At 62.4% G+C, this 49,862-nt stretch carries 48 protein-coding genes, 1 tRNA gene and 1 pseudogene (1 of these 50 only partly in view); 27 read left to right on the top strand and 23 right to left on the bottom strand.

Translation table 11 applies throughout. The features are described 5' to 3' along the window. Positions 1-581: PepSY-associated TM helix domain-containing protein (locus tag GNZ12_RS11250; protein ID WP_172310403.1), on the bottom strand; the 581-nt coding region annotated here is incomplete at its 3' end. Positions 582-911: 330 nt separating this feature from the next. On the opposite strand from GNZ12_RS11250, the gene GNZ12_RS11245 reads away from it, so the two are divergent. Then, a complete protein-coding gene (locus GNZ12_RS11245; protein ID WP_172310402.1) occupies positions 912-2,813 on the top strand; it encodes a DUF3857 domain-containing transglutaminase family protein in 1,902 nt (633 codons plus the stop codon). Positions 2,814-2,825: 12 nt separating this feature from the next. Here the strand turns inward: GNZ12_RS11245 and GNZ12_RS11240 are convergent, their stop codons facing one another. Beyond that, positions 2,826-3,854, bottom strand: coding sequence for a serine/threonine protein kinase (locus GNZ12_RS11240; protein ID WP_172310401.1), 1,029 nt, complete (start codon positions 3,852-3,854; stop codon positions 2,826-2,828). A 100-nt stretch (positions 3,855-3,954) separates the two neighbouring features. Continuing rightward, positions 3,955-4,167: a hypothetical protein gene (locus GNZ12_RS11235; protein WP_035554043.1), complete on the bottom strand. Its 213-nt coding sequence runs from the start codon at positions 4,165-4,167 to the stop codon at positions 3,955-3,957. Positions 4,168-4,807: 640 nt separating this feature from the next. Between GNZ12_RS11235 and GNZ12_RS11230 the strand changes: the two genes are divergently transcribed. Continuing rightward, complete coding sequence (locus GNZ12_RS11230) at positions 4,808-4,993, top strand: hypothetical protein (protein ID WP_007179669.1); 186 nt, start codon at positions 4,808-4,810, stop codon at positions 4,991-4,993. A 164-nt stretch (positions 4,994-5,157) separates the two neighbouring features. On the opposite strand, the gene mgrA is transcribed toward GNZ12_RS11230, so the two are convergent. Then, positions 5,158-6,201 (bottom strand): L-glyceraldehyde 3-phosphate reductase, encoded by a 1,044-nt coding sequence (gene mgrA / locus GNZ12_RS11225; RefSeq protein WP_172310400.1) that lies wholly within the window; start codon positions 6,199-6,201, stop codon positions 5,158-5,160. 220 nt (positions 6,202-6,421) lie between these two features. On the opposite strand from mgrA, the gene GNZ12_RS11220 reads away from it, so the two are divergent. Further along, positions 6,422-6,628, top strand: a complete 207-nt coding sequence (locus tag GNZ12_RS11220; protein WP_172310399.1) for a DUF3185 family protein — start codon at positions 6,422-6,424, stop codon at positions 6,626-6,628. Positions 6,629-6,689: 61 nt separating this feature from the next. Here the strand turns inward: GNZ12_RS11220 and GNZ12_RS11215 are convergent, their stop codons facing one another. Next, positions 6,690-7,451, bottom strand: a complete 762-nt coding sequence (locus tag GNZ12_RS11215; protein ID WP_120302629.1) for a phytanoyl-CoA dioxygenase family protein — start codon at positions 7,449-7,451, stop codon at positions 6,690-6,692. Positions 7,452-7,913: 462 nt separating this feature from the next. Between GNZ12_RS11215 and GNZ12_RS11210 the strand changes: the two genes are divergently transcribed. Then, positions 7,914-8,288, top strand: coding sequence for a hypothetical protein (locus tag GNZ12_RS11210; RefSeq protein ID WP_172310398.1), 375 nt, complete (start codon positions 7,914-7,916; stop codon positions 8,286-8,288). Between the two features lie 87 nt (positions 8,289-8,375). Here the strand turns inward: GNZ12_RS11210 and metK are convergent, their stop codons facing one another. Continuing rightward, positions 8,376-9,566, bottom strand: coding sequence for a methionine adenosyltransferase (gene metK, locus GNZ12_RS11205; RefSeq protein ID WP_172310397.1), 1,191 nt, complete (start codon positions 9,564-9,566; stop codon positions 8,376-8,378). 278 nt (positions 9,567-9,844) lie between these two features. Between metK and GNZ12_RS11200 the strand changes: the two genes are divergently transcribed. The 9 genes from GNZ12_RS11200 to hslU all read left to right on the top strand — a co-directional run bounded on the left by GNZ12_RS11200 (position 9,845) and on the right by hslU (position 19,442). Next, positions 9,845-10,729, top strand: a complete 885-nt coding sequence (locus tag GNZ12_RS11200) for a lipid A biosynthesis lauroyl acyltransferase (RefSeq protein WP_172310396.1) — start codon at positions 9,845-9,847, stop codon at positions 10,727-10,729. A 93-nt stretch (positions 10,730-10,822) separates the two neighbouring features. Further along, a complete protein-coding gene (gene dapF, locus GNZ12_RS11195; RefSeq protein ID WP_172310395.1) occupies positions 10,823-11,686 on the top strand; it encodes a diaminopimelate epimerase in 864 nt (287 codons plus the stop codon). A gap of 199 nt (positions 11,687-11,885) precedes the next feature. Then, a complete protein-coding gene (locus GNZ12_RS11190; RefSeq protein ID WP_172310394.1) occupies positions 11,886-12,605 on the top strand; it encodes a DUF484 family protein in 720 nt (239 codons plus the stop codon). A 16-nt stretch (positions 12,606-12,621) separates the two neighbouring features. After that, complete coding sequence (gene xerC, locus GNZ12_RS11185) at positions 12,622-13,545, top strand: tyrosine recombinase XerC (protein WP_172310393.1); 924 nt, start codon at positions 12,622-12,624, stop codon at positions 13,543-13,545. Between the two features lie 98 nt (positions 13,546-13,643). Continuing rightward, positions 13,644-14,846: a class I SAM-dependent rRNA methyltransferase gene (locus GNZ12_RS11180; protein WP_172310392.1), complete on the top strand. Its 1,203-nt coding sequence runs from the start codon at positions 13,644-13,646 to the stop codon at positions 14,844-14,846. Positions 14,847-15,076: 230 nt separating this feature from the next. Then, positions 15,077-16,174, top strand: a complete 1,098-nt coding sequence (locus GNZ12_RS11175) for a CobW family GTP-binding protein (protein WP_172310391.1) — start codon at positions 15,077-15,079, stop codon at positions 16,172-16,174. Between the two features lie 646 nt (positions 16,175-16,820). Continuing rightward, on the top strand, positions 16,821-17,240 hold the full coding sequence (gene dksA / locus GNZ12_RS11170) for an RNA polymerase-binding protein DksA (protein WP_054037155.1): 420 nt from the start codon (positions 16,821-16,823) through the stop codon (positions 17,238-17,240). A gap of 309 nt (positions 17,241-17,549) precedes the next feature. Then, complete coding sequence (hslV, locus tag GNZ12_RS11165) at positions 17,550-18,086, top strand: ATP-dependent protease subunit HslV (RefSeq protein WP_028197737.1); 537 nt, start codon at positions 17,550-17,552, stop codon at positions 18,084-18,086. A 9-nt stretch (positions 18,087-18,095) separates the two neighbouring features. Beyond that, positions 18,096-19,442, top strand: a complete 1,347-nt coding sequence (hslU, locus tag GNZ12_RS11160; protein WP_172310390.1) for an ATP-dependent protease ATPase subunit HslU — start codon at positions 18,096-18,098, stop codon at positions 19,440-19,442. A gap of 131 nt (positions 19,443-19,573) precedes the next feature. On the opposite strand, the gene GNZ12_RS11155 is transcribed toward hslU, so the two are convergent. Continuing rightward, positions 19,574-20,116 (bottom strand): response regulator transcription factor, encoded by a 543-nt coding sequence (locus GNZ12_RS11155; protein ID WP_028197735.1) that lies wholly within the window; start codon positions 20,114-20,116, stop codon positions 19,574-19,576. Then, positions 20,113-21,423: an ATP-binding protein gene (locus GNZ12_RS11150; RefSeq protein WP_172310389.1), complete on the bottom strand. Its 1,311-nt coding sequence runs from the start codon at positions 21,421-21,423 to the stop codon at positions 20,113-20,115. The genes GNZ12_RS11155 and GNZ12_RS11150 overlap by 4 nt, the downstream gene beginning before the upstream one ends. Before the next feature lie 129 nt (positions 21,424-21,552). On the opposite strand from GNZ12_RS11150, the pseudogene GNZ12_RS11145 reads away from it, so the two are divergent. Next, positions 21,553-23,179 (top strand): annotated as a pseudogene (locus GNZ12_RS11145) (tetratricopeptide repeat protein). 33 nt (positions 23,180-23,212) lie between these two features. Here the strand turns inward: GNZ12_RS11145 and GNZ12_RS11140 are convergent. Continuing rightward, entirely contained in the window at positions 23,213-23,437 is a 225-nt protein-coding gene (locus GNZ12_RS11140) for a cysteine-rich CWC family protein (RefSeq protein WP_172310388.1), read from the bottom strand. Between the two features lie 265 nt (positions 23,438-23,702). Here GNZ12_RS11140 and argB point away from each other — a divergent pair, with 265 nt between their 5' ends. The 7 genes from argB to GNZ12_RS11105 all read left to right on the top strand — a co-directional run bounded on the left by argB (position 23,703) and on the right by GNZ12_RS11105 (position 31,028). Then, the gene (gene argB / locus GNZ12_RS11135) at positions 23,703-24,602 is read left to right on the top strand and encodes an acetylglutamate kinase (protein WP_063494482.1); all 900 of its coding nucleotides are present in this window, start codon (positions 23,703-23,705) and stop codon (positions 24,600-24,602) included. A gap of 209 nt (positions 24,603-24,811) precedes the next feature. After that, a complete protein-coding gene (locus GNZ12_RS11130; protein ID WP_172310387.1) occupies positions 24,812-25,603 on the top strand; it encodes a pyrimidine 5'-nucleotidase in 792 nt (263 codons plus the stop codon). Further along, entirely contained in the window at positions 25,581-26,279 is a 699-nt protein-coding gene (slmA, locus tag GNZ12_RS11125; RefSeq protein ID WP_172310386.1) for a nucleoid occlusion factor SlmA, read from the top strand. The genes GNZ12_RS11130 and slmA overlap by 23 nt, the downstream gene beginning before the upstream one ends. 297 nt (positions 26,280-26,576) lie before the next feature. Further along, entirely contained in the window at positions 26,577-27,722 is a 1,146-nt protein-coding gene (gene metX / locus GNZ12_RS11120; protein ID WP_172310385.1) for a homoserine O-succinyltransferase MetX, read from the top strand. Further along, on the top strand, positions 27,719-28,327 hold the full coding sequence (gene metW / locus GNZ12_RS11115) for a methionine biosynthesis protein MetW (RefSeq protein WP_074762692.1): 609 nt from the start codon (positions 27,719-27,721) through the stop codon (positions 28,325-28,327). Before metX ends, metW begins: the two co-directional genes overlap by 4 nt. A 14-nt stretch (positions 28,328-28,341) precedes the next feature. Further along, a complete protein-coding gene (locus GNZ12_RS11110; RefSeq protein ID WP_172310384.1) occupies positions 28,342-29,736 on the top strand; it encodes an AmpG family muropeptide MFS transporter in 1,395 nt (464 codons plus the stop codon). 29 nt (positions 29,737-29,765) lie between these two features. Further along, on the top strand, positions 29,766-31,028 hold the full coding sequence (locus tag GNZ12_RS11105; RefSeq protein WP_407947691.1) for a M48 family metallopeptidase: 1,263 nt from the start codon (positions 29,766-29,768) through the stop codon (positions 31,026-31,028). 58 nt (positions 31,029-31,086) lie between these two features. Here the strand turns inward: GNZ12_RS11105 and GNZ12_RS11100 are convergent, their stop codons facing one another. The 5 genes from GNZ12_RS11100 to gatC form a co-directional block, all read right to left on the bottom strand. Then, complete coding sequence (locus tag GNZ12_RS11100) at positions 31,087-31,866, bottom strand: exodeoxyribonuclease III (protein WP_172310383.1); 780 nt, start codon at positions 31,864-31,866, stop codon at positions 31,087-31,089. A gap of 54 nt (positions 31,867-31,920) precedes the next feature. After that, the gene (locus tag GNZ12_RS11095) at positions 31,921-32,760 is read right to left on the bottom strand and encodes a PPK2 family polyphosphate kinase (protein WP_172310382.1); all 840 of its coding nucleotides are present in this window, start codon (positions 32,758-32,760) and stop codon (positions 31,921-31,923) included. A 135-nt stretch (positions 32,761-32,895) separates the two neighbouring features. Then, the gene (gene gatB / locus GNZ12_RS11090; RefSeq protein ID WP_172310381.1) at positions 32,896-34,371 is read right to left on the bottom strand and encodes an Asp-tRNA(Asn)/Glu-tRNA(Gln) amidotransferase subunit GatB; all 1,476 of its coding nucleotides are present in this window, start codon (positions 34,369-34,371) and stop codon (positions 32,896-32,898) included. Positions 34,372-34,376: 5 nt separating this feature from the next. After that, positions 34,377-35,864 (bottom strand): Asp-tRNA(Asn)/Glu-tRNA(Gln) amidotransferase subunit GatA, encoded by a 1,488-nt coding sequence (gatA, locus tag GNZ12_RS11085; RefSeq protein ID WP_172310380.1) that lies wholly within the window; start codon positions 35,862-35,864, stop codon positions 34,377-34,379. 31 nt (positions 35,865-35,895) lie between these two features. Then, positions 35,896-36,195: an Asp-tRNA(Asn)/Glu-tRNA(Gln) amidotransferase subunit GatC gene (gene gatC, locus GNZ12_RS11080; RefSeq protein WP_172310379.1), complete on the bottom strand. Its 300-nt coding sequence runs from the start codon at positions 36,193-36,195 to the stop codon at positions 35,896-35,898. Here gatC and GNZ12_RS11075 point away from each other — a divergent pair. The 6 genes from GNZ12_RS11075 (at position 36,194) to rodA (ending at position 43,031) form a co-directional block, all read left to right on the top strand. Next, a complete protein-coding gene (locus GNZ12_RS11075; protein ID WP_172310378.1) occupies positions 36,194-36,343 on the top strand; it encodes a hypothetical protein in 150 nt (49 codons plus the stop codon). The genes gatC and GNZ12_RS11075 overlap by 2 nt on opposite strands. Positions 36,344-36,575: 232 nt before the next feature. Next, the gene (locus GNZ12_RS11070; protein WP_004189550.1) at positions 36,576-37,619 is read left to right on the top strand and encodes a rod shape-determining protein; all 1,044 of its coding nucleotides are present in this window, start codon (positions 36,576-36,578) and stop codon (positions 37,617-37,619) included. A gap of 153 nt (positions 37,620-37,772) precedes the next feature. Next, positions 37,773-38,900: a rod shape-determining protein MreC gene (gene mreC / locus GNZ12_RS11065; protein WP_172310377.1), complete on the top strand. Its 1,128-nt coding sequence runs from the start codon at positions 37,773-37,775 to the stop codon at positions 38,898-38,900. Beyond that, positions 38,897-39,409 (top strand): rod shape-determining protein MreD, encoded by a 513-nt coding sequence (gene mreD / locus GNZ12_RS11060; RefSeq protein ID WP_172310376.1) that lies wholly within the window; start codon positions 38,897-38,899, stop codon positions 39,407-39,409. The genes mreC and mreD overlap by 4 nt, the downstream gene beginning before the upstream one ends. Before the next feature lie 141 nt (positions 39,410-39,550). Next, a complete protein-coding gene (mrdA, locus tag GNZ12_RS11055; RefSeq protein ID WP_172310375.1) occupies positions 39,551-41,872 on the top strand; it encodes a penicillin-binding protein 2 in 2,322 nt (773 codons plus the stop codon). A gap of 10 nt (positions 41,873-41,882) precedes the next feature. Next, a complete protein-coding gene (rodA, locus tag GNZ12_RS11050; RefSeq protein WP_172310374.1) occupies positions 41,883-43,031 on the top strand; it encodes a rod shape-determining protein RodA in 1,149 nt (382 codons plus the stop codon). 141 nt (positions 43,032-43,172) lie between these two features. Here the strand turns inward: rodA and GNZ12_RS11045 are convergent, their stop codons facing one another. From GNZ12_RS11045 to GNZ12_RS11005, 9 genes are all read right to left on the bottom strand, one after another. Next, the gene (locus tag GNZ12_RS11045) at positions 43,173-43,877 is read right to left on the bottom strand and encodes a tetratricopeptide repeat protein (protein WP_172310373.1); all 705 of its coding nucleotides are present in this window, start codon (positions 43,875-43,877) and stop codon (positions 43,173-43,175) included. Then, positions 43,874-44,656: an HpcH/HpaI aldolase family protein gene (locus GNZ12_RS11040; protein WP_172310372.1), complete on the bottom strand. Its 783-nt coding sequence runs from the start codon at positions 44,654-44,656 to the stop codon at positions 43,874-43,876. Before GNZ12_RS11040 ends, GNZ12_RS11045 begins: the two co-directional genes overlap by 4 nt. A 214-nt stretch (positions 44,657-44,870) precedes the next feature. Beyond that, the gene (queD, locus tag GNZ12_RS11035) at positions 44,871-45,314 is read right to left on the bottom strand and encodes a 6-carboxytetrahydropterin synthase QueD (RefSeq protein ID WP_093634683.1); all 444 of its coding nucleotides are present in this window, start codon (positions 45,312-45,314) and stop codon (positions 44,871-44,873) included. A gap of 9 nt (positions 45,315-45,323) precedes the next feature. Then, positions 45,324-45,956 (bottom strand): 7-carboxy-7-deazaguanine synthase, encoded by a 633-nt coding sequence (gene queE, locus GNZ12_RS11030; protein WP_074285747.1) that lies wholly within the window; start codon positions 45,954-45,956, stop codon positions 45,324-45,326. A gap of 92 nt (positions 45,957-46,048) precedes the next feature. Continuing rightward, a complete protein-coding gene (gene queC, locus GNZ12_RS11025; protein WP_172310371.1) occupies positions 46,049-46,780 on the bottom strand; it encodes a 7-cyano-7-deazaguanine synthase QueC in 732 nt (243 codons plus the stop codon). Positions 46,781-46,921: 141 nt separating this feature from the next. Continuing rightward, positions 46,922-47,251: a hypothetical protein gene (locus tag GNZ12_RS11020; protein ID WP_172310370.1), complete on the bottom strand. Its 330-nt coding sequence runs from the start codon at positions 47,249-47,251 to the stop codon at positions 46,922-46,924. Then, positions 47,219-47,294 (bottom strand) — tRNA-Phe (locus tag GNZ12_RS11015). Before GNZ12_RS11015 ends, GNZ12_RS11020 begins: the two co-directional genes overlap by 33 nt. Before the next feature lie 96 nt (positions 47,295-47,390). After that, the gene (esaR, locus tag GNZ12_RS11010; protein ID WP_074285750.1) at positions 47,391-48,080 is read right to left on the bottom strand and encodes a response regulator transcription factor EsaR; all 690 of its coding nucleotides are present in this window, start codon (positions 48,078-48,080) and stop codon (positions 47,391-47,393) included. Then, a protein-coding gene (locus GNZ12_RS11005; protein WP_172310369.1) for a sensor histidine kinase crosses the window boundary here: on the bottom strand, positions 48,081-49,862 show its 3' portion. Its footprint extends 633 nt past the window's final position; only the last 1,782 of its 2,415 coding nucleotides appear in the window; the start codon falls outside the window, past its right edge; its stop codon occupies positions 48,081-48,083. It abuts the gene before it with no gap.

Here is a 49,862-nt window from a genome sequence, read left to right as displayed (position 1 = left end):
CTCAACCCCACCCCGCGGTGCAGGTTATTCATCGTCGTAAGAAACGAGTTCTGCGTGCGTTTCACCGCAACAAACCCATTCCCCACCCAGTACTCCGCCTGCACATTCTGAGTAGGCCCAAAAATCCCGACCTGCCAGAATTCCGGCTGCATCGCGCTGCGATCCCCCCAAGCCACCGGATGCGCCGGCTCGCGCTTCACCCGCCCCGGCTTGCCGTCGATCTTCAACTCACCCTTGAGCCATTTCGCCATATCCATCGGCGACTTCAGCTTCCCCTGCGGCACGGAAATCTGCATCTCCTCGACCTGCGGCTCGCCAGACGACACATTCAACGGACCACCCCGATGGTTCAGCAAAAACCCCGTCGCGCCGAACAACAGCCCAAGCACCGCGCCCCACAGGCCAACCCAGCCGTGCACCTTGCGCAACCACTTGATGAAATTCGCCCGCCGCGAACGCCGGCGCCGCGCAGCCTGCTCGGCGTCGTCCATCAAATGATGACCACGCTCCGGCGTATGTGCGGTGTACTGCGTGCCGCCACCAGCAGCAGGCTTCATGTCGATCGAGTCAGGCGCGTTCACTTCAAAGCTCCAGGCGCAGCAAGTTAAGCCATCGCCGGCGTGCAGCGACGAGGCGCACGCTCACACCAGCAATAAAAGAGGTAGCTAAAGGAAGGGCCGGACAACCCGGCTTGCGGTCCAGGTCGTCCGGCTGAAAAGCTGGCTGGCAGTCACAGAGGAGGAGAAATGTGACAGAAAGCTGGCAATGCCTTTCAATTGATAATGGATATCATTACATAATTAGGGCATTTGCTCAATCGCAATGCGCGGCACCGGCTTGACATCCAGGCGGCGCAAAGGGACTCTAGCTGGCGATCCCGTCAACGTTGCCGTTCCGGATACCTGCCTGCCATGCGCCTCGCCTCTTTGGTCTGTCTTGCATCTCTCGGCTGGCTTGCCGGCATCCACGCCGCGAGCGCGAGCATTGCGGCCAAACTGGACGATCCCTATACCAACGAAGGCGAAACGCAGACCTTCACGGTCAACGCCGACGGCTCCTTCTCGAAGCTCGATTCGATGACGCTGCGCGTGAATAACGAAGCAGGCGTCGCGCGGGTCGCGCAGCAATACGTCTGGTTCAATCGCAATATGGCGGACGTGCAGATCCTGGAGGCTTACACGACCACCGCCGATGGCGTGCGTCACGACGTGCAGCCCGACCAGATCCGCGACGTGCAGGAAGTCCGCTCGTTCGACGCGCCGATGTTTCAGGACATTCAGGAAAAGGTGATCGTGTTCCCCGCCGTCGAGCCCGGCGCGCGCGTGCACCTCACCTATCGCAAGACGCAAAAGGAACCGATCGTGCCAGGCGAGTTCAGCGACTTCACGCCGCCCGATCTCGCGCCGACCCACAACTTCCGCCTGATCTACGATCTGCCCGCCGACAAGCCGCTCTATGCCGATGCACGCGGCTTCACCGCGTTGCAACCGGTCACGCACGACGGCCGCACACGCTACGAATTTCGTTACGACAAGGCGCATTTCAGCCGGCTGGAGCGCGGCTCGATCGCCTACGTATCGTACGGCGACCGGCTGATGGTCTCGACCTTTCCCGACTACGCCGCTTTCGCCGCCAGCTACAGGGCCTCCGCCGCCGACCCGAACGCGCGCGATGCCGCCGTCACGCATCTCGCGCAAAACCTCACCGCACGTGACCACACCCCGCGCGACAAAGCCAAGACGCTGTACGACTGGGTGCGCCGCAACGTCCGTTATGTCGCGATCTATGTCGGGCGTGGCTCAGTGGTGCCGCACAGTGCAAGCGCGATCCTCGCGAACCGTTACGGCGACTGCAAGGATCACGTGGCGTTGTATGGCGCGCTGCTCGACGCGGTCGGCATCCGCAACGAGCCGGTCTTGATCAGCAGCGGCTCGATCTATACGCTGCCCAGCGTGCCGGGCTACGGCGTCATCAATCACGCCATCACGTGGCTGCCGGATTTGCAGCAATACGCCGACTCGACGGCATCGAATGTCGAATTCGGTTTTCTGCCGTCGTCCGATATGAACCGGCCCACCGTGCTCGTGAATCAGGGGGTGATCGCGCAAACACCGGCCACTGAGCCGATGACGCGCAGCACCGACCTGTCGATCAAGGTCGAGCCGGATGGTTCGGCAAGCTTCACCTATCGGCTGGAAGTATCGGGGGCTTCGGCCGAACAGGGGCGCGCCATGTTGCGTACGCAGTCGCCCGCGCAACGTGATGACTCGATCCAGGCGGAATTGCGCAGCGTCAACCTGCGCGGCACGGCCACGCTGACGACCAGCGACCTCGCCGTGGCCGACGGCCCGCTGACGATCACCATGAAAGGTACGCTCGAAAATCTCGTGGTGCCGGGCGCAGCGGCATCGATTCCGGCGCTGACGAGTCTGGCCGGCGGCTTCGCGGCGGACACCCGCTACTGGCTCGGCGAACGGCAACGAACGCAGCCCTTCGTCTGCCACAACCTGACGTTGCATGAACGCGCGCGCGTTGAATTGCCGGCGAACTTCCACGTGCTCGAGATGCCGGAAGCGAAACGAACCCAGGACCGCTTCGTCGATTTTCAGTCGCAGTACACGTTCGATCCGCTCAGCAACGTCGTGGCGATGACGCGCGACGGCACCACCCATTTCGATAGCGATGTCTGCACGCCCGACGACTTCGCGCAGATGCGTCCCGCGATCGAAGCAATCGGGCGCGACGTGCGCGCCGAAGTGATTGTCAAATCGACGCTGGTGCAATCGTCGAGCGTGGTGTCGCAGGCGCCGTAGAAGCGCAAACGCTCAAACCGGCCAGAGCGGCCCTTCCTGCATCGCGCCGAGCTGCTCGCGCAGTTCGAGGACGCGGTCTTCCCAATAGCGCTGCGTGTTGAACCACGGAAACGCCGCCGGAAACGCCGGGTCGTCCCAGCGGCGCGCGAGCCACGCCTGATAGTGAATCAGCCGCAGCGTGCGCAACGCTTCGACGAGATACAGTTCGCGCGGCTCGAAGTCGCAGAAGTCTTCGTAACCGGCAAGCAGGTCGGCGAGCGCACGCGAAGCCTCGACGCGATCGCCCGGCAGCAGCAGCCATAAATCCTGCACCGCAGGACCCATGCGGCTATCGTCGAAGTCGACAAAATGCGGACCCGCGTCGGTCCACAACACATTGCTCGGATGACAATCGCCGTGCATTCGCAGCATGCGAATATCGCCGGCGCGCTCGAAGGCGCGCTCGACGCCTTCGAGCGCGAGATTCACCACGGTCAGCCAGGCGGTGCGCACATCGTCAGGCACAAAGTCGTGCGACAGCAGGAAGTCGCGCGGCTCGTAGCCGAACGTGTTGATGTCGAGCGTGGGACGCTCGGTGTAGTTCTGGGTCTGCCCAACCGCATGGATGCGGCCGATAAAACGCCCCAACCATTCGAGCGTATCGCGCCGGTCCAGATCGGGCGCGCGGCCGCCGCGGCGTTCGAAGATCGAGAAACGGAAACCGTCGAAGGTATGCAGCGTGCGGCCTTCAAAAACACGCGCGGGCACCGCCGGAATTTCGCGCGCGGCGAGATCGGCGACAAAGGCGTGTTCTTCGAGAATGGCGGCGTCGGTCCAACGCTCAGGACGGTAGAACTTGGCGACCACCGGCGGCCCGTCTTCCACGCCCACCTGGTACACGCGGTTCTCGTAGCTGTTGAGCGGCAGCATGCGGCCGTCGGTGTACACACCGACGCTGCTGAGCACGCTGTCGAGCGCGTCGAGCACGATTTCCGGCTTGAGCCGGGCGAAAGGCACGGCGCTATCGGCGCCGTCCGGTAGGTCGAAAATGTCGTCGTTCATGCCCGCATTGTGCGCCGCGCCGCCGTCAAAGACGAGGGCGTCGGCTCACCTTGCGGCTTACAGCCACCTGCAACCACCATGAATCGGACTCAAACCAGCTTCAATGCACCTGCGCGCTCGACGGGCGGACCTGCTCACCCGTATCGATCAAGTCTTCAAGGAAAAAGGGTTCAGTGTTCAGATGCTCTGACGTGCCGGGCTCGCCGGCATACCAGGCCACCATCGCCATGTCGCCGAGAATGCGCATGACGATCCCGCGTGCGCCTTGCGGCACGGCGATATGCACCGATCGGACAATGGAACCGATTTGCATGATGTTTCCCCGTTTCTCCCATAGCCGGCTTTATGGTTTCCGCGCCGGTCAAGGTGATGATAAAAGCGCCGCTTCGCCAATAACGTTGCGTACGCACCCAATCTGCTGCGCGTAACACTCGTGAGAGGTTCGAGTCATTGTTCCCGTTTTGCGGGGCCATGGAAAGCGCGAACTCAGGGCTGTTCACCCGTCGTTTCGCCCCAATTCCGATTACAGCGCGCCACGCCGATGATCTGGGCGTAAAGCGTCGTAACGAGACCATCATAAACCCAGCCGGGCTGATATATCAAAATCCTGTCCTCAGCGCGAAAGGCAACTATTCACGTCCGCGAACCTCGCATCGCACGCACCCGCCCAGTCTATTCAATTAGGCGAGAACGATCCGCCATGCATCGAACCAGCCTGAAAAGTAAGGGCCGCGTAAGCAAACACTTCATTCTTTACGGCGTTTTTGCTGCGACGCGACAATCGCGGCCGCCCTTGCAGCACCGGGTTCAGCGGCCTGCGAAGACACGCTGCAGCGCCGCAAAGCGTTGTTATGTTGATCTAACCGTCGCCTATACTCGAATCCAGCGTTGGCAGTGCATGACTCCAGAAATAGAGCCACTGCCCGCGCCGGTACTAAAAAAAGGAGACGGGTATGACGACCTACTTCACGATCGGCGATTTCATCCTGGTAATTCCGATGGCGCTGGCCGGCGCTCTGTTTGTCGGTGCGCTTCCCTGTAAGACGGAATTTCGGCACAACGCGCTACGCGTGCTGGGCGCGCTGATCGGCGTAGTGTTCGCGGTCGTGCTGGTCGAAGGCTTGCCTGCGCTGGTGTAGCGGGGGCTGGCGAAGACGGCCTCTACGCTTCGCCGAGGGTTCGGTCGACTGAACGCAGTCGATTCGTCGACTGCGCCGGAAGCGTGTACGCCTGAATTGCATCGATAAAGAAAGCCGCCTCATGGGCGGCTTTCTTTGTTTCTACGACATGAAATACCGTGCGATCAGATCGCCTGATCCGTCGACGGCTTTTCCCAAAGATTGATGCCGCCTTCAGTCGCGTAGCGGTCGATCTCCGCCAGATCTTCCTTCGAGAACGCGAGGTTCTTCAGCGCACCGACGTTCTCGCGCACCTGTTCCGCGCGGCTAGCGCCGATCAGCACGGACGTGACGCGCGGATCGCGCAGCGCCCAGGCGAGCGCCATCTGCGCGAGGCTTTGTCCGCGACGCTGCGCGATGTCGTTGAGCTTGCGCACGTGTTCGATGTTTTGCGGGCTCAGATGCTCCTGCTTCAGCGAACCGCCGCCCGGCTTGTTGACGCGCGCGTCTTCCGGCACGCCGTTCAGATACTTGCCGGTGAGCAAGCCCTGCGCAAGCGGCGTGAACGCGATAGCGCCCGCACCGACCTTCTCGAGCGTGTCCAGCAATTCCTGTTCGATCCAGCGGTTGAGCATGTTGTACGCCGGCTGATGGATCAGCAGCGGCACCTTGTACTCGGCGAGCAGCTTCGCCATTTCGAGCGTCTTGGTTGCCGAGTATGACGAAATACCGATGTACAGCGCCTTGCCCTGCTGCACGGCGCTCGCCAATGCACCGGCGGTTTCTTCGAGCGGCGTATCGGCATCGAAACGATGCGAATAGAAGATATCGACGTAGTCGAGGCCCATGCGCTGCAGGCTCTGATCAAGACTCGCGAGGACGTACTTACGCGAGCCGCCACCCTGCCCGTACGGACCCGGCCACATGTCCCAACCCGCTTTCGACGAGATCAGGAGTTCGTCGCGATACGGCTTGAAGTCGTCTTTGAAGAGCCGGCCGAAATTGGTTTCGGCGCTGCCGTACGGGGGGCCGTAGTTGTTGGCGAGGTCGAAATGCGTGATGCCCAGATCGAAGGCCGTGCGCAGGATATCGCGCTGCGTGGAGATCGGCGTGGTATCGCCGAAGTTGTGCCACAGGCCCAGCGACAGCGCCGGCAGTTTGAGACCCGACTTGCCGCAGACGCGGTATTGCATGTCCGAATAGCGTTCTGAAGCTGCTTCGTAAGCCATTGCTAGTGTCCTTGATGTTGAAGTCGCCCGGCGATCAACGGGCGTGAGGAAATCACATGCTGCGGGAGGCGTACAGGTTTTATGTTTATGGTTGGGTGAGGCTAGACCGCTATGGTAGCCAATCGCCGTACTGCCTGCAGACGCCCACTATGCGGGATGGACGACTGCTTGCGGCTCCCCTACACTTTGGCCGATCAAAGCTTATCGGAGGAGCAGGTTCATGACGAAGGCGATTTCAATCGCGCTGATTGTCGGCGGTATCGTGTTGTTGTATTTCGGCGGGCAGGCGTTCAACTCGGTCAGCAGCGAGGTATCGCGCGTGTTTACCGGATCGCCGACCAACAAGGCGATCGTGCTGATCGTGGCCGGCGCGATCGCCACCATCGCCGGCCTGACCGGGGTGGGGCTTTCCGGGCGCAAGCGGTAGCGCGTCGATTGCCTACGCGGCGCGAGACCAACGGAAATCCGCGCCGCGCGAGGCAACAAAGCTAAAAGGCGATTTCAGGCTTGGCCGCCGAGCGGGATCCCGGCAGGGGCACATTGCTCGCCCCGTGATAGGTAAACACCAAAGAAAATTTCACCTGATCGCTGAGGTTCTTGCCAGCCGAATGCAGCGTGTTGCAATGAAAGAACACCACGTCCCCGGCGTTGAGCTCGGGCGAAACCGCGGTGCGAATCAAGGCCTGATTCTCTTCCAGATCGGAACGGAAAAACTTGGCCTCGTCGAACCGGTCGGACGTGAAGGCGGCACTGTGCGACTTCGGCACCAACCACAACGCGCCGTTATCGACCGTCTCCTGCCCGACCGCGAGCCACACCGACACCAGGTCGTCACGCTCGAACGACCAATACCGCACGTCACGATGCCAGCCGGTCAAGCTGCCATAAGCAGGGTGCTTGGTCATCATGCAATTGTGATGTGCCCGCGATAAGCGCGGCTCCTCACCGAAGTACAACTCCATCCAGCCGCGAATTTCCGGCGCGGTCGCCCATTGCGCAAAATGCGGATGGCGCCCGTACGCATCGAGCAACCGGCGAACCGTATGGCCGCCCGGCGCGTGTTTGGATTCCGGCGCGCCCGGATACCGCAAATCCGCCTCGAACTCGATCGGCGCCGCCGCTTCCTGCAACTGGCGCTCCGCAATCTGTTTCAGTTCGCCGCAACGCTCGGGCGACACCAAACCAGGCACAACGACAAATCCTTGCTCCCGCAACGTTTGAATCTGTTCTTTCTTCGAGTGAAGTGACATGGTGTTCCGTTACTTTCGACTGGCTGATGCTCGATTGTAAAACGGGCGCGATCGGACTGTGCGCTGTTTCGCCTTCCGAGAAGCCAAGGCCTTACGCACTACTTTCACGCGAAATGGCGGTTCGCGCAGCACGCTGTCAGGGCACGCACGCACGAAAATCGACCGCAAAGGGCACGACCCCACAAGCGTGCATAGCGCGCTTACCCCGTAAAAACCCGTATTCGCAGGGTAAAAACCGACTTTCTGACGTCATGAATCGCGTGTAGCCTGCACACATGTTGATCGCTACTCCCGCACTTTTGCGGCGCGCAAGTGCCGCTGTGACCGGCCCCGCCGTCCTCTGTGCCCTTTTCCCTCGAATTCCGGGCTTTCGCGCCGTCCATCGCGACATCGTCATTGGCACATTTGGTGCTCCTTCTGACGCATACGCCGTCGCGCGACACGTTGCCCACTTGTGAAGCCATGCATACTCTTCTGAGCACCCGTCTTACCCGCGCCGCATTGAAAGCGGCGCGTCCGGCGCGCCGTCATGTTGTGCGCGCGCTGCGTCACCATGCCACCCGCACTCGCGCATTGGGCGAACAATGGCGCGAAGCCAAAGCGGTCGATGGCATTCGCACGTGGTTCCACACCTTCTTCTCCGCGCTGCGCCTGCAAGGCAGTTCGCGCCGGTTTTCGCTGCGTACGCTGCTGCGCAAACCCACGCCGCTGCGCCTCACCGCTACGCGCCATGCACCGGTCGCCGCACCGCAAAGCACGAGCCGCCGCCCGCGCCGTATGTCGACGAGCGGCAGCACCGGTTGGTTTGAGTTTGAGTTTGCGTTCGCTAGCCGCTGAGTGAGTTTCAGCACAACGCAAAGGCAATAAAAAAACCCCGCCCGGCTTGCGCCGGCGGGGTTTTTTGCTGAAGCGGACTGCGTGCGCTTATTCTGCGAGCGCGGCGACCGGTTCGGTGCCTGCTGCTTCGGCGAGCAGCAGCGCCTTGTCCGTGGCTTCCCACGTGAATTCCGGCTCTTCGCGGCCGAAGTGACCGTAGGCCGCGCTCTTCTCGTAGATCGGGCGCAGCAGGTCGAGCATCTGGATGATGCCCTTCGGACGCAGGTCGAAATGCTCACGCACCAAACGCGTGATCGTCGCATCCGACACGCGGCCCGTGCCGAACGTGTTGACCATGACCGACGTCGGCTGAGCAACGCCGATCGCGTACGACACCTGAATCAGGCAGCGCGACGCCAAACCCGCCGCCACGATGTTCTTCGCGACATAACGGCCGGCATACGCTGCCGAACGGTCGACCTTCGACGGATCCTTGCCCGAAAACGCGCCGCCGCCGTGCGGCGCCGCGCCGCCGTACGTATCGACGATGATCTTACGGCCCGTCAGACCGCAATCGCCTTGCGGGCCGCCAATCACGAACCGGCCGGTCGGGTTCACCAGGAACTTGATGTCACCCTTGATCAGGTCAGCCGGCAGCGTAGGCTTGATGACTTCTTCGATCACGGCTTCGCGCAGCGTGGCCAGATCGATGTCCGGCGAATGCTGCGTGGACAGCACCACGGTATCGATCGCATGCGGCTTGCCGTCGACATAACGCACGGTAACCTGCGACTTCGCATCCGGACGCAGCCAGGGCAGACGGCCGTCGCGGCGCAGATTCGCCTGGCGCTCCACCAGACGGTGCGACAGGTGGATCGGCAGCGGCATCAATTCCGGGGTTTCTTCGCACGCGTAACCGAACATCAGGCCCTGGTCGCCAGCGCCTTGATCGAGGTTGTTGTCGTGCGCACGGTCCACGCCCTGGGCGATGTCCGGCGATTGCTTGTCGTACGCTACCAGCACCGCGCAGCCGCGGTAGTCGATACCGTATTCGGTGTTGTCGTAGCCGATGCGCTTGATCGTGTTGCGCGCGACCTGGATGTAATCGACGTTCGCGGTGGTGGTGATTTCACCGGCCAGCACGACGAGACCCGTGTTGCACAGCGTTTCGGCTGCGACACGCGAATACTTGTCCTGGGTCAGGATGGCGTCGAGGATCGCGTCCGAAATCTGATCCGCGACTTTGTCGGGATGGCCTTCGGAAACGGATTCGGAAGTAAAGAAATAGTCGTTTGCCACGTTGCGGACTCCTGTTTTGTGGTTACGGTTGAGTTTCACGTAGCCAGCTTCGGGAGCCTTGAAGCGGCGACGCTTTAGCGGATTACCTTACCGGCAGGGGGCATATCCCATGGATCGCACCCCCCAGCTTCGCCCCGCAAGTTGTCTATTAACTCGGCGAAGCCCTTATTATAGCGACTTCCTTCGATTGTCACAGAGTGATCACCCGTGCCGTATTTCGACCCGTCTTCAGGTTTCTTGAGCAAAGCGTCGCTCGACGCCCTACACGGAGGGGCGGCATGCTGAGTCGTCTTGGCGCCCACCTGGCCATTGGACTGCTGAAATTTTTAGCGTTATTGCCGTACGGCTTCGTTGCGCGACTGGGCGACGGGCTGGGCTGGCTGCTCTATCAGATCCCCAGCAACCGTAAGCGCATCGTCCATATCAATCTGAGTTTGTGTTTCCCGGAATGGAGCGCCGAGCATCGCGAAGATATCGCGCAGAAACACTTCCGCCACGCGATCCGCAGTTATGTTGAGCGCAGCGTGCAGTGGTTCGGCTCTGCCAAGAAGCTGGAGAAGCTCGTGCAGGTGGATAGCGAGATCGACCTGCTCGATCCGGACATGCCGCCCACGCTGCTGCTTGGCGCTCACTTCGTCGGCATCGAAGCGGGCTCCGTGTTCATCAATCACGCGCTGCGCCGGCAGTGCGGCGCGCTCTACCAGCCGATGTCCAACAAGGTGCTCGACGACGTGGCGATAGCCGCGCGTGGCCGCTTCGGCGCGGACATGGCAAGCCGCGCCGACAGCGCGCGCATCGTGCTGCGCTGGCTGCGAGACCGCAAGCCCGTCATGCTCGGCGCCGACATGGACTACGGCATGCGCAACTCGACGTTCGTGCCGTTCTTCGGCGTACCGACCTGCACGCTGACGGCCGTCGGGCGGCTCGCCGGGGTCGGCCATGCGCAAGTGGTGCCGTTCATCGGCGAGGTGTTGCCGAACTACAAGGGCTACCGGCTGAAGGTCTTCAAGCCATGGGACAACTACCCCACTGGCGACGACGACGCCGACGCGCGCCGCATGAACGCCTTCCTTGAAGAGCAGATTCCGCTGATCCCCGAGCAATACTACTGGGTGCACAAGCGCTTCAAGACCCGTCCGCCGGGCGAACCGAGCGTGTACTGACCCGGTCTTCGAAAAAGTGCCTGAACGCGGAATTAAGGTGACAAATAAGGCGGCGTTCGGCCCACCCGCAGGCGTGTCACTTACAATAGCGTGATGAAACTGAAATTCACCAAAATGCACGGCGCGGGCAACGACTTCGTCGTGCTCGACGGCTACACCCAACCGGTCAACCTGACGCCGGCGCAGGTGCGCGCGCTCGCGGACCGGCATTTCGGCGTCGGCGCCGACCAGTTGCTGCTGGTCGAGAAGCCCACCGTGGACGGCGTCGATTTCAGATATCGCATCTTCAATTGCGACGGCGGCGAGGTCGAGCACTGCGGCAACGGCGCGCGCTGTTTCGTCAAGTTTGTGCGTGACAGCGGCCTGACCGACAAGCGCAGCGTGCGCGTGCAAGTGCAGAACGGCACCATCCTGCTGACCATGCAGGAGAACGGCGAAGTGCTGGTCGACATGGGCGCACCCGTGTTCGAACCGGAGCGCGTCCCGTTCGCCGCCAAAGGCCTCGAAGGCCGCCGCGAAAGCGCTGACACGCTCTGGCCGCTCGACGTGAACGGCGTGACGCGCTGGATTTCGGTGGTGTCGATGGGTAATCCGCACGCGGTGCAAGTGGTCGATAGCGTCGAAGATTTTCCGGTGCTCGTCGAAGGTCCGGTGATCGAGCGGCATGCACGCTTCCCGCAGCGGGTGAACGCGGGCTTCATGCAGATCGTCGGCCGTAGCGAGATCAAGCTTCGGGTCTACGAACGCGGCGCCGGCGAAACGCTGGCATGCGGCACGGGCGCGTGCGCGGCAGTGGCTGCCGGCATTCGCCGCGGGCTGCTGGACGCGCCGGTGCTGGTGCACACGCACGGCGGCAAGCTGACCATCACGTGGGACAGCACGCAAGAAGGCGCGCCGCTGCTGATGGCCGGCCCCGCGGCAACTGTCTTCGAAGGCGAAATCGAACTGGCCGACTGACCGCGCCAGCGCACTACCCGATTTACCGGCCGAACAATCGGCCGAGGAAGTACCCGACACGTGGCCTCGAATAGGCCGATGAAGGGGCCAAAGCAGGGGTCGATGAAGCGCCGGACAAAGCGGCGCTTTCACCGGCCGACCGAACTCATGACCGATGCGCCGCCCGAAGGCGTCGTCCCGTAGTCCTTTAGCCGAAACCATGAACGATCGCGAAGTCGCCGAATATCTGCTCGCCAACCCCGAATTCTTCGCCGAACACGCGGAAATGCTCGCGACGATCCGGCTTGCGAACCCGCACGGCAAAGCCGCGGTGTCGCTGCAGGAGCGGCAGATGGAAATGCTGCGCGACAAGAACAAGCATCTCGAACGGCGTCTGGCTGAGCTGCTGCGCTACGGTCACGAGAACGACAGCATCGCCTCGAAATTCAATCGCTGGACCATCCGTGTGATGGCCGAGCGCGATCCATACGCGCTGCCGCGCACGATCTCCAACGGCTTGCGCGATATTTTCGACGTGCCGCAAGCCGCGCTGCGCGTATGGGACGTCTCCGAGCCGTATGCACAGGCCGAGTTCGCGCGCCATGTCGGCGAGGAAGTACGAATCTTCGCGAATAGCCTCACCACGCCGTACTGTGGCGCGAACACCGGCTTCGAAGCGGCGCAGTGGCTGGCGCCGGCGGTGTCGGTGGTGAGCGACGATGGGGCTGCAGGCAGCACGAGCGACTCCGCGCACGCCACGGAATCGATTGCGTTGCTTGCGCTGCGCGACCCCGAAGGCAAGGAAGAAGCGCCCACCTTCGGCCTGTTGGTGATGGGTTCGGCCGACGCACGCCGCTTCCACGACGGCATGGCCACCGATTTCCTGACGCAGATCGGTGCATTGGCGAGCGCGGCGCTGAGCCGTCTGCTGCCGCGCTGAGCCACGAAAAACCATCGTGACCGACGCCGACCCGATTGCCGCCTATCTGTCGAATCTCGAACATGAGCGGCGACTGTCGGCGCATACGCTGCGCGGCTATACCCACGAGCTCGAGGAGCTCAAGCTGCTGGCCAAAGGCCGACCGCTCGAAAGCCTCACCGCTGTCGATATTCGCGGCGCGGTGTCGCGAGCGCACGCCGGCGGCCTGACGGCGCGCTCAATCAGCCATCGGCTGTCGTCCTGGCGGGCGTTCTACCGCTGGTTCGCGGGCCGCGTCGATCTGCCGGCCAATCCGGTCGCCACCGTGCGGGCGCCGAAGCAGCCCAAGGCACTGCCGAAAGCACTTTCCGTCGACGACGCCACACGCCTGATGGAAAGCCCGCCCGCCGCGACGCCCGAAGGGTTGCGCGACCACGCGATGCTCGAACTGTTCTACTCGTCGGGCCTGCGTCTGTCCGAACTGGTCGGCCTCGACGCCCGTTTTGCCGATGCGGGCGGCTACCGTTCGGCAGGCTGGCTCAAGCTCGACTCCGCCGAAGTCGAAGTGCTCGGCAAAGGCAACCGGCGCCGCATTGTGCCAGTCGGCAGCAAAGCGCTCGACGCCTTGAACGCGTGGCTCGCGGTGCGAGACCAGATGGTCAAGCACGATCCGCATCCGCTGTTTCTCTCGGCGCGCGGCAACCGTCTGTCGCCGAATGTCGTGCGTGATCGTGTGAAGCGCGCGGCGCTGGTCGCCGGCATTCCCGCCAACGTGCATCCGCACGTACTGCGGCATTCGTTCGCCACGCATGTGCTGCAGTCGAGCGGTGATCTGCGGGCCGTGCAGGAACTGCTCGGGCACGCCAGCATCACCGCCACGCAGGTCTACACCGCGCTCGATTTCCAGCATCTCGCGCACGTCTACGATCAGGCGCATCCGCGCGCCAAAAAACGCGACTGATTCCGCTATTTGCTTTTTGCGGCTTGCGGTCTCCGCCTTCGCTTCACCTGCCGTGTGCGTCTTTGTCCACGCGGCCAACTGCTCCTGCTGACACCCTGATGAATACCGTTACGCTCAAACCGTCGAAAGAAAAATCTCTCCTGCGCCGCCATCCATGGGTCTATGCCAACGCGATCGATCGCGTCGACGGCAATCCCGCGCCCGGCGCAACCGTGCTGGTGCGCGCGCACGACGGCCGTTTCCTCGCCCGTGCAGCCTACAGCCCGCATTCGCAGATTCGCGCGCGCGTCTGGAGCTTCGACGAAACCGAGCCGATCGACCACGCATTCTTCAAGCGCCGCGTGCAGCGCGCGCTCGCGCATCGTCAAACGATGGTGCACAACACCGGCGCCGTGCGGCTGATTTTCGGCGAAGCGGACGGCCTGCCGGGCCTGATCGTCGATCATTACGTCGCCGAGGACGAAGGCCAGCGCAGCCAGTTGGTGTGCCAGTTCATGGCGACGGGCGTCGAAGCATGGAAGGACGCGATCGTCGCGGCGCTGACCGACGCGACCGGCTGCCCGAACGTCTACGAGCGCTCGGACGTGTCGATCCGCCAGAAGGAAGGGCTTGAGCAGGTCACCGGCGTGCTGGCAGGCGTTGCGCCGTCGGAAGCGCTGATTGCGAGCGAAAACGGCGTGCGTTATCACGTCGACGTGCGCAACGGCCACAAAACCGGCTTCTACGTCGACCAGCGCGACAACCGCCTGCTGGTGCAGGAGTTGGCGAAAGATCGCGACGTGCTGAACTGCTTCTGCTACACCGGCGGCTTTTCGCTGGCGGCCTTAAAGGGCGGGGCCAAGCGCGTGGTGTCGATCGATTCGTCGGGCGACGCGCTCGCGATCGCACAACAGAACGTGGCCGCCAACGGTTTCGACGCCGAACGCGCGACCTGGCTTGACGCGGACGCGTTTAAAACCCTGCGCCGTCTCTACGACGAAGGCGAACGCTTCGACCTGATCGTGCTCGATCCGCCGAAATTCGCGCCGTCGCGCGAACACGTGGACCGCGCCTCGCGCGCCTATAAGGACATCAACCTGACCGGCCTGAAGCTGCTGCGCCCGGGCGGCCTGCTGTTCACCTATTCATGCTCCGGCGCGATCGACTCGGAGTTGTTCCAGAAGATCGTGTCCGGCGCGGCGGCCGATGCGCGCGTCGATGCGCGGATTCTCAAGCGCCTCGGCGCCGGGGTCGACCACCCGTTGCTCACCGCATTCCCGGAAGGCGAATACCTGAAAGGTCTGCTGTTGCAAATTGCCTGATCGCCCATAGTTTCAGGGTTGTTTCCCGCGCGCTGTGGAGGGGTTCGCCCCCGCCGCCAGCGCCAGCTTGACAGATATGTTTCAATATCCGGCTAGATCGGGCCGCGCGCCGTCAGGCTGCCACGCCCGGCAAACCGGATTCGCAGACGCATTCTCTGCACATTCGCGCTGCATATTTCGCGCTGCACATTTCGATTCCGCACAGACTCACGTACTTACAGGCGACCAACATGATTCCAGTCACCATCCTGACCGGCTTTCTCGGCAGCGGCAAAACCACCCTGCTCAAGCGCATCCTGAACGAAAAGCACGGCATGAAGATCGCCGTGATCGAGAACGAGTTCGGCGAAGAGAACATCGATAACGAAATCCTCGTGCAGGACACGAGCGAGCAGATCATCCAGATGAGCAACGGCTGCATCTGCTGCACGATCCGCGGCGACCTGTCGCGCGTGCTGGGCGATCTGGCAGCGAAGAAGCAATCCGGCGAAGTGGATTTCGACCGTGTCGTGATCGAAACCACCGGTCTCGCCAATCCGGGCCCGGTCGCGCAGACGTTCTTCATGGACGACCAGATCGCCAATGAATTCCTGCTGGACGCGATCATCACGCTGGTCGACGCGAAGCATGCGAACCATCAACTGGACGAACACGAAGTGGTGCAGCGCCAGGTCGGCTTCGCCGATCGCTTGTTCATCACCAAGTCCGACCTGGTCGACGAACAGCACATGGACGATCTGCGCCACCGCCTGTTGCACATGAATCCGCGGGCGGCGATCAAGATCGTCAATTTCGGCGAAGCGGACATCAAGGAAATCTTCGACCTGCGCGGCTTCAACCTGAATTCGAAGCTCGAAATCGACCCGGACTTCCTCGCTGAAGACGAACATGCGCACAACCACGCTCACGCGCATGACGAGCACGGCCACACCCATGCCGACCACGACGATCACGAAAACTGCGATCACGACCACGGCAAGTGCGACCACGAAGGCCACGACCACGCGCATCATCGTCACGCGCACCATGACGACAAGATCAAATCGTTCGTCTACCGCAGCGACCGTCCGTTCGATCCGAACAAGCTCGAGGACTTCCTCGGCGGCATTCTGCAGATCTACGGCGAGCGCCTGCTGCGCTACAAGGGCGTGCTCTATATGAAGGGCGTCGACCGCAAGGTGGTGTTCCAGGGCGTGCATCAGATGATGGGCAGCGATCTGGCCGCGAAATGGCAGCCGATTGAGAAGAAGACCAACAAGATGGTGTTCATCGGCATTGAACTGCCGCAGGATCTGATCACCGACGGCCTGGACGCCTGCCTGGCGTGAGCGTCACGCCTGCCGTGCCATGCAAGTGGCGCGGCACCTGGCGTGGTGTAGCGCGCCAGCCACGAGCGTGCGCCCCGCGGGCACCGAGGCAATTGTCTGCAGAATGCGCGGGAGGGCGGCCGAAAGCCCGCTGAAATGTCGGTCGTGTGAAAAACACGTGAAAACCCTGCTGTATTAAAGCGTGCACGACCATCGCTTTTTGACCGTGCGCGCGTTATATTTTCGGGATATCAGTGCGCCGCCGGGGATTTTCACCAGTTGCGGTGCTGGATTGTGATTCAGTTACAATACGTGCCCACTGGAGAATGACAACGAATTGCCCGGTCAGCGCGTATTCCGTGCCGGGCCTGAAACGGCGCCGGAAAATCTTGTCCGGAACTCACGCCGACAATGCCGGCTGGCACAGCTCGAAAGGCGCGCTGCCGGCAAGCAATGCCTCAGGAGCAATTGAGAAACGGTTTCCAGAGGAGTTCGGCCCCGCATAGGCGTAGCGACGCCCGGCGCGTGGGCGCAAGGCGCTTCGGCGTCACGACAGTCCACCGTCCGTGCGCACCCAGCGCTCAGCGTCCTCGTGGCGCCTTTGCGGGCAATACGAAAGTGCGGGCACTATGTAAGAGTTTTGCCTCACATTGAAGAAGCAAGCCAGATGACGACGAAACGACTCTTGACTGAAGCCGAAATCCTGAAGATGAGCGACAAGGATTACATGAATGAGGATCAGCTCGCTTTCTTCAAGAACAAGCTCGAACAGCTGCAGGCGGACATTCTCCGCAATGCCGGCCAGACGACCGAGAACCTGCGCGAAACAGTAATCGTGCCGGACCCGGCCGACCGCGCAACGATCGAGGAAGAGCATGCGCTGGAACTGCGCACGCGCGACCGCGAACGCAAGCTGCTGAAGAAGGTGCAGCAATCGATCGCGCGCATCGACTCGGGCGATTACGGCTGGTGCGAAGAAACCGGCGAGCCGATCGGCGTTCCGCGCCTGCTCGCACGGCCCACGGCTACCCTGTCGCTCGAAGCGCAGGAACGCCGCGAACTGCGCCAGAAGCTGTTCGGCGACTGAACGCCTGCGGCGCGGCTTCGGCTCCGCGCCCTTTTAAGCTGCTTCGTCGAGAGGCGCACGGTGATCTGTGCGCCTTTTTTCTTTTGTGTGTCCTTCCGCACCATTCCCCGTTCTGAATAACGTGTTTTTGTCTTATGCCGTTTGCCGGCTCTTGATATGACCGCGCACGCCCTAAAATAAGTCGAACATGCGTTGCACGAGCGCGCGCCAACCGGTTGATCGTTTCAGCGTTGCGCGCCGTCCGCTTTCAGGATTCATGCGGTGGTGCTGCATCACCGTGTCCTACCCGTTTTGCAAAGAGGAACGCATATGGAGCAATTTCACGGCACGACGATCGTTTCCGTGCGGCGCGGCGACAAGGTCGCGCTTGGCGGCGACGGCCAGGTGACGCTGGGCAACATCGTCATGAAAGGCGGTGCAAAGAAAGTCCGGCGCATCTATAACGGCAAGGTGATGGTCGGCTTCGCCGGCGGCACGGCCGACGCCTTCTCGCTGCTCGACCGTTTCGAAGCGAAGCTGGAAAAACATCAGGGCAATCTGACCCGCGCCGCCGTCGAACTCGCCAAAGACTGGCGCACCGACCGCATGCTGCGCCGCCTCGAAGCGATGCTGATCGCCGCGGATGCCACCACCACCCTCGTCATTACCGGTAACGGCGACGTGCTCGATCCGGAAGGCGGCATCTGCGCGATCGGTTCGGGCGGCGCTTACGCGCAAGCCGCCGCGAAGGCGCTCGTTGACAACACCGAGCTGTCGCCGCGCGAGATCGTGGAGAAGTCGCTGGAGATTGCCGGCGACATGTGCATCTATACGAACCATAACCGCGTCATCGAGACGATCGAGTAAGGACCCACGATGAGCACCATGACCCCTGCCGAGATCGTCTCGGAACTCGACAAACACATCATCGGCCAAGGCCGCGCGAAGAAAGCAGTTGCCGTGGCGCTGCGCAACCGCTGGCGCCGTCAGCAGGTTGAAGACCCGCTGCGTCAGGAAATCACGCCGAAGAACATTTTGATGATCGGACCGACCGGCGTCGGCAAAACCGAAATCGCGCGGCGCCTGGCGAAACTGGCCGACGCACCGTTCATCAAGATCGAAGCCACCAAATTCACCGAAGTCGGCTACGTCGGCCGCGACGTCGACAGCATTGTGCGCGATCTGATGGAGATCTCAATCAAGCAGACGCGCGAGACGGAAATGCGCAAAGTCCGGACCAAGGCCGAAGATCAGGCCGAAGACCGCATTCTCGACATCCTGTTGCCAAGCGCCCGGCCGGTGGGTTTCGGCGCGAGCTCGAGCGCCGTCGACACGGCGGACGAAGGCAGCACCACGCGCCAGACCTTCCGCAAGCGTCTGCGCGAAGGCCTGCTCGACGACAAGGAAATCGAACTCGACGTCGAACAGCCGCAAGTGGGCATGGACATCATGGGGCCGCCGGGCATGGAAGACATGACCGAGCAGATCCGTTCGATGTTCGCGAACATCGGCGGCGGCAAGAAAACGCGCCGCAAGCTGAAGGTGAAGGAAGCACTCAAGGTCCTCACCGACGAAGAAGCCGGCAAGATGCTCAACGACGAAGAGGTGAAAGCCAAGGCCGTGCAGAACGTCGAGCAGAACGGCATCGTGTTCCTCGACGAAATCGACAAGATCGCGTCGCGTAACGAAGCGGGCGGTGGCGAAGTGTCGCGTCAGGGCGTGCAGCGCGATCTGCTGCCGCTCGTCGAAGGCACCACGATCAACACCAAGTACGGCATGGTGAAGACCGACCACATTCTGTTCATCGCGAGCGGCGCATTTCATCTGGCCAAGCCGAGCGATCTGATTCCCGAACTGCAAGGCCGCTTCCCGATTCGGGTCGAACTGGATTCGCTGTCGGTCGGCGATTTCGAATCTATCCTGGTGTCGACCGACGCGAGCCTCGTCAAGCAATACCAGGCACTGCTGGCTACGGAAGACGTGCATCTGGAATTCGCTGACGACGGCATTCGCCGTATGGCCGAAATCGCGTACTCGGTCAATGAGAAGACCGAAAACATTGGTGCACGCCGCCTGTACACGGTGATTGAAAAACTGCTCGAAGATGTCTCGTTCGCAGCCGGCAATCACTCGGGCAAGACGGTGCAGATCGACGCGGCGTATGTCGATCGCGCGCTGAACGAAGTGGCGGAAGACGAAGACCTGTCGCGCTACGTGCTGTGATGCCAATGCCGCGTTAAAGTTGTGCGCCTCGCGCGCGCGGCCTTCATGTGTGACGCGTAAGAAAAAGGGCTGTCTTGTGAAAGACAGCCCTTTTTGCTTTCCGGCCCGCAAAGACGAGCGTGCCCCAGCGCTTACTGCTTGACCGGCCGCTTCGCCAGCTTGCGTTGCAGCGTTCGACGATGCATGTTCAACGCGCGCGCAGTGGCTGAAATATTGCCGCCGTGCTCCGCGAGCACGCGTTGAATATGCTCCCACTCCAGACGCGCAACCGACAACGGCGTGGGGTGCTCAATCGCCTCTTCAGCTTGCAGCGCGCTCGCTTCGCTTTGCAGCGCCGACAAAATCGTCTCGACATTGGCGGGCTTCGCCAGGTAGTTATCGGCACCGTCTTTCACCGCCTGTACCGCGGTGGCGATGCTGGCATAACCGGTCAACACCAGCATGCGCGCGTCAGGCTGCAAATCACGCAAGGGGGCGACGAGCGTCAGGCCGGAGTCGTTGCCGAGATGCAGGTCTACCGTGATCTGGCTGAACTTCTGCTGGTTCGCCAACTTGATCGCCTCATCCGCGTTGTGCGCTTCGGCCACCGTATAACCGCGCCGCGTCAAACCGCGGGCGAGGATGCCGGAGAACACCTCATCGTCGTCGATCACCAGAAAATTCATATCGCTCATGCCTGTTTCTCCGTGTTGGATGGCGTAGTGCCTTGAGGGCCCGCACCTGATAATTTGCGCACTGCAAGCGGCAGTCTCAACACTGCACGCGTGCCGCGCGGCTTGATCTCGCCGACATCGGCCAGCTCGATCGATCCCTTCAGACGCGCCGCCGCTGAAAATGCCAGATACAAGCCCACGCCGTGTCCGCCCTGTGTGCTGTCGACCGGCATCGCACCAAGCGACCCGCGCAACGCGGCGGGAATGCCAGGGCCCGCGTCGCATACCTCGAATGCGATCTGGTCGCCGCGAGCGGTGAGCGTGCACGACAGCGTGACGTGATCGCGGCTCGCACGCGCGGCGTTGTCGAGCAGAATCGTAAGAATCTGACTGACGGCAACCGTATCGTCAAGACTGACGTCCGCAGGCGGCACACCGATCCGCTCGAACTTCACATGCGGATGACGCAGGCGCCATTGCTCGCCAAACGACTCGAGCCACTCGCTGACCGTTTGCCGGTTGGTCGCGGTCGATGCACGGCTGCGCAGCCGCGCAAGCGCTGAAGTACACAGCGCCATTTGCTGTTCGAGCAGCTCGAGATCGGCGCTGTACGGCGCAAGCCCCTTGTCGGTTCGCGCGGCGTCGCGCAATTCTTCGGACAACATCGCAATTGTAGACAGCGGCGTGCCGATTTCGTGCGCGACAGTGGCAGCCTGCACGCCGAGCGCGACGGCGCGTTCATCGTGAAGCAAGCGCTGCTGCGCGTCTCCGAGCGCTGCGTCACGTAGTCGCAGAGCGCGTGACATGCGCGCGACGAACCATGCAATCAAGCCGACGCTGACCATGAAGTTCACCCACATGCCGGCGCGAAAGTAGTCAAACAGGTTCGCCGGATTGTCGAGATTGAGCGGTACGGAATCGAAGCCGAGCACGGCGTAGCAGGCCACGGCGAACGCGGCGAGCCACGCCATCAGATACCACGGCAACACGGCTGCGGCAATCGCGAGCGATGGCAGGTACAGCGAAACGAAGGGGTTGGTGGTGCCACCAGAAAGGAACAGCAGCGCCGACAACGCGCCGAGATCGACCCAGATCTGGCCGAACAGTTCGAGATTGGATTCGGGCCGCTGCTGCGAGACACGCCACCACGTGAGGCCGTTGAAGATCACTTCGAGAGCGATCACGAGCAACATGGCGGGCAACGGCAGGTGCACGCCGAAGAAGATCTGCACGAACGCGATCGTCATCAGCTGGCCAATGATGGCGAGGCTGCGTAGCCAGAACAGATGACCGAGGTTGACCCGGCCGGTGTTAGTTATACGATGCATGACTTTAGTTTAACTGTTCGGACTCGTCTGACTGACCTCGCGGCCTTGCGCCGGTAGCATGGTATTTTTGCGACAGCGTTGCGCGAGCCGATCGCTCATCATCGGTTCTGGCGCCACCCACACTCAGCCATGCTACCTATCTCGGATAGCGAGACCCCCGCCTCATCAGCTTTCCTGACTTTCCTGCGACATGCCGCCGCAGCCCGGCAAAATGGCACCGCGCAAGCAGAGGCCAACTGGCTCGATGCCGCTGCACAACGCCATCCGCTCGACGATGAGTCCATCGACTCGCTCATCATCACTTTGCTCGAGCAACATCGTCATGACGACGCGATCGAACTCGCCGCCATTATTGCCCAACTCGATCCCCATCGCGCGCTTGCACACTTCCGTTTCGGCTACGCGCTGCAGATGGCAAACCGGCATAACGAGGCAATCGCACTCTATCGGCGCGCACTCGCCATTGATCCGACATTGCCCCAGTTGCGCAACAATCTCGCTGGCGCCCTCGCACACACAGGCGGTGTCCTGACCGAGCGACTCGCCCTACTGGAAAGTGTCGTTCATGACGATCCCGGCCACAGCGATGCATGGACCAATCTCGCTCATGCAAGCCGCGTCAATTTGAATCTGCCACGCGCGCTCGAAGCCGGCGCACGCGCCGTGCAATGCGCGCCGCATAGCCCACTGGCGCATAACAACTATGCGCTGGCGCTACGTGAAGCGCAACGCTGGGACGAAGCGGAGCACGCCGCAAGAACGGCCTGCGCATTAGCACCCAACGACGCGACCACGCGCTCCAATCTGAGCATGCTGCAACTCATGCGCGGTGATTTCGCGCACGGCTGGCAGACCCACGAAGCGCGCTGGGATGGCTCGCTTGAATTGGGCGGCAACCGCCCCGCGTTCCCTGCACCGACATGGCAAGGCGAAACGCTTGCCGGCAAAACACTGCTGGTGTGGGGTGAACAGGGCATGGGCGATGTCTTGCAATTCAGCCGCTATATCCCGATGCTGGCCGAGCGTATTCATCGCGAGGGCGGCCGTCTCGTCTGGAATTCATTTCCGCAGATGGGCGCGCTGCTCGCGCGTAGTCTCGGCGATCATGTGGACGGTTATTCGGCTGGCGGCGGCGTCGAATCTTTGCCACCGTTCGACTACGAAATTCCGTTACTCAGCTTGCCTTTGATCTTCGACACCCGTGAAGAAACGATCCCCGCGGCGACGCCGTATTTGCGAGCGGACGCGACAGCCAGCGAGTCGTGGCGAAAGAGGCTTGCCGGCGAAACGAGACTCAAAGTCGGACTGACATGGACCGGCAGCCACGGCCATCAGCGCAATCCATTCCGACGGGTGGGTTGGGAACGCTATGCGGAGCATTTCGGCGGCATGCACGATGTGGCGTTCTATTCGTTGCAACCGGGTGCCGGGGCAGACGTTACGGCGGCCCGGGCGGCGGGTCTGTCCATGTCGGACTACACCGCGGAATTCGCCAACTTCGACGACACAGCCGCGTTTGTCAGCGCGCTCGATCTCGTCATTACGGTTTGCACGTCCGTGGCGCATCTAAGTGGCGCGCTCGGCCGGCGCACATGGGTGTTACCCGCATTGGGTCTGGCTGCTCGACCGGCCAGACAGCCCGTGGTATCCGAGCGCGACGCTCTACCGGCAGCCACAGTTCGGCCAATGGGATCCAGCACTGGAGGCTGTTGCACGTGACCTGAGCTCGCTTGCGGCCCGGCACCACGCGGCATAGATCGGCAACGCGGCCGCCAGAGCCGCGCCGCGTTCAAGGCGAACCGGCTCCCCGCGCCGGTTGCACGGCTCGCGCGATCTCCGCTGCGAGACATTCAGGACACAGGCAGCGGCCGGACGGATCGAGCCGGTCTGCCGGCAGGGCCGGCATCTCGCGGCACCAGCAGTCGAACGGCACCTTATGCATGGCGCAATCGAATGCATGACCGCAGCGCGGACACAGCGCACTGCTTTCGGCGTGGGAAGCTGACAATTTCATAACGGGCCGGATGATCTCGCTTCAGCCTGAATCAGGAAATGATGCCACGACTGGTGCGCCGCTGTGAGTCGGCCGTTCGGCCAGTTCACGGGCCTATCTGAACGCCGGTAAGCTTGATCGCCGACCGCCGCTTCCGGCCCTCTATTGCGCAGTGCGCAAAGCCCGCACCACCCGTCACCGGCGCTGCTGTCGAAATCCCTGTTGCAGCGCGCCAGTCCTGTACAATTCGCCCTGTTTTAACTGTTCCGTGCCTGAGCCTGCCGCCATGTCCGAGATCCCTGACCTTTCGCAGATCGCGCCCACCCTGAAGGCTGAAATTCTGGCCGAGGCGCTGCCTTACATTCGCCAGTATCACGGTAAGACCGTGGTCATCAAATACGGCGGCAACGCCATGACGGAAGAGCGCCTGAAGCAAGGCTTCGCGCGCGACGTGATCCTGCTGAAGCTGGTCGGTATCAATCCGGTGATCGTGCACGGCGGCGGTCCGCAAATCGACCAGGCGCTGAAGAAAATCGGCAAGCAGGGCACGTTCATTCAGGGCATGCGCGTCACCGACGAAGAGACGATGGAAGTCGTCGAATGGGTGCTCGGCGGCGAAGTGCAGCAGGACATCGTCACGCTGATCAACCATTTCGGCGGTCACGCCGTCGGTCTGACCGGCAAAGACGGCGGCCTGATCCACGCGCGCAAGATGCAGATGCCGGATCGCGACAATCCGGGCCAGTACGTCGATATCGGCCAGGTAGGCGAAGTCGAGGCGATCAATCCGGCGGTCGTGAAAGCGCTGCAGGACGACGCGTTCATTCCGGTGATCTCGCCGATCGGCTTTGGCGAAGACGGCCTGTCGTACAACATCAATGCGGATCTGGTCGCGGGCAAACTGGCGGTCGTGCTGAACGCCGAAAAGCTCGTGATCATGACCAACATCCCGGGCGTGATGGATAAGGAAGGCAATCTGCTGACCGATCTGTCCGCGCGCGAAATCGACGGCCTGTTCGCAGACGGCACGATCTCCGGCGGCATGCTGCCGAAAATCTCGTCGGCGCTGGATGCCGCAAAGAGCGGCGTGCGTTCGGTACACATCATCGACGGCCGCATCGAGCACTCAGTGCTGCTGGAAATTCTCACCGAACAGCCGTTCGGCACGATGATCCGCTCGCATTGATTCCTGCCTCAAACCCGGCACACACGGCACGCTTTCCCGGCATGCCATGTGTGCCGTGCAGTTGCGCTGCCGCTGCACCCAGCGGTACACAGCGCGCCGCCCTCCGGCGCAAACACGCTCTCCCCTCTTTTATCGTCTACCGCATCGCGAACCGTTGTCCGCGTTCACTGCGAGAAGCGACTGCCTGCGCCTGAACGGCGTCCTCCATCATGCGCACCCCCACTTCCCGACGCCGTCGTCCGCACATCGCAGGCGGCAGTCCGGTCTGGCTGTTCGATCTCGACAACACGCTGCATCACGCCTCGCACGCGATCTTCCCGGCGATCAATCAGGGCATGACGCAGTACATCATCGACGCGCTGGGCGTCGATATCGACGAAGCCAACCGTCTGCGCACCGGCTACACGCAACGCTACGGTGCAACGCTGCTCGGTCTGGCACGCCACCATCCGCTCGACCCAAACGACTTTCTTAAAGTCGTCCACACGTTCCCCGATCTCGGCTCGATGATCCGTCACGAACGCGGTGTCGCGCGCCTTGTCGCGTCGCTGCCCGGCCGCAAGATCGTGCTGACCAACGCGCCCGAGGACTACGCGCGTGCGGTGCTTGCAGAGTTGCGCATCGAGCGTCTGTTCGAACAGGTGATTGCGATCGAACACATGCGCGATCGCCGCAACTGGCGCGCCAAACCTGACCATTCGATGCTGCGTAAGGCGATGCGCGACGCGCACGTCTCGCTCAAAGACGTGATCCTCGTGGAAGACACGCGCTCGCATCTGAAGAACTACCGGCGACTCGGCATCCGCACTGTGTGGATCACTGGCCATTTGCCGCGCAAGCCGCACGCGGACGGCATGCCGAAGCGTCTGCCTGGCACCGGCCGGCCGCACTATGTCGATCGTTGCATTCGTTCGTTAAAATCGCTACGACTGGGCACCCGCTCGGTTCGATTGAAGGGACAGCAGACGGGACGCAGCCATGCAGCCGATCGACAAGCCTGACGAAGCCGTAGCCGAACACGAACCCACCCCGTCGGCCGCCCCGCGGACGCCGCGCCTGAAGCCGGGCGAGCGCCGCGTGCACATCTTGCAGACGCTTGCTGCGATGCTGGAGGCGCCGAAGAGCGAAAAGATCACCACGGCGGCACTCGCCGCCCGGCTCGGCGTCTCGGAAGCCGCGCTGTACCGCCATTTCGCCAGCAAGGCGCAAATGTTCGAAGGGCTCATCGAGTTCATCGAGCAGACGATTTTCGGCCTGATCAACCAGATCGCCGACAAAGAAAGCAACGGCGTGCTGCAAGCCCGCGCGATCGCGCTGATGCTGCTCAACTTCCCCGCGAAGAATCCCGGCATGACGCGCGTGCTGACCTGCGAGGCGCTGGTCGGCGAGCATGAACGGCTGACCGAGCGGGTCAATCAGATGCTGGAGCGAGTCGAGGCGTCGTTGAAGCAGTGTTTGCGGGTGGCTCAGATGGAAGCAAACGCAAGCGCGGGCGAAACCACAGGTCCGAGCGCTGATGCACACGCCGCCCCACTGCCCGCCGGCTACGATCCCGCGATCCGTGCGAGCCTGCTGCTGAGCTACATCATCGGCCGCTGGCATCGGTATGTACGCAGCGGCTTTGCGCGGCCGCCCGCCGAACACGCCGATGCACAACTGTTGCTGATTCTTCAGTAGTCCGCGTGGCAGGCGCAGCGGCACAGCGAAGCCCGCGACGCTGCCGCACGAAATTTTCCGCTATACTTTGCGCCTGACTGCGGCTCTCCGAATCACCTGAGACCGCTGTCCGGAGCACCTCGAACACCTATCACGCGCCGATTTGCTGACTCGATTGCGGGCGCGCGAACTGCCGGGAACATTTCCCGCAGTTCACTATAAATGCGGCTAAAGAGGTCGTCAGCCGCGCACACCGTCTTTCCTCCGTGCCTCGCCGACGCCATCTAGCCGCCCTGTATTTGTTAAATGGCGGAATGAATGGAATCGATCGGTATCGTCGCTCCCCAAAAAATGCATTTCACCGAGCCGCTGCTGCTGCAGAACGGCAGCTCGCTGGCCGGTTACGACCTGATGGTCGAGACTTACGGCACGCTCAACGCCGCGCGCAGCAATGCCGTGCTGGTGTGTCACGCGCTCAACGCGTCGCACCATGTGGCGGGCGTGTACGCCGACAATCCGAAGGACATCGGCTGGTGGGACAACATGGTCGGCCCGGGCAAGCCGCTCGATACCGACAAGTTCTTCGTGATCGGCGTGAACAACCTGGGCTCCTGCTTCGGCTCGACCGGGCCGATGAGCATCGATCCGGCCACCGGCAATCCCTACGGCGCGGCCTTTCCGGTCGTGACGGTCGAAGACTGGGTGAACGCGCAGGCGCGCGTCGCCGATGAGTTCGGCATCACGCGCTTCGCGGCGGTGATGGGCGGCAGCCTCGGCGGCATGCAGGCGCTGGCGTGGAGCATGATGTATCCGGAACGCGTGGGCCATTGCATCGTGGTTGCGTCCACACCGAAACTGTCCGCGCAGAACATCGCGTTCAACGAGGTGGCACGCTCGGCGATCCTGTCGGACCCGGATTTTCACGGCGGCAACTACTACGCGCACAACGTGAAGCCCAAGCGCGGCTTGCGCGTCGCGCGGATGATCGGCCACATCACGTATCTGTCGGACGACGACATGGCCGAGAAATTCGGCCGTTCGTTGCGGCGCGCGGAAGGCGCGGTGGATGCGTACAACTTCAACTTCGATGTCGAATTCGAAGTGGAATCGTACCTGCGCTACCAGGGCGACAAATTCGCCGATTATTTCGACGCGAACACCTACCTGCTGATCACCCGCGCGCTCGACTATTTCGACCCGGCCAAAGCCTTCGACGGCGATCTGACTGCCGCCGTCGCGCATACCACGGCGAAATTCCTGATCGCCAGTTTCTCGACCGACTGGCGTTTCGCGCCGGCCCGCTCGCGCGAACTGGTGAAGGCGCTGCTCGACCACAAGCGCACGGTAACCTACGCGGAAATCGACGCGCCGCATGGCCACGACGCCTTCCTGCTCGACGACGCGCGCTATCACAACCTGATGCGCGCCTATTACGAACGTATTGCGAACGAGGTGAACGCATGAACCAGCGAGCACTCGATTACCTGGCGCTGCGCCCGGACTTCCGCGCGATCGCCCGCTGGGTCGAACCGCGCGCCACCGTGCTCGATCTGGGCTGCGGCGACGGCTCGCTGCTGTCGCTCCTGACCGAAGAACTGGACGTGCAGGGCTACGGCATCGAGATCAACGACGCCGGGGTATTGGCGTCGACGCAGAACGGCGTCAACGTGATCCAGCAGAATCTGGAAGACGGCCTGCGCCTGTTCGAAGACGGCAGCTTTGATTTCGCGATTCTGTCGCAGACGCTGCAAACCATCCATCAGACCGCCGCGATCCTGCGCGAAACGGTGCGCGTGGGCAAGGAATGCATCGTCTCGTTCCCGAATTTCGGCTACTGGGCGCACCGGCTTTCGGTGCTGCAAGGCCGCATGCCGGTGTCGAAGTCGCTGCCTTTCCAGTGGCACAACACGCCGAACGTGCGGGTGCTGACAATCGAGGATTTCGAGGCGCTGGCGCCGGAAGTCGGCATCGAGATTCTCGACCGTGTGGTGCTTCACGATGGCCAGGTGGTGCGATGGGGGGTGAACTGGCGTGGTAGTCTTGCGGTCTATCGCGTCAAGAAAAGCTAACACCACTTATCCACATGTCGAACCCGCCGCACGAGGCGCCTGCACTTACCGCTCACGAAGAACATCCCGGCTGGCGCGCGTTTCTGAATACGCGCATGCTGATCTGCGTCTTTCTCGGCTTTACGTCGGGACTGCCGCTGTTCACGCTCGTCTATCTGGTGCAGGCGTGGTTACGCTCCGAAGGCGTCAATCTGAAGGAAATCGGCCTTTTCGCGCTGATTCAGTTCCCGTACACCTGGAAATTCATCTGGGCGCCGCTGATGGACCGCTACGTGCCGCGTTTGCCGGGCTGGCGTCCGGGCAGACGGCGCGGCTGGATGCTGGTCACGCAGATCCTGGTCGCCGGCGCGATTGCGACGCTCGGGTTCGTGTCGCCGCGCGACTCGATCTGGACGGTGGCTGCTTTGACGGCACTGGTCGCGTTCTTTGGCGCGAGCCAGGACATCGCGATCGATGCGTACCGGCGTGAATTACTGAGCGACACGCAACAAGGTCTCGGCAATGCCGTGCACGTCAACGCGTACAAGATCGCCGCGCTGGTGCCGGGTTCGCTGGCGCTGATTCTGTCCGACCATTGGCCGTGGACCACCGTTTTCATCGTCACCGCCGCATTCATGCTGCCGGGCATGATCATGACGCTGGTGGTGCGCGAGCCGCAGGTGCACGGCGCGCCGCCGAAAAACCTGCGCGATGCGATCGTGCTGCCGTTCCGCGAATTTATCCAGCGCGACGGTTGGCGCGGCGCGCTCTTTGTGCTGGCGTTCATCTTCCTGTACAAACTCGGCGACACGATGGCAACCACGCTATCGACGTCATTCTTTCTCGACATCGGTTTCTCGCGCACGCAAATCGGTGTGATCGCCAAGACCACCGCGTTCGGCGCGAGTCTCGCGGGCGGGATCGTCGGCGGGATCTGGCTGATGCGCATTGGCATCGGCCGTGGGCTGTGGATTTTCGGCGTCCTGCAGATGGTGTCGACGCTCGGCTTCGCGTGGCTCGCGCATATTGGCCCAGCCTCGCCTGGATTGGCTGTCGTCTATGACATCGCGGTTGGGCTGAGCCAAGGTACGACGAAACTGTTGTCGGTGTTCGGCATCGACTGGACCGTCCAACTCGATCCGCGCTCGGTGGCGCTCGCGCTCGTCTACGGCCTTGAAACCTTTGCGACCGGCCTGACGATGTCTGCCTTCGTCGCCTACATCGCCAGCACCACCGATCCGCGCTACACCGCTACGCAGTTCGCACTTTTTACGAGCCTCGCTTCCGTGCCGCGCACGTTGGCATCGGCGGCAAGCGGCTATGTGGTCGCACGAATCGGCTGGTTCGACTACTTCATTGTGTGTACCGCGCTGGGGCTGCCCGGCATGCTGCTTCTATTGCGCATCGCGCCGTGGAGAACCCGGTCGTGACGGGGCTCTTGCTGAAGCGCATGGTGCGCATGGATTCGGATCCCTCAGGGGTTGCTTCGCCCAAGGCCGGCCGCGCGGTGCTGCGTAAGGCCTTGGCGCTCAGTTGTGCAAGCCTCGCGTTCGGTGCGCCGCTGAGCGCGTACGCCACGGCCATGCCGACGGTCGGCGCGAGCGCGCCGTCATCAGCGCCTACGCCTACGCCGGCACCCGCAGCGGCGCCAGCGGCAAAGTCAGCAGTTGGCGCGGCAAGCCCCGAAAACGCGACACCGGCCGCACCCGGCGCGAACAGCGCCACAAACGCCGGCAGCGCGCCCGCAGCAGCCACGCCGCCAGCTTCCACACAGCAGCAGTCCCCAGCACCGGTTACGGCAAGGACACCCGCGGCTACCTCGGTGCCGGCGACTAGCGCGAAGGCGCCTGCTGCCACGTCGACGCCCGCCGCAACCTCCAACGTTCCCGCACCGCCTACTTACAGTGCTCCGAACACACAGTTGCGCTACGGCGGCTACCTCGTGTTTCGCAACCTGATCCCGTCGCCCATGCTCGAGGCGCAAGCCGCCCAGGAGTTCAACGAGATCGTGTACGGCGCCGAGCACGCGAACAGTCTGTACGGCGACACCGACGCCCACGTCACGCGAGTGCAGTCGATCGTCGACAAGCTGATTCCCTACTCGCTGAAGTGGAACGAGCGAGCGAAGAACTGGAAATGGGATATAGCGGTGGTGCGCTCGCCCGACATTCGCATGTACTGCCTGCCGGGCGGCAAGATTGTCGTGTATAGCGGCCTGCTCGACCGCGTGCGTCTGAACGACAACGAACTCGGCATGCTGATCGGCCACGAAATCGCCCACGCGCTACGCGAGCATGCGCGCGAGCGGCTCGGCGAACTGCAGGCCAGCCAGCTCGACTCATCCGGCACGATCCCGCAGCTATTCGGGCTCGCCGATCTGGGCGCGGCACCGCTCGGCATCGGTTCGCGGCTGCTGGAGATGAAGTACGAGCCCACCGACGAAACCGAGGCCGACGTGATCGGCAGCGATATCGCTTCGCGCGCCGGCTTCGATCCGCGCGCGGCGGTCACGCTATGGGACAAGCTGGCCACGGCGACGCGCAGCAATCGCGATCAGGGCTTCATCTACGTGCACCCGTACACGCCGGCGCGGCGCCAGGACATCATCAAGCGCTTGCCGGATATGCTGCCGCTCTATGCGAAGGCAATCGGCAAGAGCGTCGATGCGCTGCCGGACTATGCCGGCATGGGCCGCCCGCGCCGCAAACCGATCAGCCAGTGAGTTGCTCAGGCCGCGGCAGTTTGCGGCTCACGCGGTTCCGTTGCGGCTCGGGCCGTACTTACTTCTTGACCTTGTGGTCGTAATCGACCGTCAGCGGCGCATGGTCGCTGAACTTGATATCGCGGAACACATCGGTGCGTTTCGCCTTGCCGGCGATACCCTGCGTCGCGATCTGATAATCGATCCGCCACCCCACGTTCTTCGCATATGCCTGACCGCGATTGCTCCACCATGTGTACTGTTCCGGCCGCTGATCGAGCGTACGGAACACGTCGACGTAACCGACTTCGTCGAACAGCTTCGTGAGCCACTCGCGCTCTTCCGGCAGGCAGCCTGAATTCTTCTGGTTGCTCTTCCAGTTCTTGATGTCGATCTCTTTGTGGACGATGTTCACGTCGCCGCACACGATCACTTCGCGCTCCTGGGCCAGTTCCGCGAGATGCGGCATGAACTCGTCCATGAACCGGAACTTGGCCTGCTGGCGATCTTCCCCGCTCGACCCCGACGGCACGTACACCGAGATCACCGACAGCTTGCCGAAGCGCAGCTCGACATAGCGCCCTTCCGGATCGAATTCCTCGCTGCCGAAACCGATAATGACTTCGTCCGGTTCGTGACGCGTGTACACGCCCGCGCCGCTATAGCCCTTTTTCACCGCATGCTGGAAATAGCCGGTGTAATCGTGCGGCGCCATGAATTCGGGCGTCATATCGTCTTGCGAGCATTTGATTTCCTGCACGCACAGCACATCGGCTTTCTGTTCGCCGAACCAGTCGAAAAAGCCCTTCTTCGCCGCGGAGCGGATGCCGTTCAGGTTGGCGGTAATCACACGCAACATGTCGTTCCTTTTATGTTCGATTCGTTGTTAGATCAAAGGGCAAAAAGCATACGGTCACTCGACCTTGAAGCCCTTCAGCGATTCTTTAGCAGGCGGATATTCGAGCTTCAGCGCTTCGAACGTGCGTAGCAACAACTCGGCGACCATCACATTGCGATGGGTCTTCGAATCGGCCGGAACCACGTACCACGGCGCGTAGTCGGTCGACGTCGCGGCCAGCGCGTCGCGGTACGCCGCCTGATACTTGTCCCACTGCTTGCGGGCTTCGAGATCGGAGACGTCGAATTTCCAGTGCTTGCTCGGATCGTCGATGCGTGCCTGCAGACGCGCGCGCTGCTGGTCTTTCGAAACGTGCAGCATGCACTTGATGATGGCCGTACCGCTATCGGCCAGCAACTTTTCGAACTGGCGAATGTGGCAACAGCGTTGTTCGAATGCTCCGGCATCCAGATTGCCGAGCACGGTCGGCACCAGCACATCTTCGTAGTGACTACGGTTGAAGATGGTCAGCTCACCGGCAGCGGGCGCCTGGGCATGCACGCGCCACAGAAAATCGTGCGCCAGTTCGACAGGCGTCGGTGCCTTGAACGCCACGATGTGCAAACCGAGCGGGTCGACTTCATGAAACACCGCGCGGATCGTGCCGTCCTTGCCACTCGTGTCCATGCCTTGCAGCACCAGCAACACCCGCTGCTTCTGCTGCGCGTGCAGGCACTCCTGCAGTGTGTCGAGCTTCGCGCCGATCTCCGACAAACGCGCCCGGTCGGACTCTTTCGAACCGGTCGAAAAAGGCTTCGCGGCCGGGTCGAAAGCGTCGAGCGAGAATTTGCTGCTCTTCTTGCCTTCGTCGAAATACGGTACGCGGAAGTCGTCGAGTTCGGGTTGCTTCGCCATTCACACACTCCGTGATCTGCGTTTAAACGGGCTCGCAAAAATGAAACGGGCCGTTGCCCCACTTTCGTTTCCGGCAACAGCCCGTGACGGCTAAAGCTCGCGCTTCAGCCCTGGTTTCTTCAACTGAGCTTCAACTCAGGACAGTTTCTTCTTCAGCAGTTCGTTCACCTGCGCCGGATTGGCCTTGCCCTTGGTCGCTTTCATCGCCTGGCCGATCAGCGCGTTGAACGCCTTTTCCTTGCCGGCGCGGAATTCCTCAACCGACTTCGGGTTCGCGGCGAGCACTTCGTCGATGATCGCTTCCAGCGCGCCGGTGTCCGAAATCTGCTTCAAACCCTTGGCTTCGATGATGCGATCGGCAGCAGCTTCGTCGGTGGCCTTCTCTTCCCAGATTGCGAGGAAAATTTCCTTGGCGATCTTGTTCGAGATCGTGCCGTCGGCGATACGTTGCAGCAGCAGCGCGAGTTGTGCGGACGAAACCGGGCTATCGGCAAAGTCCAAGCCTTCGCGATTCAGTTGCGACGACACTTCGCCCATCAGCCAGTTAGCGGCAACCTTCGCGTTCGCCGGGCCGACCTTGAGGACAACCGCCTCGTAGTACGCGGCCATGGCCTTGCTCGACGTCAGCACGTTGGCGTCGTACGGCGTCAGGCCGTATTGCGTAACGAAGCGCTGTTGAATCGCCACCGGCAGTTCCGGCATTTCGCTCTTCACGCGCTCGACCCACGCCGCATCGATCACGAGCGGCATCAGATCCGGATCGGGGAAATAGCGGTAGTCGTGCGCGTCTTCCTTGCTGCGCATCGACCGCGTTTCGCGCTTGTCCGGATCGTACAGCCGCGTTTCCTGCACCACCGTGCCGCCGTCTTCGATCAATTCGATCTGCCGGCGCACTTCGTACTGGATTGCTTCTTCGAGGAAGCGGAACGAGTTCAGGTTCTTGATCTCGGCACGCGTGCCGAATTCCGCCTGACCGACCGGGCGCACCGACACGTTCGCATCGCAACGGAACGAACCTTCCTGCATATTGCCGTCGCAGATGCCGAGCCATGTGACCAGCGTGTGCAGCGTCTTGGCATACGCGACCGCTTCAGCCGCGCTGCGCATTTCCGGCTCGGTGACGATTTCGAGCAGCGGCGTGCCGGCGCGATTCAAGTCGATGCCGGTCATGCCTGCGAAGTCTTCGTGCAGCGACTTGCCCGCGTCTTCTTCGAGGTGGGCGCGCGTCAGGTTGACGACCTTCTCGTACGCTTCCTTGCCTGCCTTTTCGTTAGCCGGGACCTGAATCGTCACCCGGCCGCCCTGCACGACGGGGATTTCGTACTGGCTGATCTGATAGCCCTTCGGCAGATCAGGGTAGAAATAATTCTTACGCGCGAAGATGCTGCGCGGCGCGATCGTCGAGCCGATCGCGAGGCCGAACTGGATCGCGCGTTCCACGGCGCCGCGGTTCATCACCGGCAGCGAACCCGGCAATGCCAGATCGACGGGGCAGGCTTGCGTATTCGGTGCAGCGCCGAATTGCGTGGCGGCGCCCGAGAAAATCTTCGATTGGGTCGACAGTTGCGCGTGGGTCTCCAGACCGATCACGACTTCCCATTGCTTGGCCATGGTGCTCAGACTCCTGCCGGTGCTTGACGGTGCCAGTCGGTCGCGCGCTGGAACGCGTCGGCCACTTGCAGCATCCGGGCTTCATTGAAATAGTTGCCGATAATCTGCAGACCCACCGGACGCTGCGCGTTCGCGCCCGCGCCGAAACCGCACGGCACGCTCATGCCCGGCAAACCGGCAAGGCTCACCGACAGCGTGTAGATGTCGGCCAGATACATCTGCACCGGATCGTCGCCCTTCGCACCGAGGTCCCACGCCACCGACGGCGCGACCGGTCCCATGATCACGTCGCACTGCTTGAACGCTTCCTGGAAATCCTGGGCAATGATGCGGCGGATCTTCTGCGCTTGCAGGTAGTACGCGTCGTAATAGCCATGCGACAGCACATAGGCGCCCACCAGAATGCGGCGCTTCACTTCCGGACCGAAGCCTTCCGCACGCGACTTCTTGTACATGTCGAGCAGATCGCGGTATTCCGCGGCGCGATGGCCGAAGCGCACGCCGTCGAAACGCGACAGGTTCGACGAGGCTTCCGCCGGCGCGATCACGTAGTACACCGGGATCGACAGTTCGGTTTTCGGCAGCGAGACTTCCACCAGCGTCGCGCCGAGCGCTTCGTATTGCTTCAAGGCGGCATCGATCGAGGCACGCACGTCGTCGGCGAGGCCTGCGCCGAAATACTCTTTCGGCAGGCCGATGCGCAGGCCGGCGAGCGGTTTGTCCGCGCCGTCTTCCTTCCACGTCTTGCCGATGAAGCGCGTGAAGTCTTCGTCTTCGCGCGTGAGGCTGGTCGAATCGCGCTCGTCGAAACCGGCCATGGCGTTGAGCAGCGTGGCGCAATCCGCGGCTGTTTGGGCCATCGGACCGCCCTGATCCAGCGACGATGCGAACGCGATCATCCCGTAACGCGAGACGCGGCCGTACGTCGGCTTGATACCGGTGATGCCGGAGAACGAAGCCGGCTGACGAATCGAGCCGCCGGTATCGGTGCCGGTGGCAGCGGGCGCGAGACGCGCCGCTACAGCCGCAGCCGAGCCACCCGACGAACCACCAGGCACAGCCTGACGATCCCACGGATTCTGCACGGGACCAAAGTACGAATTCTCGTTGGACGAGCCCATCGCGAACTCATCCATATTGGTCTTGCCCACGCACACCATGCCGGCGTTCTGCAGACGCGCGACCACCGTCGCATCGAACGGACTTTCGTAGTTCGACAGCATCTTCGAGCCGGCCGTGGAGCGCCAGCCCTTGGTGACGAATACATCTTTGTGCGCGATCGGCAGGCCGGCCAGCGGGCCGGCGTGGCCGGTGTGAAGCAGCGCGTCGGCTGCTTTCGCCTGCGCGAGCGTCAGGTCGGCGTCGACCTGAATGAAAGCGTTCAGGCTATTGGCCGCGTCGATCCGCTTCAGATAGAGCTGCGCCAGTTCGACTGCGGAGCATTCCTTGGCCGCCAGTGCGGCGCGCAGTTCGGTCAAGCTTTTTTCATGCATTGCGTTTTATCCTGGGCTTGATTCGCGGGTCTTACTCGATCACTTTCGGCACGAGGTACAGGCCGTCTTGCACGGCCGGCGCCGGGCGCTGGAAAGCTTCACGGTCGACCGTTTCGGTCACCGCATCGTCACGCAGGCGCAGCGCGACGTCTTCGATCTGCTCGATCGGATGGGCAAGCGGGGCGATGCAGGTGGTATCGACCGCCTGCATTTGCTCGACGAGGCCGAAGAAATCATTGAGCTGGGCAAGCGTGTGCTCAGCGTCGGCGTCAGCCAGTTCGAGCCGCGCGAGGTGCGCGATGCGTTTAACATCGGTCAGGGTCAGAGCCATGCAGTCACCGGAAAATGTGGTGGACCGCCGCAGCGCGGGAAAAACGATGCTGCGACAGCGGGTTACGACACTGGAGGAAGACCTCGAAAAAGGGGTCAGCGGCGGCAAAAAGTGCCGTCCGTTTCCTTCAAAACATCCAAAATTATAAGGTATCATTACGCGTTCGACCCAAACCCGGACCGACTTACCAAGGCCTTTCTGAACAATTCCCAAAGATAGTTCGGATTTTTCTGACTTGGCCTTGCACCGGCCTCCGGTAGACTCCCTCGCAGCTTCAAGTTCCTGTGGCGCCGCATCCGCCCGGTTGAAGCTGTTATTTTTTCCGCTGCCGCCCTGCGCAACCGTTGCGAGGGCCGGCCCCAAGCGAGACAGGATTTTGAATGTTCGGTTTTCTGCGCAGCTACTTCTCCAACGACCTGGCGATTGACCTTGGCACTGCCAACACGCTCATTTACATGCGTGGCAAGGGTATCGTTCTTGATGAACCGTCGGTGGTCTCGATCCGCCAGGAAGGCGGTCCCAACGGTAAGAAAACCATTCAGGCAGTCGGCAAGGAAGCCAAGCAGATGCTTGGTAAGGTGCCGGGCAACATCGAGGCGATCCGCCCGATGAAAGACGGCGTGATCGCCGACTTCACCGTCACCGAACAGATGATCAAGCAGTTCATCAAAACTGCTCACGAATCGCGCATGTTCTCGCCGTCGCCGCGCATCATCATCTGCGTGCCGTGCGGTTCGACCCAGGTCGAGCGCCGCGCCATCAAGGAAGCCGCGCACGGCGCGGGCGCTTCGCAGGTGTACCTCATCGAAGAACCCATGGCAGCGGCAATCGGCGCAGGCCTGCCGGTGTCGGAAGCCACCGGTTCGATGGTCGTCGACATCGGCGGCGGCACGACCGAAGTCGGCGTGATTTCGCTCGGCGGCATCGTGTACAAGGGTTCGGTGCGCGTAGGCGGCGACAAGTTCGACGAAGCCATCGTCAACTACATCCGCCGCAACTACGGCATGCTGATCGGCGAACAAACGGCAGAAGCCATCAAGAAAGAAATCGGTTCCGCGTTCCCGGGTTCCGAAGTCAAGGAAATGGAAGTGAAGGGCCGCAATCTGTCGGAAGGCATTCCGCGCAGCTTCACGATCTCCAGCAACGAAATTCTCGAAGCCCTCACGGATCCGCTGAACCAGATCGTGTCGTCGGTGAAGATCGCGCTCGAACAAACGCCACCGGAACTGGGCGCCGACATCGCCGAGCGCGGCATGATGCTTACGGGTGGTGGCGCACTACTGCGCGATCTGGACCGCCTGCTCGCCGAAGAAACCGGGCTGCCGGTGCTCGTCGCCGAAGACCCGCTGACCTGCGTTGTGCGCGGTTCGGGCATGGCGCTCGAACGCATGGACAAGCTGGGCAGCATCTTCTCGTACGAGTAAGCGAGCCCGTCTCCATGTCAGTAGCGCGGATCAGGCAAACGGCCCCTTGCGGGCCGGTTTGCCGTTGGCTGGGCCTGCCAGCCTCCGCGCGCTGAACGCGCGTCCCTCGCGCGCCGCCGTCTCACCCAACCGCTCACGCCCCCGGCGCCGACCATGGAATACAGTCCGCCGCCCCTGTTCAAGCAAGGCCCGTCCGCCCTCGCACGGCTAGTGTTTTTCGTCGTGCTGGCGCTCGCCCTGCTGATCTCCGACGCACGCTTCAAGACGCTCGAAATCGTTCGCGGCGTGCTCGGCGCGGGTCTTTATCCGTTGCAACGCGCAGCCCTCGTGCCGCGCGACATCTTCATGGGCGCGGCCGACCTGGCCGTGACCAGCGCCACGCTGCGCCAAGAAAACGACAAGCTGCGCACCAAAGATCTTCAGCTCTCGCAGCAAGCCAATACGGCCGCCGAACTGGCGGCCGAAAACGCCCATTTGCGCGCGCTGCTGCAACTCTCGCAGCGCTCGACCACGCAATCGCTGCCTGCTGAAATCCAGTACGACACGCGCGATCCGTTCACGCAGAAGGTCGTGATCGGCCGCGGCGCGCAGCAAGGCGTCCAGGACGGTTCGCCGGTCGTCAATGAAGATGGCGTGATCGGCCAGGTCACGCGCGTGTTTCCGCTGCAAGCCGAAGTGACGCTGCTCACCGACAAGGACCAGGCCGTGCCCGTGCAGATCGTGCGCACCGGCTTGCGCAGCGTGATTTACGGCACGCCGAAGGGCGATACGCTCGATCTGCGTTTCGTGCCGATTAGCGCCGACGTGCAAACCGGCGACGAACTCGTCACCAGCGGGCTCGACGGCGTTTATCCGCCGGGGCTGCCGGTCGCCAAGGTCGTGCGGGTCGACAAACAGGCCGATACGGCGTTCGCGCGCGTGATCTGCTTGCCGGTGGCGCCCGTGCGCGGCGCGCGTCAGCTACTGGTGCTGCACTATCTGAACAATGTGCCGCCGCGTCCGGCGGAAGAACCCGATGCGGCCACGACCGCCAAGGACGCGAAAGCGAAGAAGAGCGGCAAACCCACGGACAGCAAGGCCGCAGCGGATAAATCCGCCGCCAAGACCGCAGAAAAGCCCGCCGCCGCTGCGAAGCCTGCTGAAAAGCCCACCGCAGCTGCCAAGGCAACTGAAAAACCGTCGGCCAAAGCCACTGCCGCGGAAAAGAAAGCCGCCGCCGAGAAGAAACCGGCCGCTGACAAGAGCGCGAAGCCGCAAGCCACGCCGGGGGCCCAGCCATGAACCGTCCGCAATACATCCTGCAGCCGGTCAATCCCTACTTCATCTCGTTCAGCCTCGCTGCCGCGTTCTTGCTGAACCTGATGCCGTGGGGACGCCTCGCCGGCGTGCCGGACTTCGTGGCGCTTGTGCTGCTGTTCTGGAACGTGCATCAGCCGCGCAAGGTCGGTATGGGCATCGCGTTCTTTCTCGGCTTGCTGATGGACGTGCACAACGCCAGCCTGCTCGGCGAGCACGCGCTGGCGTATACGTTGTTGTCGTATGGCGCGATTACGATCCATCGCCGGGTGCTGTGGATGTCGCTCGGCGTGCAGACCTTCGCGGTGATGCCACTGCTGGTCGTCGCGCAACTGGTGCCGTTCGTGATCCGTCTGCTGACGGGCGCGGCGTTTCCGGGCTGGGGTTACCTGATCGACGGCTTCGTCGAAGCCGCGCTGTGGCCGGTCGCGAGCATGCTGCTGCTGATGCCGCAGCGCCGCCCGGCTGATCCGGACGATACGCGGCCGATTTAAACACGCATCGAGCCCGCCGGCCGTTCCGATGGAACGCAGGCACCCGGCCCGCTCGACGCGCATCGCTGTTCATGCCTCCCGGCTCCGGCCGGTTTGGGCGCACACTCATGATGGCCGTCACGCGGCCTTTTGCAGAATCGCATGACCGAATTCAAGGACACTCAGCAACAGCTCTCGAAGTTCCGCCTGCGCGTCGCGGCGGCGGGCGTGTTCGTGTTCGTCTGCTTCGGGCTGATCGGCTTCCGTTTCCTGGTCCTGCAGGTCTGGCACTACAGCAAGTACTCGCTGCAAGCCGACGAAAACCGCATCTCGGTGGCACCGATCGTGCCGAACCGAGGCATCATCACCGACCGTAACGGCGTGGTGCTGGCCAAGAACTACTCGGCTTATACGCTCGAAATCACCCCGTCGAAGCTGAACGACACGCTCGAAAACGTGATCGACAACCTGGCCACCGTGGTCTCGATCGATGCACGCGACCGGCGCCGCTTCAAGAAGCTGCAGGAAGACTCGAAGAACTTCGAGAGCCTGCCGATCCGGACCCGCCTCACCGATGACGAAGTCGCGCGCTTCACCGCGCAACGCTTCCGCTTTCCGGGCGTGGAAGTGCGCGCACGCCTGTTCCGCCAGTACCCGCTCGGACCGACCGCGGCGCACGTGATCGGCTATATCGGCCGGATTTCGCAGCGCGATCAGGACCGCATCGACGACGCCAGCGACCAGAACGACAGCGATCCGGACCACTACGATCCGCGCCTCGACGCGAACAACTACAAGGGCACTGACTACATCGGCAAGATCGGCGTCGAGCAGAGCTACGAGACGGAGCTGCACGGCCAGACCGGTTTTGAGGAAGTCGAAGTGACTGCGGGTGGCCGGCCCGTACGCACGCTGTCGCGCACCCAGGCAACGCCGGGCAATAACCTTGAACTGTCGATCGACATCGGCCTGCAGCAGGTCGCCGAGCAGGCCTTCGCGGGCCGCCGCGGGGCGCTGGTCGCGATCGAGCCGGCAACCGGCGACGTGCTCGCGTTCGTGTCAGCGCCGAGCTTCGATCCGAATTCGTTTGTCGATGGCATCGATCAGCAGACCTGGGACGATCTCAACAACTCGCCCGACCATCCGCTCCTGAACCGGCCGCTGCACGGCACCTATCCGCCGGGCTCGACCTACAAGCCGTTCATGGCGCTCGCCGCGCTGACGCTGCATAAGCGCACGCCGGGCTGGGGCTTCCAGGATCCGGGCTCGTACACCTTCGGCGGCCATACGTTCCGCAACGACGTGCGCTCCGGCCAGGGCTGGGTCGACATGAATCGCGCGATCGTGGTGTCGAACGACACGTATTTCTACATGCTCGCGCACGATCTCGGCGTCAACAACATCGCCAACTTCATGAAGCCGTGGGGCTTTGGCCAGATCACCGGGATCGACATTTCGGGCGAGGCGCGCGGCATCCTGCCGTCGACAGACTGGAAGCGCAAGGCGTACCGCAAGCCCGAGCAACAGCGCTGGTATGAAGGCGAAACGATCAGCCTGGGCATCGGCCAGGGCTACAACTCGTTCACCATTCTCCAGCTCGCCCATGCCACCGCCACGCTCGCCAACAATGGCGTCGTGATGAAGCCGCACCTCGTGCGCGACATCGAAAATCCGATCACGAAAGAGACGCGCCCGGTCGTGCGCGATCCGAGCGACAAGATCGCCGTCAAGCAATCGGACATCGACATCATCAAGCGTGCAATGGTAGGCGTCGTGACCAACGGCACGGCGTCGAAGCTGTTCATCGGCGCACCGTATCAGGCGGCCGGAAAAACAGGTACGGCGCAGGTCTACTCACTGCAAGGCGCGAACTACAAAGGCCACGCGATCGCCGAACATCTGCGCGACCACGCGCTCTTCATCGCCTTCGCGCCTGCCGAGCAACCGAAGATCGCGCTCGCACTGATCGTCGAAAACGGCGGCTGGGGCGCGGAAGCGGCCGGCCCGATCGCGCGGCGTGTGCTCGACTACTACCTGGTCGGGAAGAACAAGCCCGGCGCTGAAGCGGCTGCTGTCGAGGCGGCAGCCTCGGCGACCCCGGATGCGTCCGCGCCTGAAGTGGGTGGCGCACCAGCGCCGCAAGACGTGGCGCAGCCGGTCAAGATCGCCGCGGGATTCACGGCACTGCCGATTCCGGGTGCGGCTTCGGCCGCAGCGGCGGCTTCTGCTGCGGCGGCTGCATCGTCTGCGGCCGCTGCATCGGCACCTACGGCTGCGGCTGCTGCTTCCGGCGCGTCGGCGGCCGTTGCCGTATCGGCATCCGCGTCCGACACCGCAAAGAACCCGGCGCCGCGTAAATCCGGCGTCCCGCACAAACCCCGCCCGAGCAGCGAACCGGTACCGACCGCCGCCGCCCCGTCGCGGGATGACAGCATTCAGCCTACGTCGCCACGCCAGCCGGTTTCCGGCGGCATCGACGAGTAAGGAGAAAGGCATGCAATTCGACAAGCGCGCCTGGCTCGACCGCATCAAGCGGATGTTCGTGGGCTTCGACCGGCCACTCGCCCTGATCGTGTTTCTGCTCCTGTGCGTCGGCATCGTCACGCTATACAGCGCGACGCTGGACATGCCCGGCCGGGTGGAAGATCAACTGCGCAACATCATGCTGACGTTCGTGCTGATGTGGGCACTGGCCAATGTGCCGCCCACCACGCTGATGCGCTTCGCGCTCCCGCTCTATACATTCGGGATCGCGTTACTGGTTGCCGTGGCGATGTTCGGCCTCACGCGCAAGGGTGCGAAGCGCTGGATCAACGTCGGCGTGGTGATCCAGCCATCGGAGATTCTGAAGATCGCTACACCGTTGATGCTCGCCTGGTACTACCAGCGCCGCGAAGGCGTCATGCGCTGGTACGACTTTCTGGTCGGCTTCCTGATCCTGATTGTCCCGGTCGGCTTGATCGCCAAGCAGCCTGACCTTGGCACCGCCGTGCTGGTATTTGCAGCCGGCTTTTTCGTGATTTATTTCGCGGGGCTCAGTTTCAAGCTGATCGTGCCGGTGCTGATTGCGGGTGTGATCGCGGTCGCTTCGATCGCGGTGTTCCAGGACAAGATCTGTCAGCCGGAAGTGCAGTGGCCGCTGATGCACGATTATCAGAAGCATCGTATCTGTACGCTGCTCGATCCGACGTCCGATCCGCTCGGCAAGGGTTTCCACACGATCCAGGCGGTGATTGCAATCGGCTCGGGCGGCCCACTCGGCAAGGGCTGGCTCAAGGGTACCCAGGCCCATCTGGAGTTCATCCCTGAGAAGCACACCGACTTCATCTTCGCGGTATTTTCCGAGGAGTTCGGGCTGGCGGGCGGGATCGTGCTGCTCACGCTTTATATGCTGCTGATCGCGCGCGGGCTGTTTATCGCGGCGAATGGAGCGACGCTGTTTGGGCGGCTGCTGGCCGGATCGCTGACGATGGCGTTCTTCACCTACGCGTTCGTCAACATCGGCATGGTGAGCGGGATCTTGCCGGTGGTGGGCGTGCCGCTGCCATTCATGAGTTACGGCGGCACTGCGCTGACTACGCTAGGGGTAGCGATCGGCCTCATCATGAACGTCGCGCGGCAGAAGCGGTTGATGCAGAGTTAGCGCGGCGCAGGGCTCGGACCGCGGAGCCGAAGGCTATATAACCGACGGACGCGAAGCCGAATAACGCAAAGTCAAAGCAGGCTACAGAAAGAAGGCTGGATAAACAAAAGGGGCGCACCGTCAGGAGCGCCCCTTTTTCATTTATTGCGGTTTGACCTCGTGTTGATCCCGCAATTGCGCGCTCAGTTGCTGATACTTGAGCTTCGCCGCCGGATCGCCCTGTGCCGCCGCTGCCGCGTAGTACGCGCGCGCCACGTTCAGATTCTTGTCCACGCCGTCGCCACCGCGCTCATAGAACGAGCCGGTCACATACTGCGCGGTCATGTCGCCGCCTTGCGCGGCCTTCTTGTACCAGACGAACGCCTGCTGGTTATCGCGCGCCGTGCCGCGGCCATCGAGGAACTGGTTGGCCAGCGCGAGTTCGGCCTGCACGTGCCCCTGCTGCGCGGCCTTCAGGAACCAGCGATGCGCCTCGACCGGATCACGTCCAACGAACTCGCCATCGTCGTACATCTTGCCGTACACGTACTGCGCGTGCGACATGTTGGCGTCGGCGGCTTTGCGCAGCCACTTCTTGCCTTCGTCGACGTTGGCTGGGGTGCCTTCACCGTTGAGCAGCATCATCGCGTAGTTGAACTCGGCAAGCCGGCTGCCGCGCTCGGCCGCTTTATGGAACTCGGCAAGCGCCTGGCCCAGATTGCCGGCGTTGTAATCGGCGACCGCGGTTTGCGTCTCCGGATCGTTCGACTTCGCGACGTGATTGTCCTGCGCATACGCCGTCACACCCACCATCAACGCCGCTGCGACCGTCAGACGCATCGCGACGCACTGCACCATCCCCGTCATGTCCTCACCTCCTGCAACGCCTGGCGGGTCGCGCGCAACATCCACATGACGTCGGCGGCCAGGGCGATAAAACGAAAACCGGCATCGCGAGACTGCTTTGCGCTCGCGGCATCCATAGCAAAAATTCCGGTGGCGATACCGGCTTTGTCGGCGGCGCTGACGATACGCGCCATCGCCGCCTGCACGTCGGCATGCTTCGAATCGCCGAGGTGGCCGAGGCTCGCAGCCAGATCGGCCGGTCCGACGAACAGGCAATCGACGCCCGGCGTCGCCGCGATCTTCTCCACCTCCTGCAAGCCGCGCGCCGACTCGATCTGCACGATGGTCGCGATCTGCGCGTTGGCGGTCTGCACGTAGTCGCGCCGCATGCCGTACGCAGCCGCTCGCACCGCGCCGGCCACACCGCGCTGACCGTCGAGCGCCTCGGCGGTCGGATACTGCGTCAGACGCACGGCCTGTGCCGCCTCTTCCGCCGTTTCGATATTCGGGAACATCAGCGTGCGGGCGCCGGCGTCCAGCACGCGCTTGATGAGCCACGGCTCGCTGGCGGGCACGCGCACGACCGGCTCGCTCGGCAGATGCGCGGCGGCAATCGCGCGCAATTGCGACGTAACGTCGCCGCTATCGTTCGGCGCATGCTCCATGTCGATCAGCAGCCAGTCGAAACCGGCATGCGCGAGCGCCTCGGCTGCAGCATCGCTGCCGAGCGAAAGCCACAGGCCGAACAGCGGATCGGCTTCTTTCAGACGTTGTTTAAGGGGATTCGTGAAGGTACTCATTGCCGCGCTCCCTGGCGATGGGACACATCGCGTGAAACACGGTTGAGGCTACTGGCGTCGCAGAACAAACCAACGCCAAGGCCGTGGTGGCCTGGATGCCTGCTGCAACGCAATGCGGTGACCGGCATGTCTCGCTCCGTGTGGTTATCGGAGCGATCATACCGTGACAATAACGCGGGGGTTGGGCCGCGGGATGAAGTCGTGCGGCCCGGGTTCAGTCGCGGACCACGTCGGCCCAGCAGTTCGGCGTCTCGAACAGACGCACCTTATGCAAACGCAGATTCACGCCGTAATGCGCGTCGTAGACGTTCGCGAGGATATCGAACGCAACGGCGGCGAGATTTTCAACAGTGGGGATGCGATCGAGCACGACCGTCTTGTGACCGGCCATGGTTTCCAGAAAGCCGCGCACCTGCGTATCGCCTTCGTAGACGAGGAACGCGTGGTCCCACTTGTCGACCAGATGCTCGACCGCGAGCGACTTCACGTCGGCGAAGTCCATCACCATGCCGCGATCCGGCGCACCTTCGGTGTCGACCAGGTCGCCTTGCAGCGTGATTTCGAGCACATAGCGATGGCCGTGCAGATTACGGCACTGGCTGCGGTGATCGGGGATGCGGTGGCCCGCGTCGAATTCGAGTTTTCGTGTAATCGTCAGCACGGCAAATCAGGGAATGTTCAGATACTTGTGGGTCTGCATCGACAGGCGCCATTGCGGATGGCGTTTGCACCAGTCGATCGCGAGCTTCGTGTTGAGGTCGCGCGACGGGCCGTCCATCGGCTGGACGAGGAAATACTCGAAGTCGAGCTTCGCATACTCGGACAAGCGCTGGTTGTCCTGCGGAATCACGACCTTCAGTTCGTTGCCCTTGGTGACGACGAGCGGTGCGTCGGCCTTCGGGCTCACACAGATCCAGTCGATCGTCTCGAGTACCGGCAGCGAGCCGTTGGTTTCGATAGCAATTTCGAAGCCAGCGGCGTGCAGCGCGTCGACAAACGGCTGGTCGATCTGCAGCATTGGTTCACCGCCCGTGCACACCACGAAGCGCTCGCCCTCGCCTTCCGGCCATTGCGACGCGATCATCTGCACCAGTTCTTCAGCCGTGCGGTACTTGCCGCCGTTCTCGCCGTCAGTCCCGACAAAGTCCGTATCGCAGAAGCGGCATACGGCTTCGGCACGATCTTCTTCGCGGCCCGACCACAGATTGCAGCCGGCGAACCGGCAGAACACGGCCGGACGCCCGGCATTCGCGCCCTCGCCCTGCAATGTGTAGAAGATTTCCTTGACCGCGTAAGTCATGCTGCTTTCTGCCTTGTGTTCCTGAAAATAATTGCCTGCGCTGCACCCGTTCGCACGGTGCGCCAGCGCAGCGTAAAACTGTCGTGAGACCGTCAGACCGGTTCGGTCACCTTCTCGCCGGTCAGATACGCTTCATAACCGCGCTTGCGCAAACGGCACGCCGGGCATTCGCCGCAGCCGAAACCCCATGAATGCAGTTCGGCACGCTCGCCAACATAGCAGGTGTGCGTTTCGACGCGCACCAGTTCAACCAGTTCGTCACCGCCCAACTCGTGCGCGAGACGCCATGTGTCGGCCTTGTCGAGCCACATCAGCGGCGTTTCGAGCAGGAAGCGCGTGTCCATGCCGAGGTTCAACGCGACCTGTAATGCCTTCATCGTGTCGTCGCGGCAATCGGGGTAGCCCGAGAAGTCCGTCTCGCACATCCCACCGACCAGCACCTGCAATCCGCGCCGATAGGCGATGGCTGCTGCGATCGTCATGAACATCAGATTGCGGCCCGGTACGAACGTATTCGGCAAGCCGTTCGCCGTGGCGTGAATCTCGATTTCGCGCGTCATCGCGGTATCGCTGATCGAACCGAGCACGGCGAGGTCGATCATATGATCTTCACCGAGGCGGTCGGCCCAAGCCGGAAATGCCCGCGTCACTGCGTTGCGAAACCCTTCGCGGCATTCGAGTTCGACTCGGTGCCGCTGGCCGTAATCGAAGCCCAGCGTCTCAACCGTTTCGTAACGTTCGAGCGCCCAGGCGAGGCACGTGGCGGAATCCTGGCCGCCGGAAAACAGCACCAGAGCGCTACGTTTAGCGTCTTTACGGATCACCGTGAAACTCCGTGAATGATGAGTGTCACGTCGCGCTGCGCGAGGTGCGCCATGCAAGCAACGCGGCGCGACGCGTGCCGGCATTGCTGCCAGCCCAAAGCAGTATAGGCCGCGCCTTCCGCATGCAGAGTCGCTGGGCGCTTATACCGTTAATCGTCGGGCGAAGGGTTCGGCACCTGTTGCAGCCTTGCCGTGCTGCCGCAGCGTGCGCAAAAGGCCCAGCTTCAGGATACGAAAAGACGTGTTTGGTGCGGTGACGCGCCAGTGGAGCGCCGACCGCGCGCTCGCATGCAAGTCCTTGAACTGGCGCGATTTTATCACGCGACGCCCAATACCGCCGAGCACGCCCTGCCGCAGCGGCAAGCAAACCATACCGCCACGAATGCCATCAGAAAAGGAAAAGCCCCAGGAATCTTGCGATTTCCTGGGGCTGAATCCTGGTGGCCTGGGACGGAATCGAACCATCGACACGCGGATTTTCAATCCGCTGCTCTACCAACTGAGCTACCGGGCCAACGAAGAACGAAATGATATCAAAGGGTCAGCACCACGGCAAGCCCCTTCTCGAAAAAATCTGCCGGGCCCGAACCTGCGCGCCTTGCTCGACCGTTCACTCCCCTTTGTTCTTGCCGAGATCGACGCCGAGCTGCTTGAGCTTGCGATACAAGTGCGTGCGCTCCAGGCCTGTCTTTTCAGCGACACGCGTCATGCTGCCATTCTCACGTGCGAGGTGATATTCGAAGTAAGCGCGCTCGAACGCATCACGCGCATCGCGCAACGGGATGTCGAAGGAAATCGACGCCGTTTGCGCGGCCAACGCGCCGCTGCCGATGCCATCCGTCGACAGCATCGGTAATGCAGCCGCCGATGCCACGGCCGAAGCGCTGACCGGCAACGCCGGCTTGGCGACCGCGCCCCCCGGCGCACCCGCCGCATTGCCGCGCGCAAGGCCCTGCTCGACGGCCTTCAACAACTTCTGCAAGGCAATCGGCTTCTCGAGGAAGTTGAGTGCGCCGATCTTGGTCGCTTCGACCGCCGTATCGATCGTTGCGTGACCGGACATCATGATCACCGGCATGGTCAGCTGCCCTTGCGCCGCCCACTCCTTCAGCAAGGTCACGCCGTCGGTATCGGGCATCCAGATGTCGAGCAGCACCAGGTCCGGCGCCTGGCGCAAGCGGAATTCGCGCGCTTCCTGCGCGTTTTCCGCGGCCTCCACGACATGTCCCTCGTCGCTCAGGATCTCCGAGAGCAATTCCCGGATGCCCATTTCATCATCTACCACCAGGATGGTTGCCATTTACGCTGCCCTTGTCTGCACTGTTGCTTTTGTCGTTCCCTGCGACGCATTGCCATGCGCCGGCCGCAGCCCTGCTCCAGGTGCTGCGGCATCGTCTGCCAATTGAAGGAAGAGAATCGAAATCTGCGCGCCTTCGATCACATCGCCCGCTTTCATGCGGTTGCGAATGTCGATGCGCGCACCGTGTTCGTCGACGATCTTCTTGACCATCGCAAGACCGAGACCCGTACCTTTGGCCTTGGTCGTCACATAAGGTTCGAATGCACGTGTGAGGATACGCGCGGGGAAGCCCGGTCCGTTATCCGATACCGTCAGACGTACCGCGACGTGTACTTTGCCTTCCGCGTCGGGGTCTCCGTATTCTACTGTCCTCGTCTCGAGCAACACTCGCGGCTGTTCGACGTCGGCCACGGCATCCTGCGCATTCTGCAGCAGGTTGTGAATTACCTGACGCAATTGCGTCGCGTCACCGCGAATCGCCGGCAAGTCCGCAAGTTCCACCTGAATCGCACCCTTGCCTTCCTCGATACCGTACAGCGTCAGCACCTCGCTGACCAGTTCGTTCAGTTGCAGATGCGCGAGCACCGCCGGCGGCGTACGCGCATAGTCGCGGAAATTGTCGACCATCTGTTTCATCGCCGCGACCTGATTGACGATGGTGGTCGCGCCGCGCTTCAGCACATCGGCATCCGACGGCGACAGCTTGTCGGCAAGCTTCATCTGCAAACGCTCGGCGGACAGCTGAATCGGCGTGAGCGGATTCTTGATCTCGTGCGCGAGACGACGCGCCACTTCGCCCCAGGCGATCGAACGCTGCGCGGAGATCACGTCCGAAATATCGTCGAACACGACGACGTAGCCGGAGGTCTGCATGTCTTCCGCATCGCGGTCGGTGGCGGACACCAGACGCGCGCCGCGCACGAGCAAGGTGAGCGGCTCGGTTTCGCCCGGCACCTGCACCGAAAACTGCTGCTGCCAGTGGCCCCGATCATCGTGACCGTCGCCGCTCGCGGCCTCGCGATCGGCAAAGGCCTTGCGCACCATTCCACCGAATTCGCTCAATACGCCGATCTGCTCAAGCGCCGAACCCAGCACTTCCTGGAACTGCTGACGGAAAATGCGCTCAGCGCCGCGGTTCGCGGTAGTGAGGCGGAACTGCCGGTCGAATACGAACACGCCCGCGGTCAGGTTCGCGAGAATGCTTTCCAGATAGGCCTTCGAATGCTCGAGCGCGATGCGGTTGTTCTCGACCGCCGCGCGCGCTTCGGACAACTGCCGCGTCATCGCGTTAAACGACTGCGTGAGGAAGCCCAGTTCGTCGCGCGACTTGATTTCGCGTTTTGGCGTGTAGTCGCCTTCGGTCACTTCCTTGGTGCCCTGCGCAAGCAGGAACAACGGCCGCGCAAGCTGATTGCCGAGTGCGAGCGCCAGCATCATCGCGATGAAGGTAGCGAGGAACAGCGCAAGCGTCAGCGTGCCGATATACATCTTGCGCAAGCCAGTGCGGCCCAGCGCCTTTTCCTGATACTCGCGATACGCACGCTGCACGGCATCGGCGTTGCGCGCGAGCGTGGGCGACACCGGCTGCGTGAGTTGCAGAAAACGTTCGGTAGGCTGCAGCAGCGACGCGTTCGAATCGGGAATGCGCTGCACGACGCGCAGCCGCAGCGCACCCTTGCCGCCATGCGCGTTCGGATCGCCATCGACTTCACCCTCGATCGCCGCATAGCCGCGGCCACGCGCCTGATCGATCATCAACGGCGTGGGCAAGTCAGTCGTCAA

This window comes from Paraburkholderia solitsugae, from assembly GCF_013177695.1.
In the GTDB taxonomy this organism is placed as follows: Bacteria; Pseudomonadota; Gammaproteobacteria; order Burkholderiales; family Burkholderiaceae; genus Paraburkholderia; species Paraburkholderia solitsugae.
This window is presented reverse-complemented; position numbering and strand designations above follow the sequence as displayed.

Excerpts from the sequence above, each read along its gene's own strand:
- GNZ12_RS11245 (WP_172310402.1), top strand. The coding sequence starts at position 912 with ATGCGCCTCGCCTCTTTGGTCTGTCTTGCATCTCTCGGCTGGCTTGCC.
- GNZ12_RS11240 (WP_172310401.1), bottom strand. The coding sequence starts at position 3,854 with ATGAACGACGACATTTTCGACCTACCGGACGGCGCCGATAGCGCCGTG.
- GNZ12_RS11235 (WP_035554043.1), bottom strand. The coding sequence starts at position 4,167 with ATGCAAATCGGTTCCATTGTCCGATCGGTGCATATCGCCGTGCCGCAA.
- GNZ12_RS11230 (WP_007179669.1), top strand. The coding sequence starts at position 4,808 with ATGACGACCTACTTCACGATCGGCGATTTCATCCTGGTAATTCCGATG.
- mgrA (WP_172310400.1), bottom strand. The coding sequence starts at position 6,201 with ATGGCTTACGAAGCAGCTTCAGAACGCTATTCGGACATGCAATACCGC.
- GNZ12_RS11220 (WP_172310399.1), top strand. The coding sequence starts at position 6,422 with ATGACGAAGGCGATTTCAATCGCGCTGATTGTCGGCGGTATCGTGTTG.
- GNZ12_RS11215 (WP_120302629.1), bottom strand. The coding sequence starts at position 7,451 with ATGTCACTTCACTCGAAGAAAGAACAGATTCAAACGTTGCGGGAGCAA.
- GNZ12_RS11210 (WP_172310398.1), top strand. The coding sequence starts at position 7,914 with ATGCATACTCTTCTGAGCACCCGTCTTACCCGCGCCGCATTGAAAGCG.
- GNZ12_RS11200 (WP_172310396.1), top strand. The coding sequence starts at position 9,845 with ATGCTGAGTCGTCTTGGCGCCCACCTGGCCATTGGACTGCTGAAATTT.
- dapF (WP_172310395.1), top strand. The coding sequence starts at position 10,823 with ATGAAACTGAAATTCACCAAAATGCACGGCGCGGGCAACGACTTCGTC.
- GNZ12_RS11190 (WP_172310394.1), top strand. The coding sequence starts at position 11,886 with ATGAACGATCGCGAAGTCGCCGAATATCTGCTCGCCAACCCCGAATTC.
- GNZ12_RS11180 (WP_172310392.1), top strand. The coding sequence starts at position 13,644 with ATGAATACCGTTACGCTCAAACCGTCGAAAGAAAAATCTCTCCTGCGC.
- GNZ12_RS11175 (WP_172310391.1), top strand. The coding sequence starts at position 15,077 with ATGATTCCAGTCACCATCCTGACCGGCTTTCTCGGCAGCGGCAAAACC.
- dksA (WP_054037155.1), top strand. The coding sequence starts at position 16,821 with ATGACGACGAAACGACTCTTGACTGAAGCCGAAATCCTGAAGATGAGC.
- hslV (WP_028197737.1), top strand. The coding sequence starts at position 17,550 with ATGGAGCAATTTCACGGCACGACGATCGTTTCCGTGCGGCGCGGCGAC.
- hslU (WP_172310390.1), top strand. The coding sequence starts at position 18,096 with ATGAGCACCATGACCCCTGCCGAGATCGTCTCGGAACTCGACAAACAC.
- GNZ12_RS11155 (WP_028197735.1), bottom strand. The coding sequence starts at position 20,116 with ATGAGCGATATGAATTTTCTGGTGATCGACGACGATGAGGTGTTCTCC.
- GNZ12_RS11150 (WP_172310389.1), bottom strand. The coding sequence starts at position 21,423 with ATGCATCGTATAACTAACACCGGCCGGGTCAACCTCGGTCATCTGTTC.
- GNZ12_RS11140 (WP_172310388.1), bottom strand. The coding sequence starts at position 23,437 with ATGAAATTGTCAGCTTCCCACGCCGAAAGCAGTGCGCTGTGTCCGCGC.
- argB (WP_063494482.1), top strand. The coding sequence starts at position 23,703 with ATGTCCGAGATCCCTGACCTTTCGCAGATCGCGCCCACCCTGAAGGCT.
- GNZ12_RS11130 (WP_172310387.1), top strand. The coding sequence starts at position 24,812 with ATGCGCACCCCCACTTCCCGACGCCGTCGTCCGCACATCGCAGGCGGC.
- slmA (WP_172310386.1), top strand. The coding sequence starts at position 25,581 with ATGCAGCCGATCGACAAGCCTGACGAAGCCGTAGCCGAACACGAACCC.
- metX (WP_172310385.1), top strand. The coding sequence starts at position 26,577 with ATGGAATCGATCGGTATCGTCGCTCCCCAAAAAATGCATTTCACCGAG.
- metW (WP_074762692.1), top strand. The coding sequence starts at position 27,719 with ATGAACCAGCGAGCACTCGATTACCTGGCGCTGCGCCCGGACTTCCGC.
- GNZ12_RS11110 (WP_172310384.1), top strand. The coding sequence starts at position 28,342 with ATGTCGAACCCGCCGCACGAGGCGCCTGCACTTACCGCTCACGAAGAA.
- GNZ12_RS11105 (WP_407947691.1), top strand. The coding sequence starts at position 29,766 with ATGGATTCGGATCCCTCAGGGGTTGCTTCGCCCAAGGCCGGCCGCGCG.
- GNZ12_RS11100 (WP_172310383.1), bottom strand. The coding sequence starts at position 31,866 with ATGTTGCGTGTGATTACCGCCAACCTGAACGGCATCCGCTCCGCGGCG.
- GNZ12_RS11095 (WP_172310382.1), bottom strand. The coding sequence starts at position 32,760 with ATGGCGAAGCAACCCGAACTCGACGACTTCCGCGTACCGTATTTCGAC.
- gatB (WP_172310381.1), bottom strand. The coding sequence starts at position 34,371 with ATGGCCAAGCAATGGGAAGTCGTGATCGGTCTGGAGACCCACGCGCAA.
- gatA (WP_172310380.1), bottom strand. The coding sequence starts at position 35,864 with ATGCATGAAAAAAGCTTGACCGAACTGCGCGCCGCACTGGCGGCCAAG.
- GNZ12_RS11075 (WP_172310378.1), top strand. The coding sequence starts at position 36,194 with ATGCAGTCACCGGAAAATGTGGTGGACCGCCGCAGCGCGGGAAAAACG.
- gatC (WP_172310379.1), bottom strand. The coding sequence starts at position 36,195 with ATGGCTCTGACCCTGACCGATGTTAAACGCATCGCGCACCTCGCGCGG.
- GNZ12_RS11070 (WP_004189550.1), top strand. The coding sequence starts at position 36,576 with ATGTTCGGTTTTCTGCGCAGCTACTTCTCCAACGACCTGGCGATTGAC.
- mreC (WP_172310377.1), top strand. The coding sequence starts at position 37,773 with ATGGAATACAGTCCGCCGCCCCTGTTCAAGCAAGGCCCGTCCGCCCTC.
- mreD (WP_172310376.1), top strand. The coding sequence starts at position 38,897 with ATGAACCGTCCGCAATACATCCTGCAGCCGGTCAATCCCTACTTCATC.
- mrdA (WP_172310375.1), top strand. The coding sequence starts at position 39,551 with ATGACCGAATTCAAGGACACTCAGCAACAGCTCTCGAAGTTCCGCCTG.
- rodA (WP_172310374.1), top strand. The coding sequence starts at position 41,883 with ATGCAATTCGACAAGCGCGCCTGGCTCGACCGCATCAAGCGGATGTTC.
- GNZ12_RS11045 (WP_172310373.1), bottom strand. The coding sequence starts at position 43,877 with ATGACGGGGATGGTGCAGTGCGTCGCGATGCGTCTGACGGTCGCAGCG.
- GNZ12_RS11040 (WP_172310372.1), bottom strand. The coding sequence starts at position 44,656 with ATGAGTACCTTCACGAATCCCCTTAAACAACGTCTGAAAGAAGCCGAT.
- queE (WP_074285747.1), bottom strand. The coding sequence starts at position 45,956 with ATGACTTACGCGGTCAAGGAAATCTTCTACACATTGCAGGGCGAGGGC.
- esaR (WP_074285750.1), bottom strand. The coding sequence starts at position 48,080 with ATGGCAACCATCCTGGTGGTAGATGATGAAATGGGCATCCGGGAATTG.